A 57369-nucleotide genomic window follows, 5' to 3' on the forward strand; every position below is an offset into this window, starting at 1 on the left:
GGTACTGCAGGGGGGACCCTGTGGGAGAGTAGGACACCGCCGGACTTAACTTGAAACACACAAAATGGCCACCCTGCTGGGGTGGCCATTTTGCGTTAAGTTACGCTTGATATGCCTGTCCAGCTGACAGGTCAAATTACACAGGAGACACAGTGAGCCCTTCAGGAACGCACGATAACGAATCACGCGACGGCGGACGAGACGATCGTCGTTCCAACGGGGGTTACCAGGGCCGGTCAGACGGTCCGAAGCGTGATGGCGAGCGTCCTCCGTATCGTGGCAACTCCGACCGCCCGTCCACTGGTGGATACCGTGGCAACAACGACCGCCCCCAGCAGGGTGGCGAGCGCCCTCCCTACCGCGGTAACTCCGAGCGTCCGCAGCGTGATGGCGAGCGTCCTCCGTATCGTGGTAACTCGGACCGTCCGTCCACTGGTGGATACCGTGGCAACAACGAGCGCCCGCAGCAGGGTGGCGAGCGTCCTCCGTATCGTGGCAACTCGGACCGTCCCGCTACTGGTGGATACCGTGGCAACAACGATCGCCCGCAGCAGGGTGGTGAGCGTCCTCCGTACCGCGGTAACTCCGACCGTCCGCAGCAGGGCGAGCGTCCTCCGTATCGTGGCAACTCGGACCGTCCCTCTACCGGTGGCTACCGTGGCAACAACGATCGCCCGCAGCAGGGTGGTGAGCGTCCTCCGTACCGCGGTAACTCCGAGCGTCCGCAGCAGGGCGAGCGTCCTCCGTATCGTGGCAACTCGGACCGTCCGCAGCAGGGTGGCGAGCGTCCTCCGTACCGTGGCAACTCCGAGCGTCCGCAGCGTGATGGTGAGCGTCCTCCGTACCGTGGCAACTCGGACCGGCCGCAGCAGGGCGAGCGTCCTCCGTACCGTGGTAACTCGGACCGGCCGCAGCAGGGCGAGCGTCCTCCGTACCGTGGTAACTCGGACCGGCCCCAGAGCGGCGGCGCCGAGCGCAAGCCGTGGGCCAAGGACGGCGCCCGTCCCGAGCGCAGCGACCGCCCGCAGCAGGGTGGCGACAAGCCGTGGACCCAGCGCGGCGGTTCGCCGAACCGCGCCGGCGCCCCGCGCGGCGACGCCGGAAAGAAGCTGTGGACCCGTGACGGTGCCCCGGCCCGCGGCGACCGCGATGCCCGCGTCGTCGAAGAGGAGATGACCGAAGAGCAGCGCATGCAGCGCGAGCTCCGTTCGGTGCGCCCGCGCCACGACGACCCCGAGCTGCCCGACGACATCACGTCGCAGGACCTCGACCGGATCGCTCGCAACGAGCTCAAGACCCTCAGCAAGGACAACGCCGAGGCCGTCGGCCGCCACCTGGCCATGGCCGCCCGCGTCATCGACGAAGACCCCGAGCTGGCCCACCGCCACGTCATGTCCGCCGCCCGCCGCGCCGGCCGGATCGCCGTGGTGCGCGAGAGCCTCGCCATCACCGCCTACGCCACGGGCGACTTCGCCCTGGCACTGCGGGAACTGCGCACCTACCGCCGCATCTCCGGTTCCAACGATCAGCTTGCGCTGATGGTGGACAGTGAGCGCGGCGTGGGCCGCCCGGACCGGGCGCTCGAGCTGGGACGCTCCGTCGAGCGCGCCTCGCTGCCGGCATCCGTTCAGGTCGCCCTGGCGATCGCGATGTCCGGTGCGCGTCTGGACCTCGGCGAGACCGAGGCTGCGCTCAGCGAGCTCGAGATCCCGCAGCTGAACCCGAAGACCGCGTTCTCCTACAGCGCCGAGCTGTTCGCCGCCTACGCCGAGGTTCTCGGCGAGCTGGGCCGTGACGACGAGGCCGACCTGTGGAACGAGCGGGCCGAGCGGGCCGACGCCGCAGTATCCGGCGAGACCGCGTTCGACGAGACCATGGAGATCCTCGAGATCGACGAGGAAGAGCCCGACGAGGACGAGGAGTCCGGCGAGGACCAGTCCGGCGACGACCAGTCCGACGACGACGCCACCGACGTCTCCGACGATGAGTTCGCGGGCGAATCCGACGACGACGACGCAGCCGACGACTCCACCCCCGACGACAGTGACGACACCGACGACGAGGCGGAGCACGATGCTGAGGCGTCGCCGCGTGCCTGAGCCGGTCACCCCGCTCACCGGCGTCGACGTGGTGCTGGCCGACCTGGACGGCGTGGTCTACGCCGGTCCGGCGGCCATCCCGTTCGCGGTCGAGAGCCTGAACCGCGCGGCGGAAACCGTGCGGGTGGGCTACCTCACCAACAACGCGTCCCGCACCGACCAGTCCGTGGCGGACCACCTCTCCGAGCTGGGCCTGCACACGGTGGCGACGGATGTCGTGACCTCGCCCCAGGCCGCCGTGCGCCTGCTCGCGGATGAGGTGCCGGCCGGCTCGCGCATCCTCGTCATCGGCGGGGAAGGCCTCGTGACCGAGGTCGAAAAGGGTGGCTTCGTCGTCACCCGTTCGGCCGACGATTCTCCGGCCGCCGTGATCCAGGGCTTCTCGCCGGACCTCGGCTGGAAGGACCTGGCCGAGGCCTCGTTCGCCCTGCACCCGAACGAGGACGGCGTGGAGATCCCGTGGATCGCCACGAACACCGACTGGACCATCCCGGTGGCCCGGGGGATCGCGCCCGGCAACGGCACCCTCGTCTCCGCCGTGCACATCGCCGTCGGACGCCTGCCGATCGTGGCCGGCAAACCCGAGGTGGCCATCTTCACCGAGGCCGTCACCCGGTTCGAGGCCAACACACCCCTGTTCATCGGCGACCGTCTCGACACCGACATCCTCGGCGCGAACCGGGCAGGCATTCCGGCCGTGCTCGTGCTCACCGGCATCGACAAGGCCAAGCAGACCCTGGCCGCCGACGCCAAGTCGCGGCCGAAGTACATCCTCGACGACCTGCGCCAGCTGCACGAGCCCTACCCGGAGACGGTGTTCGCCAAGGACGGCTCCTCCGCCACGGTCAGCGGGGCGACGGTGCGCATCGTGGGCGCCGACGTCGAGGTCGTGGCCGAGGGTGACGGGGCGATCAACCTGCTCCGCGCCGCCTGCGCCGTGATCTGGGCATCCGGTCGGCCCATCTACGGGCTCAACGTTCCGGAGCGACTGTATCTCGGACGGTAACGTGGAGAGGGTGAATCAGCACCCAGAGACGTCGACGGATGACGTGACCCAGGATCTGCCCTCGCGGCTGGCCGCGATCGAAGACCGGCCCCTCGAGGAGCGCGCCGCCCTGTACGTGCGGGAGCACGACGGGCTGCAGGGCCACCTCGAAGGCGGAGACGTTCCCCGAGCGAGCCGCTCATGACCGGTTTTGATGAGCCGGGCGCCGGCGGAACCCCGACGGGTGCCCCCGACGCGGGCCCCCCCGACGCTCCCGACGCTCCCGACGCTCCCGACGCCAGCGTCACCGGCGACCGGATGCCCGACCAGCGCCTCGACTCGGCCCTCGCCGAGCGCGGCCTGGCCCGGTCCCGCACCGTGGCGGCGCAGCTGATCGTGGCCGGACTGGTCACGGTCGACGGCAAGCCCGTCGTCAAGGCATCCGCCAAAGTGCGGGACACCCAGCTGATCGAGGTGGCGGCCACCGACCACTACGTCAGCCGCGGCGCCCACAAACTCATCGCGGCCCTCGACGCGTTCGAAATTCCGGTCGAGGGTCGCACGGTGCTCGACGCCGGCGCGTCCACGGGCGGCTTCAGCCAGGTGCTGCTCGAACGCGGCGCCGGCCAGGTCATCGCGGTCGACGTGGGGCACGGGCAGCTGGCCCCCCAACTGGCGACCGAGCCGCGGCTGGTGCTGGTCGAGGGGTTCAACCTGCGCTATGCCACGGCCGAGAAGATCGCGGGCGCCTCCGGCGTGCCGCAGCGGGCCGACCTGGTCGTGGGCGATCTCTCCTTCATCTCCCTGCCCACCGTGCTGCCGGCCCTGGTGGCGACCGCCGCCGAGGGCGCCGACTTCGTTCTGCTGATCAAGCCGCAATTCGAGGTCGGCAAGGGCAGCATCCGCGAGGGCGTCGTGCACGATCCCGGCCTGCGCGCCGACGCGATCGCCGGCGTGCTCTGGGCGGCCTGGGACCTCGGCCTCAAAACGAACGGCCTGATCGCCTCGCCCATCGCCGGCGGCGCCGGAAACCGCGAGTACCTGTGCTGGCTGTCGAGCGCGGTCGGCAGCAATCCGACAGAATGGATCGAACGCACAACGGCACTGGTGGGAGTGACTAAATGAGTGCAGCACCACGCAACATCCTCGTCGTCGCGCACACCGGCCGCACCGATTCCCTCGAGGCCGCCGTCACCGTCTGCCAGCAGCTGCTGGCCGCCGGGGCCGTGCCGGTCCTGGCCCGCAACGAACGCGCCGACCTGCTCGCGCACTTCCCTGACCTCGACGACCAGCTCGCGACGCTGCACGAGGACATCGCGACCACCGAACTCGAACTCGTGATCGTGCTCGGCGGCGACGGCACCATCCTGCGCGCCGCCGAAGTCGTGCGCGGCTGCTCCGCCCCGCTGCTCGGCATCAACCTCGGCCACGTCGGCTTCCTCGCCGAGAGCGAGCGTGACGATCTCGGCGAGGCCGTGCGCCGCGCCCTGCTGCGCGACTACCTGGTCGAAGAGCGGATGGCCCTCGCCGTTCGGGTCAAGCTCGGCGACGAGGTCATCTACGAGACCTGGGCGCTCAATGAGGCCACGGTCGAGAAATCCAGCCGCGAACGGATGCTCGAAGTCGTCATCGAGGTCGACGGCCGCCCGCTCTCCTCCTTCGGTTGCGACGGGGTGGTGATGTCCACCCCCACGGGCTCCACCGCCTACGCCTTCTCCGGCGGGGGCCCGATCGTCTGGCCGACGCTCGACGCGCTGCTGCTCGTGCCGCTCAGCGCCCACGCCCTCTTCGCCCGCCCGCTCGTGGTGGGCCCGGACTCCTCGCTCGCCGTGGAGGTGCTCGCCCGCACCGGCGCGGCCGCGGTGCTCTGCGCCGACGGCCGCCGCGTGCACGACCTGCCACCGGGCTCCCGCGTGATCGTTCGCCGCTCCCCGGTTCCCGTACGCCTGGCCCGCCTGCACAGCGGCCCGTTCACCGACAGACTGGTCAACAAATTCAACCTGCCCGTCACGGGCTGGAGAGGCCCGGTCGGCCGTGAATAAGCGTTCCGCATGATCGAAGAACTCGTCATCCGTGACCTCGGCGTCATCGCCGAGGCCACCCTGCCCCTCGGCCCCGGCTTCACCGCCGTCACGGGCGAGACCGGCGCCGGCAAGACCATGGTCGTCACCGCGCTCGGACTGCTGCTCGGCCAGCGGGCCGACCCCGGCCTGGTGCGCCAGGGTCAGCCGCAGAGCTGGGTGGAGGGCCGCTGGCTGATCCCCGCCGACGGCACCGTCGCCACCCGGGTGCGCGACGCCGGGGGAGACCTCGACGGCCCCGAACTCATCCTCAGCCGCTCGGTGTCCGCCGAGGGCCGCAGCCGGGCCGTGGTCGGTGGCCGCGGCGCCCCCGCCGGCGTGCTCAGCGACCTCGGCGGCGACCTCGTGGTCGTGCACGGCCAGTCCGACCAGGTGCGCCTGCGGTCGGCCGTCGCCCAGGCCGCCGCCCTCGACCGCTTCGCCGGGCCGACGCTCGCCGACACCCTCGACCTGTTCCAGACCGCCTACCACCGCTGGCACGGCCTCCAGGCCGACCTCGACCGACTGGTCGACGAGCAGGACCAGCGTGCCCGCGAGGCCGACGAGCTGCGCGCCGCCATCGACGAGATCGAACTCGTCGCCCCCGAGCGCGGCGAAGACGACGCGCTCGGCGAACGCGCCGAACGCCTCGGCAACCTCGAACAGCTGCGCCTCGCGGCCGCCCAGGCCCGCGAACTGCTCTCCGCCGAGGAGAACCCCGACGACCTGCCCGACGCCGTCGCCCTGCTCGACTCCGCACGGCGCCAGCTCGAACGCGCCGGCGAACACGACCCGGCCCTGCCGCCCCTGGCCGAAGCCCTCGCGAACGCCGGCTTCCTGATCGCCGACATCGCCGCCCAGCTCTCCAGCTACCTGGCCGGCCTCGACGCCGACGGCGCCCGCGAACTCGAGGTCGTGCAGGAGCGCCGCGCCGAGCTCACCGCCCTGGCCCGCAAGTACGCGGGCGGCCTCGACGAGGCCATCGACTTCCTCGACACCGGCAGCGCCCGCCTGCTCGAACTCGACAGCGACTCCGACCGCATCGACACGCTCCGCACCGAAACGGATGCCGCACGCCAGACGACCGACGACCTCGCCGACAAGCTCACCGGCATCCGTCGCGCTGCCGCAGAAGCCCTCGGAACGGCCGTCACCGCCGAACTGGCCGCCCTGGCCATGCCGAACGCGTCGCTGCTGGTCGAGGTCGACGGCCGGGCCGAGATCACCGCCACCGGACGCGACGCCGTGAAGATCCTGCTCCGGCCGCACGCGGGGGCCGAGCCCCGGTCGTTGGCGCGCGGGGCATCCGGTGGCGAACTGTCCCGGGTGATGCTCGCGATCGAGGTCGTCATCAACCAGGCCGACCCGGTGCCGACGTTCGTCTTCGACGAGGTCGACGCCGGCGTGGGCGGCGCCGCGGCCATCGAGATCGGCCGCCGGCTCGCCCGGCTCGCCGAAACCGCCCAGGTGATCGTGGTCACCCACCTCGCCCAGGTGGCCGCGTTCGCCGGCAACCACCTCAGTGTCGTCAAGGACAGCGACGGCTCCGTCACCGCCAGCAGCGTGCGCCAGCTGCACGGCGACGAGCGCGCCGCCGAAATGGCCCGTCTGCTCTCCGGACTGCCCGATTCCGCGAGCGGACTCGAACACGCCCGGGAGCTCATGAACCTCGCCCGCACCAACCGTTAGGTCAGCCCTCAATGCTAGAGTCGAAGCCCGTGGTGGAAAATAAAAGCACGGACGAATCAGTACGCAACGACACGACTCGGCACATCTTTGTGACCGGTGGTGTCGTTTCTTCTTTGGGCAAGGGCCTGACGGCGGCAAGCCTCGGCAACCTGCTCACGGCCAGCGGTCTCCGCGTGGTCATGCAGAAGCTCGACCCCTACCTCAACGTGGACCCGGGCACGATGAACCCGTTCCAGCACGGTGAGGTCTTCGTGACCGACGACGGCGCCGAGACCGACCTGGACATCGGCCACTACGAGCGGTTCCTCGACATCAACCTCAACCAGGCCGCGAACGTCACGACCGGCCAGGTCTACTCGCAGGTGATCGCCAAGGAACGCCGCGGCGAATACCTGGGCGACACCGTGCAGGTCATCCCGCACATCACCGACGAGATCAAGCGCCGCATGCGCCTGCAGGCCAGCGACGAGCTGCGCCCCGATGTGATCATCTCCGAGATCGGCGGCACGGTCGGCGACATCGAGTCCCAGCCGTTCCTCGAGGCCGCCCGCCAGGTGCGCCACGAACTCGGCCGCAACAACGTCTTCTTCGTGCACGTCTCGCTGGTGCCGTTCCTCGGCGCCGCGGGGGAGCAGAAGACCAAGCCCACCCAGCACTCCGTCGCCGCCCTGCGTTCCATCGGCATCCAGCCGGATGCCCTCGTGCTGCGCAGCGACCGGCCCGTCTCCGACTCGAACAAGCGCAAGATCGCCCTCATGTGCGACGTCGACGAAGACGCCGTGGTCAACGCGGTCGACGTGCCCAGCATCTACGAGATCCCCACCATGCTGCACGACCAGGGCCTCGACAAGTACATCACCGACCACCTCGACCTGCCCGTCACCAGCGTGGACTGGACCGGCTGGCAGAAGGTGCTCGACGCCGTGCGCGAACCCCAGCACACCGTCACCATCGGCCTGGTCGGCAAGTACATCGACCTGCCCGACGCCTACCTGTCGGTCACCGAGGCGCTGCGCGCCGGCGGTTTCGCCAATCAGACCAAGGTCAACATCACCTGGATCGGCTCCGACGACTGCGAGACCGAGGAGGGCGCGAACCGCCTGCTCGGTGAGCTCGACGGCATCTGCGTTCCCGGTGGCTTCGGTGTGCGCGGCATCGAGGGCAAGCTCGGCGCCTTGAAGTTCGCCCGCGAGAACGGGATCCCCGTGCTCGGCCTCTGCCTCGGCCTGCAGTGCATGGTCATCGAATACGCGCGCAACAAGGCCGGCCTGATCGGCGCATCCTCGTCGGAGTTCGACGAGGAGACCGAGTTCCCCGTGATCGCGACCATGGAAGAGCAGGTCGAGATCATCGCCGGCGGCGACCTGGGCGGCACTATGCGCCTGGGTCTCTACCCCGCCGCCCTGGCCGAGGGATCCATCGTGGCCGAGCTCTACGGCGCCCCCGAGGCGTCCGAGCGTCACCGCCACCGCTACGAGGTCAACAACGCGTTCCGCGGTCAGATCGCGGATGCCGGCCTGTGGTTCTCCGGAACCTCGCCCGACGGCCACCTGGTCGAGTATGTCGAGCTCAAGCGTGACGAGCACCCGTTCTACGTGGGCACGCAGGCACATCCGGAGCTGCGCAGCCGGCCCAGCCACGCGCATCCGTTGTTCCGCGGTCTGATCAGCGCCGCCCTGGACCGCCAGCAGGCCAGCCGCCTGTTCGAGGTCGAAGCCAAGGAAGAAGCCTGACCCGTGCCCCATCTCTCCGTGCAGGCCGAGACTGTGACCGCTACGAACGTGACCGATGCCGGCGTGACCGCTGCCGGCGTGAGCGCCGAGAAGTCCGGAGAGTCGGCCTCCGCCCCGCTGGCGGATGAGCCGGCGTTCGCGCCGGTCTCGGACAGCGAGATCGTCTTCGCGGGCAAGGTCTGGGATGTGCGCCGCGACACCTTCGGGTACAACGGCTCCGGCATCGTGCGGGAGTACCTGGACCATCCGGGCGCCGTGGCGATCCTCGCTCTCGATGAGCAGGACCGCGTGCTGTTGATCAAGCAATACCGGCACCCCGTGCGCACGCGCGACTGGGAGCTGCCGGCCGGGCTGCTCGACGAAGCAGGGGAGCACCCGCTCGTCGGCGCGCAGCGTGAGCTGGCCGAGGAGGCTGACCTGGTCGCCACCGACTGGAACGTGCTCGGCGAGTTCGCCACCTCGCCCGGCGGCAGCAACGAGGTCATCCGGATCTACCTGGCCCGCGGCCTCGCCGTCGCCCCGGAGGTCTTCGAGCGCACCGAGGAGGAAGCAGACATCGAGGTGCGCTGGGTGCCGCTCGATGACTGCGTCGACGCCGTGCTCGCACGCAGGGTGCAGAACCCGTCGCTGGTGATCGGCGCGCTCGCCGCCGTGGCCGCCCGCGCCCGCGGGTGGAGCAGCCTCGGGGCAGCGGATGCGCCGTGGCCGCGGCATCCGGTCAACTGGGACCACACGGTGTGACCGGTTGGCCGCGCCGATCGAGGTGAGCGCTGCAGGTACCAGTTCCGGTGCCGATGCCGGTGGGGCCGGTGCTGGTGCTGGTGCAGGTGCAGGTGCTGGTGCTGGTGCTGGTGCTGGTGGGGCCGGGGCCGGTGGCGTTCCTGTTGCCCCGGGCGTCGCCGGTGTGCCCGGAGCCGGTGCCGGAGCCGGTGGGGCCGTCGCGGCGGCCGTGGACTCGTATCTGAGGCACGTCGCGATCGAGCGCGGGCTGAGCACCAACACGGTGGCCGCCTACCGGCGTGACCTGGCCATCTACAGCCGGTGGCTCGCCGCCGCCGACCTGACCGGCCTGGCCGAGGTCACCACGCAGCACATTTCCGACTATGTGCGGTTCCTCGGCTCCCGCGAGGAGTCGCCGCTGACCGCGGCGTCGATCGCTCGCATCCTCTCGACCGTGCGCGGGTTCCACCGGTTCCTGCTCGAGGAGGGCGTGGTCGACACGGATGTCGCGCACGAGTCCAAGCCGCCGAAGCTCGGCACCCGGCTGCCCAAGGCCATCTCGGTCGAGCAGGTCACGCTGCTGCTCGCGGCGACCGATGGCGACGAGGTGGCGAACCTGCGCGACAAGGCGCTGCTGGAGCTGCTCTACGCCACCGGTGCCCGCGTCTCGGAGGTGGTCAACCTCAATGTGGACGACGTGCTCGACCCCGAGGTGGTGCGCCTCACCGGCAAGGGCGACAAGCAGCGCATCGTGCCGGTCGGCAGCTACGCGCGCACGGCCATCGACACATTCCTGGTGCGGGGGAGACCGCTGCTCTCCGCCCGCGGACCGGCGACGCCGGCCCTGTTCCTGGGCCTCCGCGGCAAGCGGCTCAGCCGGCAGAACGCGTGGCTGATCATCCGGGCGGCCGCCGAACGCGCAGGTCTCGAGGGGCACGTCTCGCCGCACACGCTGCGGCACTCCTTCGCCACGCACCTGCTTGAGGGCGGGGCCGATGTGCGCGTGGTGCAGGAACTCCTCGGCCACTCCTCGGTGGCGACCACCCAGATCTACACTCTCGTCACCGCGGACACCCTCCGCGACATGTACACGACCGCACATCCCCGGGCGAGGGTTGCCCCTCCCGTCCCTCCCGTCCCGCCAGCCACGCCGCCCCCGCCGGTCCCCCCGGCCCTGGATTAGCCCAACTCCGCGTTACTGTTCCCGTTCCGGACAAATGTTGCCCGCGTACAGGCAACTTTTGTCCGGTCTGGCAACAGTTGCGGCCGGGGCCGCCGCGCGGGGCATCCGTCACCCGCGTCGTCACCCGCGTAGTCTCGGCGCCCTCCCTGGCATAACTCCTGCAAATTGTGAGCCGCACGGGTCACCGCACGCGTGTTTCCGCGGGTCTTGCTGCCGATTCTAAGAATTTGCAGGAGTTATGCACGCTCGGCGCTCGGCTTCGCCCTGCCAGCGATTGAGCCTGCCGAATATCCGGCGTCCGGCAGGTGTGGATTGTGTCGGGGCGTGCATTGGAGAGGCGATGAGGTCGGTGCGGCCGGCCTCAGAGCACCCGAAGCCCGACATCGGTAATGATCGGCTCGCGCTGCCCACCGGAGTGCACGATGTGGTCACCGTCGACGGTGAGCTGGCTCGCGTGGCAGCGCAGGGCATCCGTGACCGTGGCGAGGTGCGCCGACAGGTCGAACCACTCGGCACCACCGGCACCCGCACCGGCACCCGCACCCGCACCCGCACCCGCACCCGCACCGGCACCGGCACCCGCACCGGCCCCCGCACCCGAAACGGCAGCAGCTTCAGCAGAACCAGCCGCCTCCGCTCGCAGCACCTCGGCGAACGCCACCCCGACAGCCCTACTCGCCGCGACCGCCGCTTCGTGCATGCGCACGTGATCCGGATGCCCGTACCCGCCGCCGTCGTCGTAGCTGATCACGAGGGCCGGCCGCAGTCGCTCGACCAGCGCGGCCACATCGGCGGTCACCTCGGCCAGCGGCGCCCGCACCAGGGCGTCGTCGTCGATGTCGTCGGCCGGCCCGGCCAGCCCCGGACGAATCCAGGTCATGCCCGAGTCCCGGTACGCGCGCGGCTCGAGTCCGAGAGCGCGCGCGGGCGGGGTGCCCAGCCAGAACCGGTCCGCGATGCCGAGGGCCGCCGCGGCGCCGGCCAGCTCCCGTTCGCGTTCCCGGGTGAGCGCAGCCGTGCCCTCGAGGCCCGACAGCGGCCCCGCCACGACCTCACCCTGCTCGCCGCGCGTGGCGGTCAGCAACGAGACACGGATGCCCCGCGCCACCAGTTCCGCGATCAGCGCCCCCGTCGCAATCGTTTCGTCATCGGGGTGAGCGTGCACGAAGAGAACCGTGGGAACGCCGTGCAGCAGACTCACGCGGTGAGCAGCGAAGGCAGCGAAGGCAGCGAGCCGGGGCGCACCAGCGCGCGGTAGACGGTCACGAGGCCGTCGGCCGACCGTTGCCAGTCCAGGTGCTCGGCCCGCTCGCGGGCGGCGAGCGACAGGCGCCGTGCGAACGCGGGGTTCGAGAGGATCTGGCTGAGCGCACCGGCCCACACGGACGGATCGCGGGAGTCCAGCACCACCCCGGTGGCACCGTCGAGCACCGCCTCGCGCAGCCCACCGGCCGCCGCGGCGACGACGGGAACACCGCTCGCGGCCGCTTCGAGCGCCACCAGCCCATACGTTTCGGAGTGCGAGGGCACGAGCACGACCCGGGCGCCGCTCAGCAGCAGGGCCAGGTCCACACGGGACTGCGGGCCCACGAACCGCACGCTGCGCTCGATGCCGTGCCGGGCCGCGAGAGCCCGGAGCTCGTCGATGTAACCGTCGTAATCGGCCGACGCGTCGCCGGCGATCACGAGTTCGGGCCGGATCGGCTCCGGCACGGCCGCGATCGCCGCGATCGCGAGGTCGAGCCCCTTCAGCGGCTGCAGACGCCCCGCCACGACCGCGTAGCCACGGATGTCGACGGGCCCAGAAACCCCAACCCCGACACCCCCGGCACCCCCAACGGCCTCGGCACCCCCGACCCCCCGCACATCCGTCGGCCGGAACAGAATCCCGTCCACCCCCGGCAGCACGATCGTGATCCGCTCGGGCGCACCGCCGAGCCGCTCCACGATGGTGTCGGCCTCGGCCTCGCTGATCGCGATCAGGGCGTCCGACTCCTGCGCCAGCCAGGCCTCGCCGGCCATCCGCCCGGGGGACTCGGGGCGCTCGCCCGCCGATAGCGGCGTCGACACGTCGGCCGCGATGCTGTGGAAACTCTGCACGTGCGGGGTGCCCCGCCGGCGCGCGAGCGGCAGAGCCGCCATGCCCGAGAACCAGTGGTGCGAATGGATGACGTCGTAGGGTCCCAGCGCAGCCATCTGCACCCGGAACGCGTCGATGAACTCCTCGTGGTCGCCCTTGGGGATCGGGTGGGCCGGTCCGGCGTCGAGGAAGCGGAGCGTCACCCCGGGGCTCAGCTGCACAGGATCCGACACGGGGGAGGACCGCCGGGTGAGGATTTCGACGTGGTGGCCGGCGGATGCGAGAGCCTCCGCCTGGTGCCGCACGACCACGTTCATGCCCCCGGCGTCGCCCGATCCGGGCTCGGCGCCCGGCGAGGTATGCAGGGAGACGAGGGCGATCCGGAGGGGCGTGAAGTGGTGAGGCACCTCAAAATCTTAACCCAACAGGCTGTGACCGACCCGGTTCCATCGATGAGAGGCCGAGCAGAGGCCGAGCAGAGGCCGAGCAGAGGCCGAGCAGAGGCCGAGCAGAGACCGAGCAGAGACCGAGCAGAGGCCGGTGCGACACCGATCAAAGGCAGAGACACGCCGGATTCGCGCGGCAGACCGGCGGTTTCCGGCGATCCGTGCCGCAACATGCCCCAACCGATCGCTACAGTGGACACAGTGGCAGGTGTAAGACGGATCGAGGACATCTCAGTGGCGCGCAAGCAAGATGACCGGACACGACTTCCCGGTTTAGACGAGGCACCGGTTGGTGTGACCGGACGACCGAAACGCGACTTCGACGAACCCGCGGGTCTGCCCACCCATGGCCCGGCGCGCATCATCTCGCTGTGCAACCAGAAGGGCGGCGTCGGAAAGACGACGACCACCATCAACCTGGGTGCCGCCCTCGCCGGTTACGGCCGCCGCGTGCTCGCCATCGACTTCGACCCGCAGGGCGCGCTGTCCGCCGGTCTCGGTGTGCCCACGCACGACGTCACCACCATCTACGACCTGCTGCTGAGCAACTCGGCCAACCCGCACGACGCCATCCAGAAGACGTCGGTGTACAACCTCGACATCATCCCGGCCAACATCGACCTGTCCGCCGCGGAGGTGCACCTGGTCAACGAGGTCGCCCGCGAGCAGATCCTGGCCCGCGTGCTGCGCAAGATCTCCGGCGACTACGACGTCATCCTGATCGACTGCCAGCCGTCGCTGGGCATCCTCACCGTCAACGCGCTCACGGCCAGCCACGGCGTGCTCATCCCGCTCGAGTGCGAGTTCTTCGCCCTCCGCGGTGTGGCCCTTCTGATCGAGACCATCGACAAGGTGCGCGACCGGCTCAACCCGGCCATCGAACTCGACGGCATCCTGGCGACCATGTTCGACTCCCGCACCCTGCACTCCCGTGAGGTGCTCGAGCGGGTCGTCGACGCGTTCGGCGACAGCGTGCTCGAAACGGTCATCGGCCGCACGGTCAAGTTCCCCGACGCGAGCGTCGCCGGCATCCCGATCACCGAATTCGCGCCCGAGCACGCGGCCGCCAAGGCCTACAAGCAGGCGGCGCGGGAACTGATCCAGCGTGGCGCCGTCGCCTGACGCGACCGCACCGAAGTCGTTTTCGGTTGCCCTCGGCAACTTCGAGGGTCCGTTCGACCTGCTCCTGTCCCTGATCGGCAAGCACGAACTCGACATCACCGAGATCTCGCTGAGCCGGGTCACCGACGAATTCATCGCCTACCTGCGCGGCCTCGACCAGGACGAAGAGCTCGACCAGGCCACCGAATTCCTGGTGGTCGCGGCCACCCTGCTCGACCTCAAGGTCGTCGGCCTCCTGCCGCAGGGTGAGCTCGTCGACGCCGAGGACGTGGCGCTCCTTGAGGCCCGCGACCTGCTGTTCGCCCGGCTGCTGCAGTACCGGGCCTTCAAGAGTGCGAGCGCCTGGTTCGAAGGCCGGCTCGACACCGAGTCCACTCGGCACGGGCGTGCGGTGCGGCTCGAGGAGAAGTTCCGCCGAAAGACCCCCGAGCTGGTCTGGACCCTCTCCCTCGGCGACTTCGCCGCGATGGCCGCCCTCGCGCTCACCCCGCGCGAGCTGCCCGGCGTGGGACTCGACCACCTGCATGCGCCGCTGGTCAGCATCCGTGAGCAGGCGGCCTACGTGGTACGGATGCTGCGCGCCGGCGACACGCTCACGTTCCGCGAGCTCATCGTGGGCGCCGAGGTGAAGGGCGTCGTGATCGCCCGTTTCCTGGCCGTGCTCGAGCTTTACCGCCTCGGCGCCCTCTCTTTCGACCAGCTCGTGCCGCTCGGCGACCTCAGCCTGCACTGGAGTGCCGAGTCCTGGTCCGACGACATCCTCGCCAACCTCGGAGCCGACTATGAGCAGTGACACAGCGACCGCACAAGAAAACGCAGAGGGCACGGATGTCCGCCGCCCCCCGCTCGAACGCACCCTCGAGGCCATCCTGATGGTCGCCGACGAACCGCAGGGGCTGCTGCAGCTGGCCGCGGCGGTCGACGCGACGCTGGCCGAGGTGCGGGCATCCGTCGCCCGGCTCGTGGCCGACTTCGACGGCAACGCCGGCACCGTGCGCCGCGGCTTCGAGCTGCGCGAGGTGGCCGGCGGCTGGCGCATCTATGTGCGGCCCGAGCACGATGTGACCGTGGCCGACTTCGTGGTCACCCAGAACCCGAGCCGGCTCTCGCAGGCGGCCCTGGAGACCCTCGCCGTGATCGCCTACAAGCAACCGATCAGCCGCGGGGCTGTAGCCTCAATTCGTGCCGTGAATGTGGATTCGGTCGTGCGCACCCTGCTCGGCCGCGGTCTGATCACCGAAGCGTTCACCGATAGTGAGACCGGTGCGATCAATTACGGCACCACAGACCTTCTGCTTGCCCAGCTCGGAATCAACTCGCTCGACGAGTTGCCCTACCTATCGCCGTTGCTCAATGACGGCGCGAACGGATTTGAGGAATTGCCATGACGAACGACAACCAGGGGATCCAGGGGACACCCACCAACCCCGAGGCCGCCGCCGACGGGGTTCGCCTGCAGAAGGTCATGGCCTCCGCGGGCGTCGCCTCCCGCCGCGTCTCCGAGGAGATGATCGCCGCCGGCCGGGTGCGCGTGAACGGCAAGGTCGTCACCGAGCTGGGCCGCCGCATCCACCCCGACTCCGACCTGATCATGGTCGACAACGTCGCCGTGCAGCTGGACACCAGCCGCCGCTACGTGATGCTGAACAAGCCCGTCGGCGTCGTCTCGTCGATGCAGGACGAGAGCGGACGCCCCGACCTGCGCGAATTCACCGACCAGTTCGAGGAGCGCCTGTTCAACGTGGGCCGCCTCGACGCCATGACGAGCGGCCTGCTGATCCTGACCAACGACGGCGATCTCGCGCACGTGCTCGCGCATCCGTCGTTCGGCGTCTTGAAGACCTACATCGCCAAGGTCGAGGGTCGCGTGTCGCCGCAGACCATCCAGCTGCTGCAGAACGGCATCGAGCTCGACGACGGCCCCATCTCCGCCGACAAGGCGCGCCTCCTGGCCAGCCCTCCCGGCGACGGTTTCAGCCTGGTCGAGCTCACCCTGCACTCCGGCCGCAACCGCATCGTGCGCCGCATGATGGAGGCCGTCGGCCACCCCGTTGTCGACCTCGTGCGCCGCCAGTTCGGCCCGCTGCACCTCGGCACCCTGCGCGTGGGCGATGTGCGCGACCTGACCAAGGTCGAACTCGGTCAACTGCTCACCGTGTCGCGGGCCGAAACCAAGATCTAGGCGCCAGGAGTCCCCGTGGTTGAATCTCGCCTGATCGGGCCCGTGCGTGTCGTGGGCGCCGGCCTGCTCGGCACCAGCATCGGCCTCGGGCTTCGCGCGCGCGGCATCGACGTCATCCTCGCCGACGCATCCCCGACCAACCTCAGCATCGCCGTCGACTACGGCGCCGGCCGCGCCGCGCTCCCCGGCGACCTGCCCCAGCTGATCGTGGTCTGCGTGCCGCCCGACGTGACCGCCGAGATCGTCGCGCGCGAACTGGCCGCCTTCCCGCAGGCGATCGTGACGGATGTCGCCAGCGTCAAGCTGTCCCCGCTGCAACAGCTGCGGGAGCTGGGCGCCGACGTGTCCCGCTACATCGGCGGTCACCCGATGGCGGGCCGCGAACGCGGGGGACCGCTCGCCGGTCGGGCCGACCTCTTCGTCGGCCGCCCCTGGGTGGTGGCCGCGCACGACGCGATCAGCTACCAGCAGGCCACCGCGATCGACGACCTGATCCTCGACCTCGGCGCGATCCTGGTCGAGATGAGCCCGGAAGAGCACGACCGTGCCGTGGCGCTGATCTCCCATGTGCCGCAGGTCGTCTCCACGATCATGGCGCGCCGGTTGACGGATGCCGCCGGCTCGGCCCTGAACCTCGCCGGCCAGGGTCTGCGCGATGTGACCCGGGTCGCGGCCAGCGACCCCGAGCTGTGGGTGCAGATCCTCGGCGCGAACGCCGAACCCGTGCGGGACATCCTGCTGGCCTACCGCACCGACCTGGACCGGTTCATCGACGCGCTCGACGCCCCCACCGCGCCGGGCGCCCGCCGCAAGGTGGCCGAGGAACTCGCCGGCGGCAACACCGGGGTGGCCCGCCTGCCCGGCAAGCACGGCCAGGACCGCCGTTTCGTCACGCTCAGCGTGATGGTCGACGACACCCCCGGTCAGCTCGCCCGCCTCCTCAACGAGGTCGGCGAGGTCGGGGTCAACCTCGAAGACCTCCGTCTCGAGCACTCACCGGGCGCCCAGCTGGGCCTGGCCGAAATTTCTGTACTCCCTGAGGCCATTGGTCGCCTCACCGAAGAGCTGGCCGCCCGCGGCTGGCGGATTGCTGGTTAATCATGGGTCGTCACTCAAGCCCCCACATCGTCGCGATCGACGGACCGGCCGGCAGCGGCAAGTCCAGCGTCAGTCGCGCCGCCGCCCGCCGCATCGGCTTCGACTACCTCGACACGGGCGCCGCCTACCGGGCCTTCGCCTGGTTCGTCAGCGACCGGGGGATCGACCCGGAGAACACCGACGCCGTCGTGGCCGCCCTGCCCGGCTTCGACTACTCCATCGGCATCGCCCCCGACGAGCACTTCGTGCGGGTCGGCGAAACGGATGTCACCGACGCGATCCGCGATCCCGCCGTCTCCGCCATCGTGAGCACCGTGGCACGCATCCCGGAGGTGCGCGCGCACCTCACCGAGCTGTTCCGCAGCATCGCCGCGAGCTCCCACCGCACCGGAATCGTGATCGAAGGCCGGGACATCACCACCGTGGTGGCCCCGACCGCGGAGATCCGCATACTGCTCACGGCTTCCGAGGAGGCTAGAATGGCTAGGCGCTCTGCGGAAATATCGACCCAATCGGCTGAAACCGTGGCGGAGCAGCTGCGATCGAGGGATCGCGCTGACTCACGAGTTGTCGAATTCATGAGCGCCGCAGACGGTGTGACCACCGTCGACTCCACCCATCTCGACTTCGAACAGACCATTGACGCGGTCCTCGACGTCATCAATACATACCGCGAGGCCATCGCATGACCAACAACAACGACTTCGACGACACGATCCCCGACCTCGACTCCGAGCTGGTAACGCGCTTGGACGACCTCGACGACGACCTGGTGTCGCAACGCGCCGCCGCTCTTCGCACCGGACTCAACGAGTACGATCTCGCCGACGAGGACTTCGATGTCCTCGACACGGTGACGGAAGACCCCGACGCCATCCAGTATCTGCCGGCCCTGCCGGTCATCGCCATCGTCGGCCGCCCGAACGTGGGCAAGTCGGCGCTCGTGAACCGCATCCTCGGCCGCCGCGAGGCCGTCGTGGAGGACACCCCCGGCGTGACCCGCGACCGCGTGACGTACAAGGGTGAATGGCACGAACGCCGCTTCAGCCTCGTCGACACCGGCGGCTGGGAGCCCGACGCCAAGGGCATCGACGCGTCCGTCGCCGCCCAAGCCGAACTGGCCATCGAACTCTGCGACGTCGTCATGTTCGTCGTCGACGCCAACGTGGGGCCCACCTCCACCGACGAGGCCGTCGTGCGCCTGCTGCGCAAGGCCGGCAAGCCCGTCTTCCTCGTCGCCAACAAGGTCGACGACATCCGCCAGGAGCCGGAAGCCGCGAGCCTCTGGGCGCTCGGCCTCGGCCAGCCCTGGCCCGTCTCGGCCCTGCACGGCCGCGGCGTCGCCGACCTGCTCGACGCGATCCTCGAGGAACTCCCCGAGATCTCCGCCGTCGCCAAGCAGGAAGTCGGCGGACCCCGCCGCGTCGCGATCCTCGGCCGCCCGAACGTGGGCAAGTCGAGCCTTCTGAACAAGGTCGTCGGCGAGGAGCGCGTTGTCGTCAACGAGCTCGCCGGCACCACGCGCGACCCGGTCGACGAGCAGGTTGAGCTCGGCGGCAAGGTGTGGCGCTTTGTCGACACGGCCGGCATCCGTCGTCGCGTGCACCTCTCGCAGGGTGCCGACTTCTACGCCTCGCTGCGCACCAGCGCCGCGCTGGAAAAGGCCGAAGTGGCCGTGGTTCTGATCGACGTGACCGAGGTGATCAGCGAGCAGGACGTGCGCGTGATCGACCTGGTGCTCGAATCCGGTCGCGCCCTCGTGCTGGCGTTCAACAAGTGGGACCAGATCGACGACGACCGTCGCCGCTACCTGGAACGTGAGATCGAGCAGGACCTGGCGCACGTCTCCTGGGCTCCGCGCGTGAACATCTCGGCCAAGACCGGCCGCCACATGGAGAAGCTCGTTCCGGCCCTCGAGACCGCTCTCGAAGCCTGGGACACCCGCATCGCCACCGGCAAGTTCAACGCGTTCCTCGCCGAGCTGGCCGCGTCGCACCCGCACCCCGTGCGCAGCGGCAAGCAGCCCCGCATCCTGTTCGGCACCCAGGCGTCGAGCCGCCCGCCGACCTTCGTCATCTTCACCACCGGGTTCCTTGACCCGGGCTACCGTCGTTACATCCAGCGTCGCCTGCGCGAGGTCTACGGCTTCGAGGGAAGCCCGATCAACATCAGCATGCGCGTGCGCGAGAAGCGCAAGCGCTAGCCAGTCTGCTCAGCACATCAGAAGCCCCGACCCCGAGATGTTTCATCTCGCGGTTGGGGCTTTTTCGTTTAGAGCACCGGCTCCAACACGACCCGGTCCTTCCGTACCCGCGCTGCTGGCATGCCCTCACGCGACGCCGCCGCGGTCGCGCTGCCGCGTCGCGCGTGCGCCGCTTCGCGCGTGCGCCGCTTCGCGCGTGCGCCGCTTCGCGCATGGCACGCCACCCGCGACTCGGCGCAGTCCCCGCGTAGCGCTGGCGGCGAGCCTGCACGGCGCCCCGCCCGCAGATTCGATGCTCAAACAACGGATGGTGTCCGCGAGCGCTCCCGGGACGCGGTAAGCTATTCGAGTTGTCTCCTGTTGGTTCTGTTCGCTGGAATCGCTGCAGGAGCGGCGGGCTGTGGCGCAGCTTGGTAGCGCACTTGACTGGGGGTCAAGGGGTCGCAGGTTCAAATCCTGTCAGCCCGACCAAATGTCCCGGAAACTCAAGGGTTTCCGGGACTTTTTTGGTTAAGAGATTTGACTACCCCATCACAAACCCATCTTTTACTCCTCCCTGGAGCCGCTGAGACGGCCTTCCTATCCGGGGCGGCGACGTCGTTTTCGGTCCAGCCCGGTCATCCGGGAGTGTGGTGCGCACCTTCTGGGTATGAGCATCCACGACGAATACCCAACCTCCTCCTCTGCCCCCTCCACCGACGCGTGGGGCCTGGAACCCTTGATGGACATCAACGAGTTGGCGTCCTACCTGGGCATCCCGATCTCCACGGTCTACGACTGGCGTGTGCGGGGCAAAGGCCCGACGGCCTACCGGTTCGGCAAGCACCTCAAGTTCGCCATCTCCGACGTGCGGGCCTGGATTGCCGAGCAGCGGGAACCTTCCAGCACGCCCTGGCGCACCGATCGGCGGTGAGCTGAGATGTCGCGGCCACGGTTGACGATCAGCACCTTCGGTGACATCACCATCCGGGTGGCGCCGTCCGGCCGGTTCGAGGCGCGGACCCGGTACCGGGACTGGGACGGTCAGACGCGCCAGGTTCAGGCCACCGGCGACACCGCTAGGGCTGCCGAGCGATCGCTGAAGAGCAAGCTCACGACGAGATACCTGCAGCAGCCGACGAACACGTCGTTGACGCCGGACAGCTCGTTCGCAGACTTGGCGACGTACTGGCTCGAGGACATCGATATGGAGAATCGGATATCGAAGACGACCCGGAATCTGTACGAGCGCAACATGCGAACGCTCGTGCTGCCAGTGTTTCGCAGTCTCACGCTGCGCGAGATCGGCGTCGCTCGCTGCGATCACTTCATCAAGCAGCTGGCGAAGCTCTCCCACAGCCGGGCCAAGCAAGGTCGTGTCGTTCTGCGGCTGGCGCTTGAGTTGGCAGTGCGGCATGAGATTCTCCCCAGCAATCCGATGGACCACGTGGCTCGCCTGTACCGCGAACCGCATCTCCCTGATGCGCTCACGGCCCCGGAGGTGAACGTGATCCGCGCGGCGATCGCCCGGTGGGAAAGCGCCGTCAATCACATCTCCGGGCCCAAGCCCGACGGCCAGCTCGGCGCGATTATCGAGGTGATGCTCGGCACCTCGGCGCGGATCGGCGAGGTGCTGGCCATCCGCCGCCGGGACATCGATATCACAAGCGCCATACCGTCCATCCGCCTGGCCGGCACGATTATCAGCCGCAACGGCGAGCAGACTTTCCGGCAGGACCACCCCAAAACCGCCAAGTCGCGTCGTGTTGTGGCACTACCCACGTTCACCGCCGACGCGGTTCGCCGGCGTCTTGCCAATGCCGGGAGCATGGACCTGGATGATCTGCTGTTCCAATCCCGGGACGGCACCCCGCTCACCACCGCGAACGTGCGTCGTCAGTTGCGTCACGTGCTCGGGGGAGCGGGAATCGAGGGTGTGACGCCGCACATGTTCCGCCGCACGGTTGCGACTGCGGTCAACGCCAACGCCAACATCGAACTCGCCGCAGAGCTGCTCGGCCACACGGACACGAAGATTACGGTGCAGCACTACATCCAACGGAGCGAGCTGGTGAACCCGGCCACCGCAGCGCTACTCGACAGAGCTTTCGCGAAAGACGAAGAATAAAGGGCCGTCGCGACCGCCGAACCCTCCCTATTCTTCGTTCCCCTATGAGGAACCCGTGACGGGCTGAATCTCAGCGTGGCTGATCCTGGCGGAGGAACGCGTGCAGGATCTCAATCCATCGGTCGAACGCGTCCAGATGCGCGTCATGGGAGGCATCGGGGATCTCGATGAGCTGGGCTCGTTGGCCCCGGCGCACGAACTCTGCCTTGTCTTCCTCGCTAAAAATGCCACCGCTGGCGTAGACGACAAGAGCCGGGGCCGAGACGCTCTCCCATTCCGTCCATCTCGGGACGGCAACCGCGTCGAGGGTTTGGACCATCACTTCTGGATCGAACCGAGGGTAGAGGCCTTCGTGTCGAGGCTCCAAGTCGGCAATCCATGCTTGCTCGAGTGGCCCATTACCCAAGTACTCGCGCGCGGTGGTTTTGTCGACGAACGGGAGCGGCCACGATCGAAGATGGTCGCCCATCGTGGCGTTCTCGGCCGGGTTGCCTGACCCCGCTCCGCTTTCGAGTAAAACGAGGCGTTCCACGAGGTCCGGGCGAGCAGCGGCGACCATCATTGCCGTATGAGCGCCCATCGATTGACCCACTAGCGCCACAGCACCGTCGACCTCCGCCTCAATGACTCGCACGACGTCGGCGACGAAGGCAGCCCGGGAGGTGTCTGCGGGAACGCGGGTACTGTGCCCATGCCCGCGTTGGTCGACGAGGATCACACGAAAATCGGAAAGCGATTCGGCAGTCGGAATGAATTCGGTGGCACTGCCAGCGAGTCCGTGAAGGATAACAACCGTCGACCCCACGAGACCCGAATCAAGATAGCTGATCGTGACACCCTCACTCTGAACGGAGCGTCGCGAGAAAGTCATCCTCCATGCTGGCATGCCGCACTGCCGGCGCCGTTGCGATCCGATGTCTATCCAAGGTGAACGACAAATGAATCAAGTCCGGCAGCTAGCCTGAGCACGCGCGTCTGCGCGGCCGGCACGAGTCGAGGAGCCACTCATCAATGAGTATCGAACTGCACATCGAGCTGGACCGCATCTTCGCGGCTCGCGACCGAGACAATATGGGCCCAACGATTGCCGCCCTTCTCCATGTCTACGAGATGCACCCGCGTGACCCCCGAGTCCTCTACGAAGTAGGCGGTGCGTACGACACCGCGGGCGAGGAGACGACCGCCCTGGGGTTCTACGAGCGAGCGATGACCGAAGGGCTCGACGGGGACGTGCGTCGCCGGTGCTACCTCCAATACGGGAGCACCCTCCGCAACCTTGGCCGCCTAGATGAGTCGGTGACGGTGTTCGCGCAAGCGCGCAGGGAGTTTCCGGACTCTGTTGCCCTCGGCGCATTCGAATCTCTGAGCCTGCACGCGGCCGGCCGTGTCAACACCGCTCTCGGCAGCCTTCTCACTCTGCTTGCCGACCATGTGCATTCGGAAGAGATTGACCGGTACAAGCCCGCCATGCGCGGCAACGCCGAGTACCTGACATCGCTCGACTCTCCGGCCACTTCCGAAAGCGGCTGATAGCCGAACCCGCAACGCGACTGGTCAACCGTCGATCACCGAATGACTAAAGGGATCGATGCTTTTCCAAGACGTCTCCTCTGTCGAGGATTCTGAAGTCTCGGTTCGCTATTCGCCGACTGTGCCGTCAATCGCTTCGCGCAAAAAGTCGGCGTGTCCGGCGTGGCGAGCGGTCTCCTCGACAAGGTGCAGCAGCACCCATCGGAGCGAGAAGTTGCGGCCATCGCCCAGCACCTTGACCGACAGCTGATCCAAGCCTGTCGATTTTGACACGACTGCCCGGCTCCGATCACAGGCTTCGCGGTAGCGACTGCGCAACTGAATCGGCTCGAGAAAAGCAGCGTTGCGGAATTCCCAGTCCGGGTCGTCGTCCCAGTCCACGCTGGCCCATGGCTCTCGATCAGGGAGGCCAGCAAAGCGGACCTCCGTCCAGTCCTCTTCCACCAGCGCCAGATGGTAAAGCAGGCCCGCGAGGGTGAGTTCGGAGGGGGAGTGCCTCTGTGCCAGCTGCTCACGGGTCAGACCGTCGGTCTTTGATAGCAACGTCTCACGCTGATAATCGAGGTACTGCGTGAGCATGCCGAATTCCGCGCAGTTGGGATCAGGATCGATTCGCATTCGCTCATCCTGCCAGGGAGCGGAGACGTGTCGCTAGGCGAACCGTGACCGCCTTTGAGACAAGGACTAGAAATCGGCCCAGACAGGCCCACAGCGCCGCCCGGCAGCTATTTTTTTGGGCTTCTGACCACGAGAAAGACCGCGCTCACTTCCATTTTCGTACCTGCGGAAGGGCTGTGTAATTCATAACGACGCTGTAACGGCCGACTGGGATTCCCCACCTTGAAGTGTGACTCGATCGGAAACGCAATTCTTTCTGCGACTATGAGATGAACCTTGCGATCTTCTTACGACCGCAAGGAAAAATGGGGGCGCACGTGCCAAAGTATGGGTTCAAATTATTGCGGGTTCAAGCCTTCAACGGCGGGGGGCACACACCGGTCAATTTTGGCCCGGAAGGCGAGCCTCACTATCTGGACAGAGTGGCCGAAGACATTGCCGTGCTGCGGCGCAAGCGTGACGCTGAGGAGATTCTCAGGGCTGCTGTGAGTTCTGCCGAAGGTATACATCCCGCAGTGGATTCTGCCAGTGGGGACGAGATCTACATATCGTCAGATGACGTGGTCTCCGGTTCCGAGACAGCTCAGTTACCAGCAAACCTCTCGGCCAAACCACCAGCAGTTGTACGGGTAGACGAGTCCTGGAGGCTGCGGTCGGCTCTCCTAATGCAGATCCAATACGGGATCGTCGGCGATCACAATACAGCGGTGGATCCACAAGGGATGCGAGCGGATGCAGACCTGACAGGACTGGCAACCACCCGGCCATATCGCGCGCTGCTCATCACACCTGAACGCGGCACCGTCGGATTCCTGGCTGTGGAGGTTATCTCCAGATCACATGCCGGAGCTGACCTCGCGCGTCGCCTCCACAACGCTGCAGTTGGTCACAATCTGAAGCTCCGTCCTCAAGGCCCCGTGGCGGACGCAGCTGCGGTGCGCAACCTCGTACGCCGCGGACGGGTGAAGGAAGTCGAACTGTTTAAGACGATCGTGACTTCAGACTCGGAAACTCCGAGGATGAGGAGGGTCAAGCTCACTTTCCCTATCGCGGCCGGAGCGTCGGAGGCCGCACATATCCTGAGTCGTGTCACCGGGTGGCTCCCACGCAAGACCACAGGAGTCGACTCACAGCCCGTAGATGCGGCCCAAGAAGCCTCGGCCTTGGCCTCAATCCTTTGGAGCGACGCTGAGTCTCTGGAATTCGATGACGCGAGAGTGCACATCAAGTCCGATTTGAGCGACCGCCGACTCCAACCGCTGGACAGGACAGAAGGGTTCGTTTACGAACTCGGGGAAGTCGAATTGGATAACACTAAGTTCGTACACGAAGTCGCCTCAGTGGCCCAGGCTTTGTTCGATGCCAATGAAATGGAAATGGAGCCCGACTGGACTGATTGGCTTGACGGAGCTGGAAGTCGGCAGTAAACAGAAGCAAGTTAGAGTGGGGGATGCACATGTCCAGAATGAACGTGTTCGCACTTGTTATCGATCAATTCCGGTTTCTCCGTCACGTTGGCACCGGGAAGCCCGCGATCCTTGTGCGCCTGTTTCTCATCGCCGTTGCGCCAATAGCCGGGGCGATTTCTCTGCGGCTGGGATGGCAGCTCAACAGCGTTAGTGAGCTTTCAGCGGCCTTGGGTCTTCTAGCCGGTGTGTTCATTTCCGCGTTTGCCCTTGTCTTTTCCCTGCGCCTCAACCTAGCCAGGCGGCCCACGAGCAATCTGAAGCAGCGTGCGTCTCGCTTGATGGATGAAAGCGCACTCACACTCTTGACCGCAGGCCTGGTCGCCGGCACGGATGCGATCTGGGTGACGGTTGTCTCGGCCGCCAACGATACGGATACTCCGGTCAGCGTCTGGCCTACAGCGATCACGGTCGCTTTAAGCGCCCTAGTAGCCGCTTATTTCCTGCTGGCGGTGCGCCGACTGCACGTGTTGTATGTCGATACTTTCCCGCCTTTCTGGAAGGTACAGGCCTTGGCTGGCGGGGCCGGTACGGCTATGGATCTCGAAGAGGCGGCGCGCAGAGTAGCTATCCGAAATCGGACGTAGTATCTCACCACCGGGGTGCGCCGTCCTCGCGAACATTCATTCCGGAGCTGCTGCGGTTGAGCGCGATAAGCGCCCCACGGGCGCTCACAGCTGGAGTAGCCCGCAACGGGAGCAAGGCCATGCAATCGACCGGCCCCACACTCTTGCTTCCATCTTGATGAGGCAGGAAGGGCAGTTGGGGTTGTCAAGGCACTGTCGTGAGTCATGCGCAGATTCAAGCGCACTTGGGGCTGGTCCGCTTGGGAACCCCGATAGCTAGAGTTTGATTGGCTTCCATCGCGGCGCTTCGACGGGGTCAGGTACCGTTTCTGGAGGGAATCTTCGCAATTTGATAGACGACCGAAAAAACAGTAAGGCCAATGAACCATCGACTACTGCTCCGAGGGCGTAGCCAAATGTGAAGTTGCCCGCCCCAGACACCGCGAGGGAGACCTCGTTGACAACGCTGAGGATGAGTAATGAGCCGACGACAAAGCCGGCTCGCGGCCGAGATGTCATCCTCCACCAAGCCCGCGGCGGCTTAATAGGTTCACCTGGACCGCGGAAGGACCGCACGCCGCCCGAGTAGAGCAATAGTAGAAGTACGTTTGCACCCATTGCGTATGCCGGGGGTGGGAACGCCGGGGCAAGGACCAGACCAGCGAACCCTGCGAGCAAGGCTCCAATAACGATGTAGACGAGTTTCCAACGCGTCTTTCGAATGCGGACCATAACGAGAGCGTAGCGGCGGACAACCACCCGAGGTCTTCGGAAATGGTTTGAAGACCACAAAAATCCTCGACGACCTCTGGAGTCCTCGTCCTGCCCGCAAGGGGGACGGCCACGGTCGGCCCACTGCCCCAAGGGCACAATGCGCGTTCCACATGAAGGCTGGGGGCCTGATTCCCATTGTGCCCGCCCAAGAAAGGACACGGTCAACGTGGGCTAACCCGGACACTTCATGAGAGCAAAAAGGACGCTCCTTGGCGAGGCTCGCGCCAGATTGTCAGGTCGTCCAAGGACTGGTCAAGAGCCGATTGCTTCAATCGTGTCAATTAAGGAGATCCGGCGCGTGCATAGAACTTAGTCTCAGCATCACGCCGCCTGGCGACGTCATCCACGACGAACTGCACGAAGTCTGCGTCGCGATCGCTGATCACGATTTCATGTACAGCATCCGCCGGCGGCTCTCCTGGCCACGGAGTTTGGCGCGTCGGACGGTCCCGCTCCAGGCGGGTCCCCGATGTCGCAACCCAGTCGTGGAGGCGCTGGCGGGCATCCGCAAAGTCTCGGTGCCATCCGAACGGGGCCGAGCCGTGCTGGTCGGGGTCGTATGCGCAGAGCCAGTGCAGGTGCAGTGCGGAGAGTTCCCAGACGAGTTCGGGGTGGCGGTGCCAGAAGGGTGGCACGACGGATGCCGGGAGCCCGTACGTCCGTCGTAGCCAGTTCACCCACCGGTTGAGTTCGATCCACTCTGTTTCGGCGTCATCTGCGCTGAGGAGATTCCAGTTGATGGGATGCGGCGGCTCCGCCGAGAGTGGCCCGTCGAGTTCGTCTTCGCCGAATGAGGCACCCTGGTCGCCGGATGCCCAGTCGACCAGGGACGCTGCCATCGTTGTCCTCACATTCCGAGCACGGCTGAGCCGGCGCGAGCGTGCTCCGCCTCGAGCAAGACTGCCTTCTGGGCGGCTAGCGCATCCCGTTCGGTGCCTGCAGGTGAGCGGCGGGTTCGGTCGACGTCGTAGTTGGTGCGGGCGAGGTCGTGGCCGATCTTCTTCGCCACGAATTCCTCGCGATTGATGACCTCACCGTCGCGCTCAAACTGAAAGTTGCGGACGTAGCCCTCAGCGACGAAGCTGTCACCTTTGGCAAACCGTGTGAGTGCCCGGTCGGCTGTGGCGCGGTAGGCGACGAGGTCGTGAAAACTCGGCTCGAGAACGGTGAAGCTGCCGCTGTCTTCGCGCCGGAAGTGCGGTTGGCCGACGCGCACGTAGGATGCGACTTGTGAAGATAGCCAGTGATGAAACACACCGTTCGCTCGCCTACCTGGTCGCGACAGTCCGGTACGGCAAACCAATGCCGGTGGAGCTCTTTGAAGCGTACGCGTCTGCACCCGATCCGGCTGAGGCCAGATACCGGACGGTGGGCGGGATCGCCGAGATGGTGACAAACCAATGGATCAGCGTCATGGGGGTGACAGGTACGCGGGAACTTGCCTCTCCTGCCGAGTCGGCCTCCGCCTATCTCGACCGTGTGGGATGGGCCGAGATCGTGGATGGGATGATCTCGCCGACTGCGCTGGGCAGCGTAGTCCTTCAAGCGCTGAACGCGCCGACGGTCGACGTGTCAAATGAGGACCCTCTGACAGTTGTTATCGACCCTGCAGACCCGCTTGCGTACGCAAAGGTGTTCGGCTTGATCGTTTCACGGGACGCCGGTCTACTCGTCGACCCGTACCTGCGGTTACCCGAATTTTACGAGTTGCTCGATATCCAGGCCGTAACGCGCATTCTGCTGTCGAACAATGGGGTGACTACAAAACGTCCCATCATCGCAACAGCGCTCGCCGCGATTAATGGTCGGGTCGAAGTCCGTTTTGTCGAGGAAAAGCTGTTACATGATCGGTTCTTCATCCCTGACCAGGGTGATGTTCTGGTGTTTGGTAGCAGTCTGAACTCGCTGACTCGTCGTCCAGGAGTTGTTACACCACTCGCCGATGTCGCAGCCTCGGGAGCGATTCGCGATGCGTACAAAAAACTGTGGATGAGCGGAACGCCGATTGAGCCGAGCGAGGCGAGGAAAGCGTCGGAGTAGCTCGAGTCGGTCGTACCCCCTGGGATGAGGACGTCGATGCTAGGGGGAGTGGTCGCAACAGAGTCGCGATGCGGTCAGTCTGCCACCGCAGCCCATTTTGCATCGAGTGCTCGAGGGCGTATGTGGAACACCAAATCGGAGGCAGGAGAACTCCTTGAGGGCCAAGCTCGTGCAGTGAAAAAGTAGCCAGCGTGAATCTCCACGCGACCTGGAAACGAAGATCACTCGTGTGCAGGAGCGGGAGGAAGAGGGGCACTGTGGGGCTACGGTAAAGGGGCTGAGAACCACGGACGTGGATACACAAGGGGGAGTTCTTTATGAAGGCAGATGCACTCACACCGCGCGATCTTTTCGATGGGAAGGTCCACTATGAGATTCCTGCCTTCCAACGCCCCTATGTGTGGAATGAGGAGGATCAGTGGGCGCCGCTGTGGGACGACGTGGAGCGGGTCGCCCTAGCAGTGCTGAAGTTGGAAGAAGACGAGCCCGAATCGACCAAGCTGCCGACCCACTTTCTTGGTGCAGTGGTCGTCAAGACGGTCTCAGCGTTCGCCGGAGACGTCTCGAGACACATCGTAATTGACGGCCAGCAGCGCATGACCACAATCCAGCTGCTCCTGGATGCAGCTCAGCTGGTTGTCGAGGAGCTTGGTTACGAAGACGAAGCCGAGGCGCTGAGTGATCTCATCCTCAATGAGGGCAAGCGGTTCGCTGGCAAACGGGAACGCTTCAAGTTGTGGCCCTGCCGGGCCGATCGTGTTGCGTTCGAATCCACTATGGACTCACCAGCTGGAAAAAAACACGGGGCGTCCAGAGTCGCTGAGGCGCACGCATTCTTCCAGTCCACGGCGCGATCCTGGGTGGTCGGTGCAGTGGTTCCACTCGAGGGGAGTGACGGCGACGAGAGCCTCATCAAGGTGCCGGGCACTGAAGCCTCACGAGCCAGAGCCCTCGCACAGACGCTGCAGTCACATCTGTATCTTGTGTCAATCAATCTCGGTGTTGATGACGATGACCAACTCATCTTTGAAACACTTAATGATCGCGGTACTCCACTGCTCGCTGCGGATCTGATCAAGAACTGGGTATTTCAGCGCGGTGAAGACCTGCACGCCGACACCGAAAATTGGGCAGAAACCCTTTGGCTCGAATTTGATGATGATTGGTGGCGGGAGACCATCAGCCAAGGTCGTCACCTCAGGTCGCGGGTCGACATATTTCTTCAGTACTGGCTCACAATGCGGGAACGTGAGGAGGTCCTCACGGAGGGAGTCTTTCGCGCATTCCGGGACCACGCTGCGGCGTCGATGAAAGAATTGAGCACAGCCGAATCATTCCTTCAGGTGCTTTCGCACGATGCGGCAACATTCCGGGGTTTTGCTGAGCTGGATCCAGACTCATCGCCGGGCAGGTTCTATTCGCGGGTCGTTGAGAGCCTGGAGTTAGCTGCCACCATTCCGCTGCTGCTCTGGATGCTTTCCTCCAACCATGACGTCCCCGGTGTTGAGATTTCGAAGGGGCTTCAGGCTCTGGAGAGCTGGGTTATCCGTCGGACGATGTTGCGATACACCATGAAGGACATCAACCGTTTGATGGTGTCGCTGCTCAGCGAGCTGGATACTTCGTCCGTACACCGGGCAGGTGACGTGGTGCGGGAGTTCCTCTCCTCCCAAACGGCTGATTCCCGCTTCTGGCCGAGCGACGAGACGATGGTGCGAGATCTGCCCTCCCTGCGGCTGTACGGCAATGTCCGTCAGGGGCGCCTGCGTGTCGTCCTGGAGGGGATCGAAATGCAGCAGCGCACGGAGCGGCACGAAAACACGCAGCTACCCCACAAACTTGAGATCGAGCACGTGATGCCGCAGGGATGGCGGGCTCACTGGGACGCCACTTCGCCACTAGACGACGTCGATGCTGCCGAGCGCGACAAGCGGGTCAATACTCTCGGAAACCTCACCCTCGTCACCAAGAAGCTCAACGGCACGTTGTCGCACCGGCCGTGGACAGATCGCGAGACTTGGATCGTCGCTCCCACGGGTAAAGACCAAGGACGGGGAAAACGCACGCTTCTGAGCGACTACTCATTGCTCGTGCTGAACAAGGATCTCGTGGGCGCACACCCGGAGTCCTGGTCCGACGACGACATCGAGGCTCGGGGCGTTCTGCTTACCCAGCGCCTGTGCCGGGTCTGGCCGTGCTGAATCAGATCCGGTCGTCGTCGGCTTCATGCACGACGGTGCCCCGCTCTGATCTTTGCGCGCGTGCCGGTGCCGCGCGGAGGAGATAGTGGAGTTTGTTTCTGGACTCGCGCCCATCGTCACCGTCGGCGGCCTGGTTGTGGCGGTCCTGACTTTCGGATTCGGGCTCGTGCAGGATCGCGGAAAACGATTCTATGAACGGTCAGTGCAACTGCTGGACCTCCAAGCGCGTTTCAGGGAGCTAGGCCCGATCTCCGGGGCAATGGCATCAGATTCCGCTGCCCTTTCCCATGAGCAACTACTCGCCGAATATGGTCGCGAGGCGAGAGCCCACGCGGCGCTATATGTGTCGGCGGTGTCGCGGCTTCACGCGCCGGGATCCTTCTTCGGCGGTTTCTCGTCCTTGGCCTACGCGATGGTCACCGCGCTGATCACCGGGTCGGTCGCATCCCAGCTTCTGGAGGCAGGACCCGTTGCGGTCCTCATCGTGGCGAGCCTTCCCGGGCTCGCGACGATCCTGCTGACGTGGTCCGGCGCTCGCCTGGTCCTGCGGCGCGAACGCACCTTGATCATCCGCGGGAAGATGGGCGAAGTCGACCCACTATCGAAGGAGGGACGACGTCGGTTCAGGAGTTCGCTGATGGCAGCGGGACGGTCGCTGCTCCGCTGGCTCAAAAGAGGATCAGCCGGGGCCGCATCCGCCGGCGCGTCACCCTGACTTCGGCGTCACGGCGGGGGTGAGCGCAGGGAACTGGCGGGTTTCGGACCTGCTGACATAACCGGGCGTTATCGGACGCGGAGAATCCCACCCATACTCACCGGGAGAGCGTTCGAGCGGGCTCGCCGGTGTACTGCGGGGTAGCGGGTCGTCTCGACCGGGCCTCGCTTCGCCGTACTGAGCCTGCTCGCCGCTTCATTCCGTCTGGTCGGGAATGCTGAGGGTAGTGTCTGGCGCGAGACCGTTGTCTTTCAGATACTTCAGCGCACGTTCGATGGTCTGGATCTTCTGCTTCAGTTCTTTGAGTGCCGGTGATGATTCGTCTGAGAACTCGTCGAGCCGCTCATATTCACGCCGAACCTCGATCTCGGTTTCGGCCAGAATTCTCCAGGTAGCCGGATCCTGTTCAAGTTCTTGACATTGCCGCAGAATTGCTGCGGCCAGCTGGCGTTCCACAACCGCTTCGAGGGTTGCTGCGGTGGTTCCGGGGCTGGCCAGGCCAAGAGCGAGGCCGCTGCCACCCGCAGTGAGGAGGGTGCCAGCAGTCAGGAGGCCCCCCATCATCCCGCCCGGCCCGAACGCCGCCAGCGCGCTGGTGATCACTGCGGCTCCGGCCAGACCGGCGCCAGCGGCGAGCGCCAGGCCGCCGGTCACCAGGACGATCAGGGCCGCCCCGACACCAAGCGCACCCCACTTCATCCAGTTCACTCCGCGGCCGCTGCTCAGCGCCTCTTGCGCACGTTTGGCGGCCGCGAATACATCGGCGCCGTACTGGCTTCCCAGTCCCATCTCGGCGGTGAGATCTTTCATGGCATCCCGCCACTTGTCTTTCGGGATCGAGATCTCAAACGGTCGGATGACGTTCTCGGCTGCAAGGATCGTCAACAGGACGACGGCCTCGTCCTTTGGGATGTGGCTGCACGGGAGCGGTTCGGGCACAGTAGCGTGCGGATCGGACAGATCGAAGGCGAGGCGTGCAACCGCGAACGGCATTCCTCTGCGCCTTCTTTCCTCGCTGTCGTTTCGTCGTCTGATGCCGTCGACGACGGCCCCTTGCACTTGTCGAAGGGCGCCGGCGAAACGATCCTGTTGGTCGCCTTCCAGTCTCATCTTCGTGAGGTGCGCGTAGCGCAGCGCCACAAGAGCCATCTTTTCTATCTCGTCCACGGGGAAGTCGAGACCCTTATCGATGCCCGCAAGCTCCTTCGACCTGGACCCGAAGAGCGCGAAGCCAATGGCCGTCGCCACCGCCTCGTTGGAGAGATACTCCGTCGCGGCATGCGCCTTGGTTCCCACCTTTTTCGTGTCAATCCGAAAATCGACCATCCACGGGAATACGGAGGACACACCACGGTGGGCGGCCACCGGGTCAGGGGCGTTCCAGAAGTTTACCCACCATGCCAGGTTCGTCGGCGGTTCTTTGAGCGTCTCTCGCAGTTTGTCAACATCGAAGCTTCCGTTCGCCAGGGGGCTCCCGATGGTCACCATGCCGGCAACTTCGAGGCCAGGCGGCAGGCGCCGCCCGAGGTCGGCGGCGATCACGGAGCCGAGGCTATGGCCCACGATCACAAGCCTCCCCGACTCGGGCAGCTTGGTGAGGATACGGTGCAGGACTTGCGCGCGAATCTCAGGATTATTGAGGTAGTTGTGCGCTTGCTTGAAGAGAGGCAGTCCGACGGCGACACCGATAACAGCGTCTCCACCTGGCTGGCCATTGCCGCGATCGTGACGGCCGAGTCTGAACTCAACGGTGCCCATACGGCGCTCGAAGTCCCGGCGGTTCTGCCTGGCCGCATCGCGGGGAGGCTGCTTGATCGTCACACCCGGCAGCGGGACTTTGTCGTCCCAGCCCTTGAGTGCGTGCGCGTACTTGGGCGCGATCACTCGCACTGTGTTCAGATCGGGGTATCCCAGACGAGTCAGTGCCTCTGTCACAGCGATCTTCCACTTGTCGTCCTGATCGCCGTCCCCAACCCCATGTAAGAACAGCAGAATCGGTTCGTTCGACAAAGGAGCCCCCAGTCCGCGCCGCCCTTCGGCATTCAGAGCTGAATACCCAGGACTTCAAGTCAAGACTAGCGAGTCCACTCGGAACTCCTTGCGGCCCTGAAATCTCCTCCCCAAGGGACACAGGGGAGTACTCGTGACGGCGATCTGGGCGTACAAGCGCCCGCCGGGACGCCCCGTGCGCGAGGCCTTGACCGGGCTGATCGCCGGGGCTTGGCTGCACCGTTCGGCGGCTGCAGCGACCCCCGTGCGGTTTTCTCTCCTCGGGCCACTACCCTGAATGACAGCGGCACGCTGCTGGCTGCTGGCTATACAGACCGGGGGCTGTTCTGATGGGACTGATGAGAGCGGCTTCTGACGCTATCGGTGGTGTGCTCGGCGACCAATGGACGGACTTCTCCACGGTTCTTGAAAGCGATCGACGAGCTGATCGCGACCGGACTGTCCGCGCGCACTCCTTCGGCGAGCTAGCCGAGACTGGTTCGGTCGACGGTCACACGCAGACCGGAATCCAAGCGTGAGTAAACCTGACGTGCCGGACAAGAGGGACGTCGCATCGCGGGAGCCCGTCACCAAAGCTGCAAGGAGCCGCCGCTGGTCCCTGGGGGCACTCGCTGGCGCATTGGTGGTGGTCCTCATTGTCATCGGCCTTGGCTACGTCACCGGCCAGGCGGACTCCGACCACGACGGGTTGACGAATCGCGTCGAGGTGTTCGGCTGGGGCACGCTCGGTGGCAGCACGTTCACCACGAATCCTCTTGCGGCCGATACGGACGGCGACGGACTCACAGACGGAGACGAGGCCGGTCAGGTGGTCTCAGACCCCGACGAGAGCACGATCTACGCGGGAATTTCCAACCCCACCAAGGTCGACTCCGACGACGACGATCTCCACGACAAGCATGAGACGAGCGGCTGGCTGAGCACGAGGGGCGCGGTCTACCGAACCGATCCCATGGATCCCGACACTGACGACGACGGACTCACCGACGGGGACGAAGCGGGCCCGGCGATCTATGACCCCGGCAAGGGCATCGAATTCGGGGCTTTCTCGAGCCCGCTGATACCCGATACTGACGAGGACGGCCTGTCCGACACCGCTGAGGCCGATCTCTCCCTCGACGCGTTCGATCACGACAGCGACGGCGATGAGCTCGAGGACGGCCGCGAGGTCGAGCATCTCGGCACCGCTCCGGATGTCGCTGACACCGACGGCGACGGCTTCGATGACGGGTACGAGGTCGAGAATCAGGAGAGCCAGGGACTCGACCCATTATGGTTCGATGCAAAGGTCGAGCCATCGACCTATGCGCGGGACTTCGCCCAGGGGGCGGTATACGGCGAGATCAGGCCGGGTGATTCTCTCGCCTGGTTTGCCGGCAACCTTGCCTCCGGAAGCGCCAGCTTCATCCCCGGAGTCGGCTGGGTGGTTGGAGGGGCTGCCGACTTACGCGATGCCGTCGGGTCGAGCATCCACGCCGACTGGGTCGGTGCAGGCTTCAGCGTCGTCGGCTTGGTACCGGCCGCTGGCGACGCGGTCGCTATCCCCGCCAAGGCCTCGAAGTTCGTCCTCCGTCACCCCGAGCTTGCCCCCGCTGTCGGTGCTGCCATCGTGGCGCTCAAGTGGGTTCCGGACCATGTCAAGGTGGCGACCCTCACGCAGACCACGAAGAGCTGGCCGGACCTCCAGGCCTCCGGCTTCAGCGATAAGTCGCTTCTCCGGCTTCAGGGGGGCAGGGTCAGCCCCGAGAGTCTCGCTGAGGCCATGAAGCGCCCCGGTCACGTCAAAGCCGGTGGCCGCGCTCGGTTCTTCGCCACGCCTAAGGAGGCAGAAGCATACCTGGCCAGCACGCATGGAGTGAAAGATGGCGGTGAGTACACGCAGGTCGGGCATTCCACGAAAGACTGCATTGAGGTCTGCAATGCCGTTGTTCGGCGGTTCGATGTCGTGGCTAAAGAAGTGGCTCACGAGTCCAAATTGGGTCGTGTCAATCTGAGCCCGTCGATCGAGCGCCAGATCAGGTCGGATGCTTACCTGGTGCAGAAGGGCGATATCAAAGGTGCTCACTGGGACTTCTTCGCCAGTTCGGTCTCGAACACGATGGGACCGAGCGAGCCGGTGCTCGATCTCCTTGACGAGCTCGGTATCCCGTACACGATCCATGTCCCCGCTTAGGAGGCGCTCGATGCCTGCCTCACACTTCGTTGCGATGACGCGGGCCGACTGACGCGGCTCTCAACCTCGGCGGCCCGCACGTTAGCGGAGCACCGGCGGGGGAGTGACGCCCGGCCGGACTGGCGGGGGAGTGACGCCCGGCCGGACTGGCGGGTTTCGGACCTGCTGAAATAACCGGGCTATCCGCGCTGCTCTCCCGCCTTCTCCTGACGTCAATGTCAATTCCGGGCTAGAGATGGGGGGCGGAAGTTGGTTATGATCAAGGTTAAAGCAGTTGATACAGGGGGGATCACCTGTCAGTGCTCGGCGACGAGCAGTGGCAGGAGGGCGTCATTATCGCCCTGACTCCTACACATTGGAGGGGGATTAGGGTCGTATCGCTGCGCACGGCGCGCCCGTCGCGGATGAAGAGCTGGCGGCCCACTCCTTGGTGTTGTTCAGGCCGGTGACGGTGATGGTGACCTTTCCCCTGGCGTGCTCCTCAAGGAAGTAGCGGATCGCCTCAGGCGTCTCAGCGAGCGGGTAGCTGCGGTCGACTGGCGGCGTGATGGTGCCGGCGTCGATGAGTACCCGAAGAACTTCGAGGTCGGCCCCGCTCGCGGCTGCGGAGAGGGGTCGAAGGCTCTGGGTCACGAACATGCCCAGCAGCATCGCTGCAAGCATCCGTCGGATCGGACCGAGCACGCGTCCCCCGTTGCCCGACGCCAGCACAAGAGTTCCGCGACGCGTGAGGGCCCGCCTGCACTCGGCTATCGATCGGTTGCCGACGAGGTCGAAGATGACGTCGTAGCGAGCCCCGCCCGTCGCGAAGTTCTCAGCCGTGTAGTCGATGACGTGGTCTGCGCCCAACGTCCGCACGAACTCGAGATTTGCGGTGCTGCAGACGCCAGTCACTTCGGCCCCGAACGCCTTAGCCAGCTGCACGGCGAAGGAGCCGACTCCGCCGGACGCCCCGTTGATGAGCACCTTGTCGCCCGGCTTGATCTTCGCGACATCCCGCACGCCCTGCAGCGCCGTCGTTGCGGCGATCGGCACGGCAGCCGCTTGGTCGAAGCTGATTCGTGAGGGTTTGTGAGCGAGGCGCTTCGCGTGGGCGACGGTGTATTCAGCGAAGCTGCCGGCATCCACCTCCGCATACACCTCCTCGCCCACGCTGAAACCGCGCACATTGTCGCCCACAGCCTCGATCACGCCGGCTACATCCCTGCCCCGCGTCGAGACCTTGGGCCGCCGCAGGCCGAACGCCAACCTCGCAACGAAGGGTTCACCCTGCAGGAGCAGCCAATCGGCCGCGTTGATGGATGCTCCCAGGACCCGGATGAGGACTTCGTCCTTCGCCGCTACGGGCCGGGGAACAGTCTCGTATTCGAGAGTGTCAAGTCCGCCGTAGCGGTGTTGGGTTATCGCCTTCACCGTTCTCAGCGCCCCTCGGGGTTAAGTCCGTTGACCGGCTCGTCGAGGATGAGCGGCCTGGGGTCGCCTGGGATGGCGTCGGCCATGGAGCGCAGCGCGCCCGACCATCCTTCGCTCGCGCCACCCGCGGGCACGGTCACCTGGCTCAGCATTGGGCGGGCAGTCACGGCTGCTGCGGCGTGCGGAGTGGCTCGCTGTCGAGGCTGGCTGCCAGGGTCGCCGGTGATGCGGTGCGGCGTGGCCAGGTCCAGGCGGAGCGCAGGATGAAGGTCAGGATTAGCACCTCGACTCCGATGGTGAGGGCGTAGTAGAAGGCATAGTCCCAAGTCGCCCCTGCCGCGTTGAACACCATGATGGGGATGTACAGCGATGCCACGACGAGGTTCGTCACGCGGTTCATCCGAGCGGGCAGCGTCATGGAGAGCAGTGCCATCAGGGCCGGGATCGCGATGATCACGAAGAAAATGGACATCAACGTCCCGCTGATGTCGAACTCGAAAATGACGCCACCCCGGATTTTGTCGATTTCGCCGGGCTGGTAGAGGTGGAAGTAGTCGATGTAGATGACGAGGAACATGAGGCTGGTCCAGGCTGACGCAAGCTTGGCCTGCACGGGCATGCGCAGATTTTCCAGCGTGCTCTGGGACCGCGGATTCTCTAGTGCGGTGTGGGATTGAGGCATACTCATCACGGTGCTCCTTGGCTTGATTCGTCAGACCGGGACTTACGGGTGTAAGTACCGGTCCCCAGCGTAGCCTTACGTGCGTAAGTGCGCAAGGATGGGAGCATGACGTCACGCACACCGCTGAGCAGGGAGCGGATCATTGGCGCGGCCGCCGCGGTAGCCGACCGCGCGGGTGTTGCCGCCGTGAGCATGCGCAGTGTCGCGAAGGTTCTCGGCGTTGAGGCGATGTCGCTCTACCATCACGTGCCAGGCAAGGAGGCGCTGCTCGACGACCTCGCCGACTGGGTGTTCGAGAGGATCGAGCTGCCCGAGGTCGGCGCTACCTGGCGGGAGGCGCTGACCGACCGGGCACGATCGGCACGGTCGGTGCTCACGGCTCATCCGTGGGCGCTGGGGATGATGGAATCGCGCCCAACCCCTGGCCCGGCACTGTTGCAGCACCACGACCGGCTACTGGGCGTGCTGATGACTGACGGCTTCAGCGTCTTGCTCGCGACACACGCGTTTTCCGCCATCGACGCCTACGTGTACGGGTTCGCGCTGACCGAGACGAGCCTGCCGTTCGAACCGGGGGACGGCTCCGAGGAGGCGTTTGCCGTCAAGGTCGCGGCGCCGGCGGAGCTGTATCCGCACATTGCGCGCTCGCGCGCCGAGTTGTTCGGCGCTGGCGCTGGCGGTTACGCGTTCGCGGACGAGTTCGACTATGGGTTGGAGCTGCTGCTGGAGGGCCTGGAGCGTCGGGTCGCCGACGATATCCCCGCGCTACGCGAGCGTTCGAATCGAGGCACCCGGCGAAAACCGTAAAGACCCTACGGAACGTCTAGGCTCCTGAGGTCATCCGGGCGGTCGTGTCGAAGGTCTCGTGGACCTCTAGGTCGGCCGCGGCGGGCAGTGCCGTAACTCACACCTTCTTCGAACGCCCGCAGGGGTGAACGCTGGCCTTTCCAGCAATCAAGAACCTCCATCAAATCCGGGGCGCGATACTACTGTTGCCGCATGTCTGCAAACGATCCACTGCCCCACCATCCCGCTCCGGATAACCCGTCAGGGAAGCTGATTCTCTTGCGTCACGGGGAGACGGAGTTGTCGAAGGATGGCAAACACACTGGGCTCACGGATATTCCGCTCACTGCCCGGGGAGAGGAACTTGCCCGCGGCGCGGGCAGGTTGGTAGCTGTCGCTCTGATCGCGCACGGCCATTTCCTGCGCATTCTGACCGCCGTGTACCTGAGGATGTTCGCGAAACTCTTCACGAAACGGTCCGGTCGAAACAAAAAGAAATCGCTCCTGAGGCTTCTCAGGAGCGATTTCTGGCCTAAGTGGTTCTCGCGTCCGTTTCCGGTCGCGATTTTTGAATCATGAGCGGGATCTCGGTTGTTGGTGTGTTTTTCGGCGTTTTCAAGCGCGCTGGATTGTCTTAAATGTTGGGTGTTACGCCCTCTGGGCAGTATGTGGTCCGCAGCGGGCCGTATACGTCCGGAGTGGTGATCCGCCGGTCTCCTCCGATACAGGGTCTTTGGCCTTGTCTGGCCGCCCGACGCCGACTGTGGGTGTCGGTGTAGGGGTTGTGCCATTCGCGGTCGCGTCGGCGAATCGTACGGACAACGGGTTCCCCGTGGACGAGCTTCTTGGCGTCGTCCTTGATTTTGTCGCTGATGAAGGCCGCGATTTTGCGGGGGTTGAAGTTCGTCAGCAGGATGGTGACGCGACCTCCGAAAATTCGGGGCGCTGCGTGCAAGACTTACGGCGGAAGCGACATATTCAGTATGTGAGGATCGCCGACACCCCAGCCACCGCCGACATGAGCGAGGGAGCGGCGATGCCTGACAGCGCGGACCCGCCCAAGACGGCGGCCGACGTCGACTGGTTCACCGTGATCGTCCGGGAGCACTCGACTGCGCTCGTGCGCTACTTCGCCCGCCGCGGACCGCGTCAGGATGCCGAGGACCTGGCCGCCGAGGTCTTCGCCACAGCGTGGCGACGCCGCAACGACCTGCCACGGGAGGCTGTGCTGCCGTGGCTGTATCGCACGGCGGGATTCACGCTCGCGAATTCGCGCAGGAAGCACATCGATCTTCCCGTCGACGAGGTGCCCGAGTCGGGCGTAATGCGAGTCGACGGCGATCCGGAGTTGAACCTCCTGTTCGATGCGGAACTCCGCGGCGCGCTTGCCAGCGTGGGGGAGCGCGACCGGCAGATCCTTCTCCTCCACGCGTGGGAGGGTCTCGACGGGGCCGAGCTCGCCGAGGTGCTCGGCATCTCCCGATCCGGGGCGGACGCCGCGCTGTCGCGCGCGCGTAAGCGACTGCGAGAAGCCTGGGGCGAGCGGATGTCGTTCTAGGGCTTCTGCAAGATTCGGCGGCTTCTGCAAGATTCGGCACGCTCCGCACATATCCCAAGTGAACCGAAATTCCGGAGGCTGATCGATATGAACGACGACGACAAACAACGAGACCTGGTTGCCCGGCTGCGTGCCGCCGACCCGGCGGGGGAGATCGAAGCACGTGCCGGGTTCGCTGACGAGGTCATTGCGCGGATGACCGGCCCTGAGGCTGAACCGATGGCCGACACGGCACTCGTGGCCGACCTGGGCACGGAACGAGCAAGCCGACGGCCACGCTGGCTCCCGTTCGTCGCAGTCGCGGCGTCGATCGCGATCGTGGGTGCCGCGGGATACGGGATCGGAGCGAACACGGGCGGGCCAATGAGCCTCGCCGACGGCGCTGCTCCGCCCATCACTTTGCAGTCCAACGGGGGCCCTGAAAGCTCCGCGCAAGGCGGAATAGAGCCATCCGTTGCCTCTGGCGCCGGTATCGACCAGAAGATGTCCTCCCTTGCATACCCCTACGGATCCGGCCGGAACGCCTTCAGCACCTCAGGTCTGGGCACACAGGCGGGCACAGCTCAGGCCTACGCCTACGACCCCCGTTCGGCATCCAGCTCAGAAAAGGTCACCGCGCTCGCCGCGGCGCTCGGCATCGGGTTACCAGTCGAACTGCGCGATGGCAGCTGGGTCGCCGGCCCGCAGGACGGCAGCGCCCCGAGCCTGTCAGTGAGTCTCGACGGAATGCTGTCCTTCTACTTCCAGAACCCGGAGGTGAACCCGTGGCAGTGCGAGGGTGACCAAGTCTGCGAGCCGACCGGCCAGCCGCCCAGCGAAGACGCTGCGATCGGAGCACTTCGCACGCTCCTCACCGCCGCCGGTCGGGACCCCGCCGCGTTCGAATTTACCTCTCAGGTGTGGGAAGGCTCTCCCACGCGAACCGCCGAGGCAAAACCGGTCATCGACGGGCAGCAACTCGACCAGGGGTGGGCATTGGAGCTGGCAGAAGATGGTGTCGTCAGCGCCACCGGGGCCCTCGCCGACGTCGTCGATCTGGGCATGTACCCGGTGGTGAGCGAGCAAGAGGGCTTTGAAAGACTCTCAGACCCGCGGTTCAGCGCAGCGGCGACGACTCTGCCGCTCGCCCTCCGCGATCAGGCGTCGACGACCGAGGAATGGGTGGCACCGACGGAGCCGCCTGCAACACCAGTCGCCGGCACCTCGGTCTCATGGCCGGTGAACAAGGTTGAGATCGTCAGCGCACGCCTCGGCCTCACCAGCCAGTGGCAGCCGGACGGGAGCGTCCTGGTGGTCCCCGCGTACGCGTTCACGGATGCCGAAGGCGGCACCTGGTCGGTTCTCGCCGTCGAGGAATCGATGCTCGACTTCCGGGCTTTTTAGAGCATCGTTCACTGCCGGTTCGTGGGCGGGGAAGGCTTCATCGAGAAGCCCGACGTGCCCGGCCGGGTCCGCCGATCAGGACAACCCGACGATCTCGCCGTTGTCGTCGATGTCGATGTGTTCGGCTGCCGGTGCGGACGAGAGACCAGGCATGGTGCGCATGTCGCCGCAGATGGGATAGATGAACCCGGCCCCGATCGACGCACGCACCTCACGCACCGGCAGTCGCCACCCGGTGGGTGCTCCCTTGATTTTGGGGTCGGCCGACAGGGACAGGTGTGTCTTGGCGATGCACACCGGCAGGCTGCCGAAGCCTGCCCGCTCGTACTTGTCGAGTTGCCGAGCTGCCAGAGGCGAGAGGTCCAAGCCGTCGGCGCCGTACATCTCTCGCGCGATCACATCGATCTTGTCGACCAAGGGAAGTTCGTCGGGATAGAGCCGATGGAAGCTCGACGGTTCAGCGCAGGCATCCGCAACCGCCTCGGCCAGCTCGACCGCACCCCTGCCGCCTTCGGTGAAGTGGTAGCTGATCGCCGCGCGCACACCTTCCTCTGCCGCGACGTCCATGATCGCTTGATGCTCACTGTCGTAGTCGGTGGGAAATGCGTTCACCGCAATGACCGGCGTCACTCCGTGCCGTCGGATGTTGGCGATCTGCCGGCGCAGATTCGCTGCCCCGGCGATGACGTCGTCGGGATTCTCGGCAAGCATCTCCGGTGGCAGCGGTCGGCCAGCGACGACCCGGTACTTGTTTGAGTGAGTTTTCAGGTCACGCACGGTCGCGACGATGACGGCGGCATCCGGCGCCAGCCCGGAGGCACGGCACTTGATATTGAAGAACTTTTCCGCGCCGATGTCTGCACCGAACCCCGCCTCGGTGATGAGGTAGTCGCCGGCATGGATGCCGATCAGATCGGCGACGACCGAGGAGTTACCGGTGGCGATGTTCCCGAACGGACCGCTGTGGACGAGCACTGGCGTCTGCTCCACGGTCTGCATCAGGTTCGGCTTGATGGCGTCCTTGAGTATCGCGGTCATGGCGCCGGCCGCCTTGAGCATCTCGGCGGTCACCGGTTCGCCGCCGCGGTTGTAGCCGACGACGATTCTTCCCATCCGTTCACGAAGATCCCGCAACGACGTGCACAGCGACAACAACGCCATCACCTCGCTGGCTGCGGAGATGTCGAAACCGGATTGGAACGGATTGCCGTCGTCAGGACCGCCGAGCCCGGTGATGATGGTGCGCAGCTCGCGATCGTTGACGTCGAGGACACGTCGCCAGGTGATCTCATGGGGGTCGAACCCGAGACGGTTTCCCTTGTGGATGTGGTTGCCGATCATCGCCGACAATAGATTGTGGGCCGCGGTAACGGCGTGCGTGTCGCCGGTCAGGTGCAGGTTCAGTGCCTCCATCGGGACCACCTGAGCGTAGCCGCCACCAGCGGCTCCGCCCTTGATGCCGAACGTCGGCCCCATCGACGGCTGCCGTATCGCGACGATCCCGAGCTTGTCGATGTGCCGGAAGCCCTGACCGAGCCCGACCGCGGTGGTCGTCTTGCCCGACCCGAATGGAGTCGGCGTGATTGCGGTGACGACGACATACTTGGCCCGTGGACGGTCACGGAGCTCATCGATCGCATCGAGGGAGATCTTCGACGCTGCACTTCCGTGCGGTTCCAGCAGGTGTGGACCGATGCCCATGTCGGCTGCAACCTCTTCAAGCGGGCGACGGGCCGCAGCGCGCGAGATAGCGAGATCCGACGGCATGGCCGTGGTGATTGATCGAGATGGCTTGAACATGGTGCCTCCTCAGCGCCTCAGCGCCTCAGGGGCCTGGTGACCCAAGCGTACTGTCAGGCCAGTCGTCATCAGTCCCCATTAAACGAAACGTGATGAGACGACTTTCCGAGACGCTTGGGGCAGGGGCGCCGAGCTCAGAGTCTAGGTCCGGCTCAGCGCTTCCTCGTCGGCCGCAACATTCTTCTGCAGGGCGAACTGGGTCCGGTGCAATTCCTCGTACCGCCCACCCACAGCCAGCAGTTCCTCGTGCGTACCGCGCTCCACGATCGAGCCGTCCTCAACCACGAGGATCAGGTCCGCGCTGCGGATGGTGGAGAGGCGGTGTGCGATCACCATCGCCGTCCGTCCCTTGAGTGCCTCGCTGAGTGCCGCCTGCACGGCGGCCTCAGACGTCGAGTCCAGCGCCGCCGTCGCCTCGTCGAGGATGACGACGCGCGGCTGGGCGAGCAGGAGCCTCGCGATGGTCATCCGCTGGCGCTCGCCCCCGGACAGCCGGTAGCCACGCTCTCCCACCATGGTGTCCAGCTGGTCCGGCAGGGACCGGATGAGCGGCTCGAGCCGCGCACGGCGGACGGCGTCCCACACCTCGTCGTCGGACGCCTCCGGCCTCGCGAGGCGCAGATTGGAGAGGATGGTCTCGTGGAACAGGTGGCCGTCCTGCGTCACCATGCCCAGGCTGTGCCGCATGGAGACGAAAGTGACATCGCGGACATCCGTCCCCGCGAGGCGCACGGCGCCGCTGTCGACGTCATACAGGCGCGAGAGGAGCTGCGCAATTGTGGACTTGCCGGCACCGGACGTACCTACGAGGGCAACGGTCTGCCCCGGCTCGATCCTGAAGGACACGCCGTGCAGCACCTCCTCGCCGCCGCGGGTGTCCAGCGTGGCAACCTCCTCGAGAGAGGCGAGGGACACTTTGTCCGCGGACGGGTAGGCGAAGCGGACGTTGTCAAACTCGACGGCCACTGGGCCTTCGGGGATGGCGACGGCGTCGGGCTTCTCCTTGATGAGCGGGTCGAGGTCCAGCACCTCGAAGACGCGCTCGAAGCTGACCACCGCGCTCATGATCTCGACCCGTGCGTTTGCGAGGCTGGTGAGCGGCGCGTAGAGGCGGGTGAGGAGGAGCGCCAGGGTGACCACGTCACCGGTGTTCAGCTGGCCGGCGAGTGCGAGGAAGCCGCCGAGCCCATACACGAGCGCGAGGGCGAGAGCGGAGACGAGCATCAGTGCGGTGAAGAAGACGAACTGCAGCATCGCGGTCCGGACCCCGATGTCGCGGACGCGGGCGGCGCGGACGCGGAACTCCTCGGCCTCCTCGTCGGGCCGGCCGAACAGCTTGACGAGGGTGGCGCCGGGCGCGGAGAAGCGCTCGGTCATCTGCGTGCTCATGGCGGAATTGTGATCGGCGGCCTCGCGGCGCAGCGCGGCGAGGCGGCTGCCCATGCGGCGGGCGGGTACCAGGAAGATGGGGAGCATGATCATGGCGAGAACCGTCACGAGCCAGGACGTGCTGAGCATGACGATCAGGGTGAGGGTCAGCGCCACGAGGTTCGTGACCACGCCGGACAGCGTGCCGCTGAAGGCCTGCTGGGCGCCGATCACATCGTTGTTGAGGCGGCTCACGAGGGCGCCCGTCCGCGTGCGGGTGAAGAACGCGATCGGCATCTTCTGCACGTGGTTGAAGACCGAGGTGCGGAGGTCCAGGATCACGCCTTCGCCGATCCGCGCCGAGTACCAGCGCGTCACGAGTGACACGGCGGCGTCGGCCACGGCCACGAGGGCGATGACGACGGCGAGCCAAACGATCGTGGTGACCTCGCCCTGGGCGACGATGACGTCGACCACCTGGCCGGCGAGTACCGGCGTCGCGACCGCGAGGAAAGCTCCCACGATGGAGAGGGCGATGAAGATCAGCAGCTTGGACCGGTAGGGCACCGCGAACGTCATGATCCGCCGCACGGACTCACGGGAGAAGCCGTGCTTGCCGTCCCTGGCGGTAGAGATCTTGTGCAGCGAGCTCCAGGCCGCGCCTTCCATGCTCATTGAGGTTCCTTCCGTGGGCAAACGACCAGTTTAGATGGCGAGTTGCCCGAGCTTTGCGACACGGATGCCGAGGTGACGCGCGGTGCGCCGGTCAGGACCGCGTCGGGTCCGCGGTCATTCCACGACTGCGCGGCGGCACCGAGGTAGAAGCCAGGACGGTTGTCGTCGTGGTCGGTGGACGTGGTGGTGTTCCGGCCGGGGAGCGGCCCGAGACTGACCCAAAGACCACGCCGGAGAACGCCACCCTCGATTACGTCGTTCCGGCCGACCCCACGAACTGGTCGACCGCCCGGGCGTGGACGTCGGCGGTGTCCGGCTGGACGGCCGGCCCGGTTCTCGTGGCGCGCTCCGGGCTTTGCTTCATTTGAACGATAATCTCATCGCCGAACACGGACTCGTTCGAGGAATCCTTGGGCTGACGGAGCCGGAACCCACCGGCGATCATATGTGGGATGCCGCCATCGCGGCTCTCGTGGCATGGCGGCTCAATCAAGAGAACATCCCGCTGCCTGGATGGGTCAACAACCCCGATCGCGCACTGACCGAACCTGTCGTGTTCCGGGTCGACCCGGCCGACCCCGCGCCCGAACGTGATGACGTGCCGAACGAGTTCGCCGAACGCGGCGTTCTTGCATGGGCAGATACCTTCGCGAGCGTCTGATGTCCGGCACCTCGCTGGACCGCAACGCGATCATCACAGTGACGACGAGTGGATGACGAGCGGGATCCCCACCACGCCGTTCGGCGTGATCGTCTCCACGGCACTGTCCGGCTGCTGATCGCCGTCAGGGCCCACAAAGTGACCCCTAACGTGCCCCGCGCACCGCGTACCGGTGCATCGTCACTCCTTGGTCGAACGAATCCTGTTCCAAGAGGTCGAGCTCGAGAGGCTGGTCGAGAGCGTCGAAGAGCGGCCGGCCGGCTCCGAGCACGACAGGGTGTGTGAACAGCAAGAGCTCGTCGAGCAGGTGAGCCTGCATCAGCTGGGTGGCGAGGTTCGCGCCACCGATGCCGATTTCTCCGTCCGTCTCCTGTCGCAGCACGGCGAGCTGTTCGATCGCGTTGTCGTCGCCGATGATGCGCGTGTTGTGTTCGGCCGTGGTGCGCGTGCGCGAGACGAGCGCCTTGGGTTTGTCCGTCCAGATCTCGCCGTACTCGCGCAGGAAGCCCGGAAGGGATTCGTCCGTGCGAGCGTTCGGCCAGAACGGATCCATCATCTCGTAGACTTTGCGGCCCTGAACCATCATCGACAGCGCCCGCGCGCGAGCGTTGAATTCGCGATGCAGCGGCTCACCCAGGCGGATCCAACTGGGCCCTCCGATGTCACCGTGTTCACCCACCTCGCGCTCGATGAAGAGATCAAGCGAGACATTCATCCAGTAAACGAACCGGCCGGCCATGACCACTCCCTTCGCCGAGCCACGATTGCGGGGACTCCTACACGCTAGCTTTTTGAGATAGCGCTGGGCGGGCTCGGCACCACCCTACAACTCGCCCCCGGCTCCACGTCGACCGCCTTTGTTGGTCCGCAAGTCGGACCTCGACGGACGCAGATTCAGCGCCAAGTCGCGAAGATTCCGAAGTCTCGGGGGAGTGGTGTTTGGGAACCCTCAACGGACGCATCGGCCTCGCTAGGCGCTCAGGAGTGACCGGATCTGGTTGAGCTCCCCCGCGTGAGCAGCGGATTGCACGTCAAGGTCGTATCGGGTCTGGAGGTTCATCCAAAATCGGTCCGTTGTGTCGAGTGCTCGTGCCAGCCGAAGGGCGGTGTCCGGGCTGATACCTCGTTTACCGTGAACGATCTCGTTGATGCGGCGCGGGGGCACGGCGATCGCCTGGGCAAGACGGTATTGGCTGATGCCCAGGGGAGTGAGGAATTCTTCGAGAAGAATCTCGCCGGGGTGAATGGGCTCGTGTGCGGCAGTCACAATATCTCCTCAGTGATAGTCGGTGATTTCGACATCTATTGGCCCAGCGGGTGTCCACGTGAAGCAGATGCGCCATTGGTCGTTGACTCGGATGCTGTGTTGGTCTTTTCGGTTGCCCTGCAGCTGTTCGAGACGGTTGCCCGGTGGAACGCGCAGGTCATTGATGGTTTCAGCGGCGTCGAGTATCAGTAGCTTTCGGTTCGCGATTCGCTGCAAGTCGGGGCCAAACTTGCGCACATGGACCCGCTGCCAGACGCGCTCAGTGTCATTTTCTGCGAACGTCTGGATCACACCATTAGCATAACGCTCAGCGTTATTACCGTCAATCGTTATCAATTCCATGCAGGGCACGTGGACGCCCACGACGCCAATGGCAGGCAGAGGCAACCGCGCCGCCCCGTAGCTCAACAACGCTGTGCGGCGGACTGCCAGATCTGTGCCATCCCGTCGGCCTGACCAATGGTGTTCCTAAGTACTGCCGAAGATGCGGCGGGAGTAGGAGTGGGTTCCGCGAGGGTGCTCCGGGGGCTAGCCTCTCGCCATGGAAAACAAGGAGATCGAGCACGGTGCGATCCAGAATCCGGCTACGGGAGCCTCGGCGGAAGGCAACGCGACCTGGACACTGCCCGAAGCCATGACGGGCGACGCGGGAGGTGGAGGTTGAGTCAGTGGACGACCTCGACGAACGCCAGGTCGCGGCCTGGATGAAACAAGTCACGTCCGTACCGGGCATCGGGGGCAAAAAGCGTTGACCTACTGCTTGCAGGTTGAAGTCGAGGGCACCAAGCAGGTCGTTTCGACTGTTTACCCTGGACGTTCCGCGACCATATCCGTCACCCCGAACTGGCGGGGGAGTCATAGCGCCAGTTACGGAACGACGACATAGTGAAATCGCGGCGGGCCAGAACCAGTAGGTTGTGGCTATGCGTATCAGGGGGTTTCGAGGGGCGAGTGCGGTTCTGGCGGCGGCTTGTTTGGCGGTGGCGATGATCGGATGTTCTGGGTTGGTACCGGAAGCTGGTGGACCAGTTTCTGCGCCGACGATGACCGTAACAATAACTCCGACTCCGACTCCGACTCCGAGTCCGACCCCGACGCTGATCCCTGAAACCGATACATGCGACAACGCTTTCACCGCTGACCTGAATTCGAAAATGGCGATGGACGGACTCACTTTTCGTGATGACGGCCCCGGCGGTGAACTGGACTCAGTGGTCGGAGCTGACGGCCTGCGCTGCGAGTGGACGAAACCGCAGACGGACCTGACCGTTCGGTACGCGAACTGGACCCGGGATATGCCGGCTTGGGATGTTCTGAGAGCTCAGCTTCTGGCTGATGGGTATATCGAGACCGGCCCGTGGTCGGTTAGCCGGCCGATACCGGAGTTCGACTCCGCGTACCGGTACCGCGACGGCGTCATCCACTACGCGAGCCCAGCCCGTTTCATCGGGTGGGTGACTGCACTGCAATAGGAGGTGGCGCTCACGGATGCTGCCACGCCGACTCCATCACCTCGGAGGTCACCCGGCCGAATTGGAGGGCATCGGCTCGCTCCAACTGAGCGGTCCAGCAGCGCATCGACTGGTGCGGGGGAGTCTGCCTCGCGAGGGCCGAGGGTAATCGACCCCGCCGTGCCGCAGGGGTGATCTTGTCGTGGAACTACGGAGCCAAACTGCCCTTGGTGCCTCAGAGTCCTAAGTCGCGACCCAAGCTGCTGAAGGACTTGAGATCGCGGTGCCGACCGCGACGGTTCAAATGGTCATCATTTACTCATCACATTCATCTCGATTCGACCCAATTTGACGAAGCACAATTGGAGGCAGCGAACCGCCCGGTTCCCTGTAAATACAAGGGAATCTGCGAGTTTTCCGAGTCATTCGCCGAAGACAAAGTTAAGGCCTGAGCCTTCAAGGGGTCTCAGGTTCAAATCCTGTCAGCCCTACCAAATGGGCCGTTTGAGAAACTGTTCACGAAATGGTCCGGTCGAGACAGAAAGAAATCGCTCCTGAGGATTCTCAGGAGCGATTTCTGGTTTAAGCCGATCTTGCAGTACTCCGTTGCTGGGCCGTTGCCTGGCGGTTGTCTGCTGGGGCGGTGGAGCGCGGAAGTGTCGGCCTTCCAGGCTCAGCCGACGGCGATGAGTGTCGCGAGAATCCCCAGGGTGAGCGACACGGGAACCATCACTCTCTTCTCTTTTGCGCTCTTCGACGCGAGGTTCGGCAGCACGCTCAGCATCAGGTATCCCGCGATCACCCACATGGTGATGACCGCGACGAGGGGATCGGTGAAGACGTTTGTGACGTCGACGCGCTCAAGTGCGATGAAAGCGAAGATGGCGTAGGTCACCACCGCCAGCATGCTGCCGACCCGCAGACGCGGGGGGAGAACAGGGTGCTGTCCGCCCCAGGCAAAACGGCCGAAGGGAAGTCCCGCCGCCAGCAGTAGCTGGAAGGTAGCGAGGGCTGTGAGCATTAAGACAAAGGCAATAGCGATTCCTGGTGTCATGGTGAGTCGTCCGTTCTGGTGATGATGACATCGACGGGGCTTTCGTGGCTTTTTTGGTAGACGGGCGGCGACGCTTTCTCCCCTCAGCAGGGCAATATGGCTTCGACTTCACGCTCATCTGTGGCCGTGCGCGGTTCGTTCGCACCGGTGTCGAGCCGGAACGGCGGGTATACGTCGGACATGAACGCGACGTAGGCGACGACGCGGTAGATCCAACGGTTGATGCCGATGAGCAGGTCGAACAGGGGTTGCGGGTACCGACCGGTCATGAGGAGAAATGCACCAGCGATTACCGCGAGCACGTTGACGATTGAGAAAGCACTGCCGCTTGAACCCGTTGAGGAGGGCACAAAGGTGAGGATGTTGGCCATCACGAAGATCACGATCGCAACGTGGGGGAGGGCAAGCATCCACTTGCCCACGACGAGCCCTCGAGAGAGGCGTGTCGGGTAGGCGACGTCGAAGCGGGCAGGGTATTCCGTGTCGCGCAGGGTGAACGGCGGGTAGCTGTCGGTTCCGAGGGCGGCGTAGACGTAAAACCCGACCCGCCAGTTCCACCGCAGCACCCCGACCGTGAACTCGAACAGCGACCGCGGGTAGCGTCCGGTGAACAGGATGACGATGCCCGAGGCCAGGGTTACGACTATGAACGCAGCGTTCAGCACGGCCAGAATCACGAAGTGGGGGAGGGCAAGCACCATCTTCACCAGCCACAACCATCGGGATAGGCGCGGATCGAACCGGCCGTGCAGCTGCACCGGTGATGTGATTTGTGTCGTCATGCTGTAATTCCTGTCCGGTTGGTTGAGTGAATATGCGTTCCTGCGGAGCGGTCTGGCAGTCGCCGCGCCCTGCGCCGGATGACCGACTCGGCCACCGCGAGGTTGATGACCCAGGCCGCTCCCATGAGAACGGTCCTCGAGAGCTCGTGGGTTGATCCGAAGATGATCGAGCCGGGGATGAGTAGGATCGCCTGAGTTCCGGCGCCCATGCCGATCGCGTACGCCCGGGTCATCCAGTCGCCGTGCGTATTAAATTTGCGCCGTACGATGCCTCGAATGCCGAGCAGGATGCTCGCGACCATTGCGGAGCCGAAGAGCAGGCGGAGAGCTTCCAGCACGTCGCCATCTCCGAGGGGGTGCGGGTAGACGGCCGCCATCCACATGCCGGATAGTGCTGTCAGCAGTCCGGTCAGGATGAGGACGCGGCCCGCCGCTCGGTGCCATCGGTTGGTGCGGCGGCGTCGTGCCGGAACGAACTGAAAAGCCCCGACCAGGCTGAAGACGGTGACGCTAATGATGTGGATCAGGACGGGAATTGGGGAATCAAGGAATCGTTCGTTGTGCACGGTCGGAGCGGCTCCGCCGGTCAGCTCGCCAAGCCGGACGGCACCGGCGAGCATGGGGATGAGGCTGAGAAGAATGAGTCCGGTGAGTGTGAGCCATGATTTTGACGCCCGGGTTGTGGCGCTGTCGGCGGTCATGTTGTGTTCTCCTCCCGGGATAGATGGGTGGCGTCGCTGGCGGCCGCGTGGTCGGGCAGGATGTTGACCGAGATGAGGGGCACGCCCAGGTCACTCACGCGCCGAATCAATCCGTGCAGGGCAGCTTGATCGATGACGGGCCCGGTGAGGGTGGTGCATCCATCTGCATCGGTTATGAGCGTGAGGCCCTCGAACCATTCGCTCCACCTCGAGTCAAGCTGCCCTTTAAGGCGGATCTCGTACCGGCTCATTTCGCCACGCTGTCGAGGTCCGCCCTGTTTGCGCTCACCCGTCGCGCCGCAGCGTTCCGGCGCTGGTCGGAGAAAAGGGAGAAGCCGAGCCAAACCAGGGCGAGGCCCATGGGAACGGCGGCCATGCGTTCGAGCGCGTGGGGCAGCAGCGCACCGGCGATGGGGGTCGCGGCAGCGGCGGCGATCAGAAGGATGCCCGCTCCGCGCGACAGCAACCGGGCCCGGATGACGGCAATTCCGAAGAGCAGCGCGCCACCGATGTACAGGAGTGCGCCGACCTGCGGAAGAGCGGCGAGCGGTCCGAGGTCGGTCACGGCCGCGTATCGTCCGAACAGGCCGACGAAGTCCATGGAAATCTGGGGGGCGTCGGATACGAAGAGGGGGGCGATGAACGCTTCAGCGAAGGTGAAGGCGGACTGCAGAATGAAGAAGAAGCCGAACATCAGATACCCAATGAGCCCCAAAATTCCGAATTGCCGGACCTGCCTGAGGTAAATCCCGGTAATTCCGACGAGAGCCAGCACCGCTTCGGAGAAGCTCAGGATGTGCACGACTGCCCACGGCTGCGTCGACAGTGAGGCGACGGCGTCGGCAGGGTGGATGAACTGGATGACGATATAGGCCAGTCCCGCGAGGGCGGCGGCGACCGCGGCCCCGCGGGTAAGGGTTGATGTCGAGATGCTCAAGGTGCGCTCCCTGTGTTTCGGTCGGCCGGACGGTTTTCCGGGCACATCCGAAAACTACGGAGCGATGTGGTGACGGGACATCACCACGTTCGTGGATCGCATGGTGATTGTTGCGGGAAGGGGTATCTAGATCAGGCCCCACCATTCGGCGCGGCGGACCGCGGCCGGGCGACTGCTCACGCCGAGTTTGAGGAAGATGTGTTTGGTGTGGGTCCGCATGGTGTTGAGCGAGACGTAGAGTTCGCGGGCGATCTCCGGGCCGGATAGCTCCGTGGCCAGGAGTCTGAGCACGTGCAGCTCGCGTTCGCTCAGCGTCCCGATCGGCGCACCCGGAGCACAGGCGCCCTCGGTGTCGCGTAGCGCCTGGCTGAGTTGACGCACAAAGTCCGGGCGGATGCCCGCACCGGCGGCCGTGCGCAGGAGCGCTAGCATCGGTGGGCCCTCGTCGACGAATAGACGAACATGGCCCTCCGGTTCGGCCCACGCGAGGGCGCGTTCCAGCGGGACGAGCGCGCGGGATGCCTCACCCTGGACCCCGAATGCGATTGCCTGCAGCACCAGGATTTCGCTGGCACTTCCCAGCCGTCCGCCCGCCTCGGCTGCACGGAGCAGTCGATCGAGCAGCGCCCGCGCGACGTTGAGGGATTCGCCCAGGGGGTCATCGCGGTGCTCCGCGATCAGCAGCCGGGCGAGGGTGATGAGACCGAATTCTTGGGCGTAGTCCGCCGAATCGGCGGGCGTGAGCTTCAGCTCCTCCACCCACGCCCGTGCCTCGGGAAGGCGTCCCTGTGCGATCCAAATGCGAGCCTTCATGCCGGCAATCGGGCGGACCTCGGGCAAGAATCCACTGCGGTAGTGCTGTCCGGCCTGATCAAGTGACGCGAGCGCGAGATCCGGCTCGCCCTCGGCTTCGTGTACTCTCGCCATCGCCAGAAACCACCGGTATCGATGCTCGTGCGAGAGGGCGCTCTCGCCGAGCTCGTGGCTTGCCTCTAGATGATTCTTGGCGAGCGTGAGTTCATTTCGGTCCCGTAGCAGGTCACTGATGCCCGCGTGAAGGTCGGCCGTTGGCTGGCCGTCGTTGCCATGCGCGATGGACTGCTGGAGCGCATCCTCATAGTTTCTCTCGGCTTCCCGAAGCCTCCCGAGCGGCCTCAGCATGTCGGCGACCACCATGGTGGTGCTCAACGCGTCGGTCAGATTGCCGGCCATGCGGAGGTTGTTCGCGGAACCCCGGAACGTGGTCACGCCGGACTCGAGGTCTCCGTTGGCCCAGGATGCGAGGCCCAGCAGGCCTGCCGCGGCGCCTAGGCCCAGGTAATCATTAGGCCTCGCGGCGTCGAACGCGCGCTGGGCATGGAGCGTGATCCCTGGTAGGTCTCCCGTGGCCAGGGCGAGGGAGGCACGGTACAGCTCGATCGTGACGGGCAGGGTCTGGAGTTCCTCGCCCGGCTCGGACTCGTGCGCGGGCGCCCCGTCTTCGCTGCCGGCACCGAGGAGGTGTTCGGCCTCGGTCAGCTGGCGATCTGCGGAGGAAATGTCACCGGAAAGGAGTGAGGACCACGCAGAGAAAACAAGAAGCACTGGCCTGTGTTTCTGTGCATCATCCGGCAGCGTCGCGAGCCAGCCGAGGAGAGTCGCATCCTGTCTGCTCCTACGGACGGCGGGAATGGTGGCTTCGATCACTCGCGCGGCCCGTGGGAAGTCTGCGGCCTCGAACGCGTGCTTGACCGCGTCGTCGGGTAAGTCATTCTTCTCGAACCACTCGCTGGCAAGGCGATGGAGTGCCGCCACATGATCGGTGCCGTGCATGAGCAGCCTGGATCGGAGGACGTCCGCAAAGAGGTGGTGGTATCGGTACCACCGCCGCGTGTCATCCAGGGGAACGATGAATAGGTTTGCCCGCTCCAACGATTGCAGCATGAGGGCGCTGTCCGTGCGCCCGGTCACGGCGTCGCAGAGTGGGCCACTGAGTCGGTCAAGAATTGCGGTCTGGCAGAGGAACTCCCGGATGTGCAGTGGTGCCTGGTGGAGTACCTCTTCGATGAGGTAGTCGATGACGAATCGGTTGCTTCCGGTGAAGGCGCCTATGAAGGCGGGGATGTCTGCGGTCTCGCGCATGGAGAGCGCGGCCAGTTGAAGGCCCGCGATCCAGCCTTCGGTGCGGGTCTCGAGGGCTGCGACGTCCTCTCGGGTGAGCGACAAGCCTGTGGCGTGCTTGAGGAACGCGGCTGCTTCATCGGGCGTGAAGCGCAGGTCGGCTGCGCGCAGTTCCGTGAGGTCACCGCTCGCTCGCAGGCGCGCCAGGGGAAGAAGTGGGTCGGAGCGGCTCGCTATGGCAAGGTGCATCGTGGGAGGCAGGTGGTCGAGTAGGAACGCTACGGCATCCCGGACGGATGGGTCCTCGATGAGTTGGAAGTCATCCAGAAACAGGATCGTCGGCTGCGTGTCTCGCGACATCTTGTTGATGAGTGACGTGAGGGTCACTTCAGTGGACAAGCGCGGGTCGTGATCCGCCGGGCCGCCATCGGAGTAGGCCCGGTCGAGTGCCGCAGCCAGGTAGGTGAGGAATCGGGCGGGGTCGTTGTCGCTTTGCTCCAGGGACACCCAGGCAACTCGGACCGTCGGATCCAGCTGACGGGTCTGCGCAACCCACTCGACAAACAGCGTGGTCTTGCCAAACCCGGCCGGTGCGGAGACGAGGCTCAATCGACGTCCCGCTCGGATTCCAGCGGTCAGCTGGTCGACGAGACGTGGACGGAAGATGCTTTGGGAGCGCGGCGGCGGGACGAAGAGCTTTGTAGCCAGAACCACCAACGTCATTGCTTCATCCTAAGGAGGCACGGAGCGGGCGACCAGCACCCATCACCGGATGACGACCGCGGAGATTCATCGCTACCTCTGCCGATCGGCCGGTTCGGCGGGTCACTCCTTCGAGGGGGTGTCCGCGCCGACTGCGGTCATCGGCTTTGCGGGCTTAGACGGGGCCGTCGATCTCCGCGCACGCGCTTCGCATACAGGCCCGGAGCCATCGATGTGCTGGGTCCACGTTCAGCCTCGGGTGCCAGAGCATCGAAACCGTGATTTCTGGTGTGGGGATCGGGAGTGGAAACATGGACAGGTCGGCGCGCAGGTTCCTGGTGTGTCGCTCGGGAACCGTCGCGATCAGATCTGACCCCCGGGCCAGGGCCAGTGCGGCTGCAAAGCCGCCGACGACGACGGTGATCTCTCGTTCCAGTCCGTACGGCTTGAGGGCTTCATCTACAGCCCCCCTTTCGCGACCTCGCCGTGAAACGCGGATGTGGCCACCGGACGCGTATCGTTTGGGGGTGATTTTGCTTTGCATCAGAGGGTGCCCCGTGCGGACGACGCCCACAAAGCGGTCCTTGAACAGCGGCTCAACATGAAGCTCATCCCTCATGATCTGGTCTGCCACTCCGATTTCAAGGTCGACGGTACCGTCTCGCAGGGAAGCGGCATCCTTGTTGGCCTTCTGCATGAAGCGCAGCCGTACGCCCGGAGCCTTGTCGATGACACGGCGGATAAGGTCGGGGCCAAAGCTCTCGACGAAACCATCGCTGGTCCGCAGGGTGAAGGTCCCAGACAGTGCACCGAGGTCGACCGTTTCAGGTGGGCCCAATAAGGCCTCGGCCTCACGCACAAGCTCTCCTACGCGCTCGCCCAACTCCAGCGCGTGGGGCGTGCGCACCAGCCCACGTCCGGCCCTGACCAACAACGGATCGCCTGTTGTCTTGCGCAATCGGGCAAGCGCTCTGCTCATCGCTGAGGGGCTGAGCCTTAGCCGTTCGGCCGCCCGGGTGACATTACCCTCCTGAAGCAGCACGTCCAGGGTAACCAAGAGATTCAAGTCCGGTCTTGCCATAGGGCAAGTCTCCCATGGAAGGCCCAACTATGGCGTCAAACGCATCGATCAGTTGCTTATTTTGCGTCTTACGCCATACTCACGGGCGGCTCTACTCTGATGGAATCCATCCACAGTGCGCAGGGAAGCAGAATTCACAATGACAACAACGAGCGTCAATCAAGACAAGCCACTGCCCGGAAAACCGGGCGTAGCGCCGACGTTTCGATGGGCGATTCTCACCCTCTCGCTCTCCATGTTGCTGCCCGCGCTGAGCACAAGCATCGTCAATGTCGCCCTGCCGAGCATGGCGGAGGGGTTCTCTGCATCCTTCCAGCAAGTCCAATGGATCGTCCTGGCCTACCTTCTTGCCATATCCATTCTGATCGTCGGCGTCGGACGCCTCGGGGACATCGCAGGACGTCGACGCCTATTACTGGCAGGGATCGCTGTCTTCACAGCGGCCACGTTCCTCTCCGGAGTGGCGCCGACCCTGTGGCTCCTCATTGCTGCCCGTGCAGCTCAGGGTCTCGGTGCAGCCAGCATGATGGCGCTCAGTATGGCGTTCGTAGCTGAGACGGTCCCACCGTCGCGGATCGGGAGAGCCATGGGGTTATTGGGGACGATGTCGGCGGTCGGCACCGCCCTCGGGCCGTCGCTCGGCGGCGTCTTGATCGCCGGCTTCGGTTGGAGAGCAATCTTCTTCGTCACTGCGCCGCTGGGCCTCCTGACCTTCGTCCTCGCGCGACGGTACCTGCCGGCTGACGGCCCCACACAGAAGGTCGGGCGGCTCGGCTTCGATTATGTGGGGATGTTGCTGCTCGCCCTTACCCTCGGGGCCTATTTGCTCGCCGTGACCCTCGAGCACGGCGTTTTCGGAACGTTGAGCCTGGCTTTACTGCTGGCTGCCGTGGTGGGGTTGGGCCTGTTTGTGCTCGTCGAGAGGCGAGCGACATCACCGTTGGTCCGGTTGGCGAACTTTCGTGTACCCGTGCTCAGCGCCGGCCTAGCGATGAGCGCGGTCGTCTCGACCGTGATGATGACCACACTTGTGGTGGGCCCATTCCATCTCTCTCGTGCGCTCGGGGTCCAGACTGCGCTGATCGGACTCGTGATGTCGGCCGGTCCCGTCGTCGCCGCCTTGACCGGCGTCCCGGCCGGGCGGATGGTAGATCGTCTGGGCGCCCAG

The 57369-nt window shown here is 65.4% G+C and carries 57 protein-coding genes and 1 tRNA gene (1 of these 58 only partly in view); 35 read left to right on the plus strand and 23 right to left on the minus strand.

Annotation, left to right across the window (positions count from 1 at the left end):
• Positions 1-236: 236 nt before the first annotated feature.
• Positions 237-1226: a hypothetical protein gene (locus E3T23_RS15410; protein ID WP_174843889.1), complete on the minus strand. Its 990-nt coding sequence runs from the start codon at positions 1224-1226 to the stop codon at positions 237-239.
• Between E3T23_RS15410 and E3T23_RS14650 the strand changes: the two genes are divergently transcribed.
• The 10 genes from E3T23_RS14650 to xerD all read left to right on the plus strand — a co-directional run bounded on the left by E3T23_RS14650 (position 1191) and on the right by xerD (position 10469).
• Positions 1191-2099 carry a hypothetical protein gene (locus E3T23_RS14650; protein ID WP_241977997.1) on the plus strand — a complete coding sequence of 303 codons (909 nt, stop codon included), beginning with the start codon at positions 1191-1193 and terminating at the stop codon, positions 2097-2099. The two genes, E3T23_RS15410 and E3T23_RS14650, sit on opposite strands and share 36 nt — an antisense overlap.
• Positions 2074-3105: an HAD-IIA family hydrolase gene (locus E3T23_RS14655; protein WP_134371275.1), complete on the plus strand. Its 1032-nt coding sequence runs from the start codon at positions 2074-2076 to the stop codon at positions 3103-3105. The genes E3T23_RS14650 and E3T23_RS14655 overlap by 26 nt, the downstream gene beginning before the upstream one ends.
• A gap of 10 nt (positions 3106-3115) precedes the next feature.
• On the plus strand, positions 3116-3289 hold the full coding sequence (locus E3T23_RS15355) for a hypothetical protein (RefSeq protein ID WP_166806313.1): 174 nt from the start codon (positions 3116-3118) through the stop codon (positions 3287-3289).
• Between the two features lie 113 nt (positions 3290-3402).
• Complete coding sequence (locus E3T23_RS14660) at positions 3403-4209, plus strand: TlyA family RNA methyltransferase (protein WP_134371335.1); 807 nt, start codon at positions 3403-3405, stop codon at positions 4207-4209.
• Positions 4206-5126 (plus strand): NAD kinase, encoded by a 921-nt coding sequence (locus E3T23_RS14665; RefSeq protein ID WP_134371276.1) that lies wholly within the window; start codon positions 4206-4208, stop codon positions 5124-5126. The genes E3T23_RS14660 and E3T23_RS14665 overlap by 4 nt, the downstream gene beginning before the upstream one ends.
• A 9-nt stretch (positions 5127-5135) precedes the next feature.
• Positions 5136-6833: a DNA repair protein RecN gene (recN, locus tag E3T23_RS14670; protein ID WP_134371277.1), complete on the plus strand. Its 1698-nt coding sequence runs from the start codon at positions 5136-5138 to the stop codon at positions 6831-6833.
• An 11-nt stretch (positions 6834-6844) separates the two neighbouring features.
• Positions 6845-8566 (plus strand): CTP synthase, encoded by a 1722-nt coding sequence (locus E3T23_RS14675; protein ID WP_134371278.1) that lies wholly within the window; start codon positions 6845-6847, stop codon positions 8564-8566.
• A gap of 117 nt (positions 8567-8683) precedes the next feature.
• Entirely contained in the window at positions 8684-9307 is a 624-nt protein-coding gene (locus tag E3T23_RS14680) for an NUDIX domain-containing protein (protein WP_241978024.1), read from the plus strand.
• A gap of 68 nt (positions 9308-9375) precedes the next feature.
• Positions 9376-9531 carry a hypothetical protein gene (locus tag E3T23_RS15745; RefSeq protein WP_241978027.1) on the plus strand — a complete coding sequence of 52 codons (156 nt, stop codon included), beginning with the start codon at positions 9376-9378 and terminating at the stop codon, positions 9529-9531.
• Entirely contained in the window at positions 9516-10469 is a 954-nt protein-coding gene (gene xerD, locus E3T23_RS14685; RefSeq protein WP_277612468.1) for a site-specific tyrosine recombinase XerD, read from the plus strand. Before E3T23_RS15745 ends, xerD begins: the two co-directional genes overlap by 16 nt.
• Before the next feature lie 361 nt (positions 10470-10830).
• On the opposite strand, the gene E3T23_RS14690 is transcribed toward xerD, so the two are convergent.
• Positions 10831-11670: a PIG-L family deacetylase gene (locus tag E3T23_RS14690; protein ID WP_166806314.1), complete on the minus strand. Its 840-nt coding sequence runs from the start codon at positions 11668-11670 to the stop codon at positions 10831-10833.
• The gene (locus E3T23_RS14695; protein WP_241978009.1) at positions 11667-12956 is read right to left on the minus strand and encodes a glycosyltransferase; all 1290 of its coding nucleotides are present in this window, start codon (positions 12954-12956) and stop codon (positions 11667-11669) included. The genes E3T23_RS14690 and E3T23_RS14695 overlap by 4 nt, the downstream gene beginning before the upstream one ends.
• 333 nt (positions 12957-13289) lie before the next feature.
• Here E3T23_RS14695 and E3T23_RS14700 point away from each other — a divergent pair, with 333 nt between their 5' ends.
• The 10 genes from E3T23_RS14700 to E3T23_RS14745 all read left to right on the plus strand — a co-directional run bounded on the left by E3T23_RS14700 (position 13290) and on the right by E3T23_RS14745 (position 21707).
• Positions 13290-14117 carry a ParA family protein gene (locus E3T23_RS14700; RefSeq protein ID WP_420898334.1) on the plus strand — a complete coding sequence of 276 codons (828 nt, stop codon included), beginning with the start codon at positions 13290-13292 and terminating at the stop codon, positions 14115-14117.
• Positions 14101-14910 carry a segregation and condensation protein A gene (locus E3T23_RS14705; RefSeq protein WP_134371282.1) on the plus strand — a complete coding sequence of 270 codons (810 nt, stop codon included), beginning with the start codon at positions 14101-14103 and terminating at the stop codon, positions 14908-14910. Before E3T23_RS14700 ends, E3T23_RS14705 begins: the two co-directional genes overlap by 17 nt.
• Positions 14900-15505 (plus strand): SMC-Scp complex subunit ScpB, encoded by a 606-nt coding sequence (gene scpB, locus E3T23_RS14710; RefSeq protein WP_134371283.1) that lies wholly within the window; start codon positions 14900-14902, stop codon positions 15503-15505. Before E3T23_RS14705 ends, scpB begins: the two co-directional genes overlap by 11 nt.
• The gene (locus tag E3T23_RS14715) at positions 15502-16299 is read left to right on the plus strand and encodes a pseudouridine synthase (RefSeq protein WP_134371284.1); all 798 of its coding nucleotides are present in this window, start codon (positions 15502-15504) and stop codon (positions 16297-16299) included. The genes scpB and E3T23_RS14715 overlap by 4 nt, the downstream gene beginning before the upstream one ends.
• A 15-nt stretch (positions 16300-16314) precedes the next feature.
• Positions 16315-17397: a prephenate dehydrogenase gene (locus tag E3T23_RS14720; RefSeq protein WP_134371285.1), complete on the plus strand. Its 1083-nt coding sequence runs from the start codon at positions 16315-16317 to the stop codon at positions 17395-17397.
• Between the two features lie 2 nt (positions 17398-17399).
• The gene (gene cmk, locus E3T23_RS14725) at positions 17400-18086 is read left to right on the plus strand and encodes a (d)CMP kinase (protein ID WP_134371286.1); all 687 of its coding nucleotides are present in this window, start codon (positions 17400-17402) and stop codon (positions 18084-18086) included.
• The gene (der, locus tag E3T23_RS14730; RefSeq protein WP_134371287.1) at positions 18083-19600 is read left to right on the plus strand and encodes a ribosome biogenesis GTPase Der; all 1518 of its coding nucleotides are present in this window, start codon (positions 18083-18085) and stop codon (positions 19598-19600) included. The genes cmk and der overlap by 4 nt, the downstream gene beginning before the upstream one ends.
• Positions 19601-19994: 394 nt before the next feature.
• Positions 19995-20071 (plus strand) — tRNA-Pro (locus tag E3T23_RS14735).
• A 178-nt stretch (positions 20072-20249) separates the two neighbouring features.
• Positions 20250-20513 (plus strand): helix-turn-helix domain-containing protein, encoded by a 264-nt coding sequence (locus E3T23_RS14740; RefSeq protein ID WP_241978011.1) that lies wholly within the window; start codon positions 20250-20252, stop codon positions 20511-20513.
• Between the two features lie 21 nt (positions 20514-20534).
• The gene (locus tag E3T23_RS14745) at positions 20535-21707 is read left to right on the plus strand and encodes a tyrosine-type recombinase/integrase (protein WP_241978013.1); all 1173 of its coding nucleotides are present in this window, start codon (positions 20535-20537) and stop codon (positions 21705-21707) included.
• A 70-nt stretch (positions 21708-21777) separates the two neighbouring features.
• Here E3T23_RS14745 and E3T23_RS14750 read toward each other — a convergent pair whose 3' ends face one another.
• Positions 21778-22578: an alpha/beta fold hydrolase gene (locus E3T23_RS14750; RefSeq protein ID WP_241978014.1), complete on the minus strand. Its 801-nt coding sequence runs from the start codon at positions 22576-22578 to the stop codon at positions 21778-21780.
• 140 nt (positions 22579-22718) lie between these two features.
• On the opposite strand from E3T23_RS14750, the gene E3T23_RS14755 reads away from it, so the two are divergent.
• On the plus strand, positions 22719-23237 hold the full coding sequence (locus E3T23_RS14755; RefSeq protein WP_134371290.1) for a tetratricopeptide repeat protein: 519 nt from the start codon (positions 22719-22721) through the stop codon (positions 23235-23237).
• A gap of 108 nt (positions 23238-23345) precedes the next feature.
• On the opposite strand, the gene E3T23_RS14760 is transcribed toward E3T23_RS14755, so the two are convergent.
• Positions 23346-23855, minus strand: coding sequence for a DinB family protein (locus E3T23_RS14760; protein ID WP_134371291.1), 510 nt, complete (start codon positions 23853-23855; stop codon positions 23346-23348).
• A gap of 269 nt (positions 23856-24124) precedes the next feature.
• Here E3T23_RS14760 and E3T23_RS14765 point away from each other — a divergent pair, with 269 nt between their 5' ends.
• Together E3T23_RS14765 and E3T23_RS14770 are read left to right on the plus strand one after the other, a co-directional pair.
• Entirely contained in the window at positions 24125-25282 is a 1158-nt protein-coding gene (locus tag E3T23_RS14765; RefSeq protein WP_134371292.1) for a hypothetical protein, read from the plus strand.
• A 29-nt stretch (positions 25283-25311) separates the two neighbouring features.
• Entirely contained in the window at positions 25312-25908 is a 597-nt protein-coding gene (locus E3T23_RS14770; protein ID WP_134371293.1) for a hypothetical protein, read from the plus strand.
• 1034 nt (positions 25909-26942) lie between these two features.
• On the opposite strand, the gene E3T23_RS14775 is transcribed toward E3T23_RS14770, so the two are convergent.
• Positions 26943-27500, minus strand: coding sequence for a hypothetical protein (locus E3T23_RS14775; RefSeq protein WP_134371294.1), 558 nt, complete (start codon positions 27498-27500; stop codon positions 26943-26945).
• An 8-nt stretch (positions 27501-27508) separates the two neighbouring features.
• Positions 27509-27877: a single-stranded DNA-binding protein gene (locus E3T23_RS14780; RefSeq protein ID WP_174843891.1), complete on the minus strand. Its 369-nt coding sequence runs from the start codon at positions 27875-27877 to the stop codon at positions 27509-27511.
• 14 nt (positions 27878-27891) lie between these two features.
• On the opposite strand from E3T23_RS14780, the gene E3T23_RS14785 reads away from it, so the two are divergent.
• The 3 genes from E3T23_RS14785 (at position 27892) to E3T23_RS14795 (ending at position 31617) form a co-directional block, all read left to right on the plus strand.
• A complete protein-coding gene (locus tag E3T23_RS14785) occupies positions 27892-28701 on the plus strand; it encodes a hypothetical protein (protein ID WP_134371295.1) in 810 nt (269 codons plus the stop codon).
• Positions 28702-29018: 317 nt separating this feature from the next.
• On the plus strand, positions 29019-30902 hold the full coding sequence (locus tag E3T23_RS14790; RefSeq protein ID WP_134371296.1) for a DUF262 domain-containing protein: 1884 nt from the start codon (positions 29019-29021) through the stop codon (positions 30900-30902).
• Between the two features lie 85 nt (positions 30903-30987).
• The gene (locus tag E3T23_RS14795) at positions 30988-31617 is read left to right on the plus strand and encodes a hypothetical protein (protein WP_134371297.1); all 630 of its coding nucleotides are present in this window, start codon (positions 30988-30990) and stop codon (positions 31615-31617) included.
• Positions 31618-31812: 195 nt separating this feature from the next.
• Here the strand turns inward: E3T23_RS14795 and E3T23_RS14800 are convergent, their stop codons facing one another.
• Positions 31813-33627, minus strand: a complete 1815-nt coding sequence (locus E3T23_RS14800) for an alpha/beta hydrolase family protein (RefSeq protein WP_134371298.1) — start codon at positions 33625-33627, stop codon at positions 31813-31815.
• 514 nt (positions 33628-34141) lie between these two features.
• Between E3T23_RS14800 and E3T23_RS14810 the strand changes: the two genes are divergently transcribed.
• Positions 34142-35800 (plus strand): hypothetical protein, encoded by a 1659-nt coding sequence (locus tag E3T23_RS14810; RefSeq protein WP_134371300.1) that lies wholly within the window; start codon positions 34142-34144, stop codon positions 35798-35800.
• A gap of 366 nt (positions 35801-36166) precedes the next feature.
• Here the strand turns inward: E3T23_RS14810 and E3T23_RS14815 are convergent, their stop codons facing one another.
• Genes E3T23_RS14815 through E3T23_RS14820 form a run of 3 tightly spaced genes read right to left on the minus strand, consistent with a single transcriptional unit; the run spans position 36167 to position 37901 of the window.
• A complete protein-coding gene (locus tag E3T23_RS14815; RefSeq protein WP_134371301.1) occupies positions 36167-37213 on the minus strand; it encodes an NAD(P)-dependent alcohol dehydrogenase in 1047 nt (348 codons plus the stop codon).
• Positions 37214-37218: 5 nt separating this feature from the next.
• Positions 37219-37380, minus strand: a complete 162-nt coding sequence (locus E3T23_RS15360; RefSeq protein WP_166784600.1) for a hypothetical protein — start codon at positions 37378-37380, stop codon at positions 37219-37221.
• Positions 37377-37901, minus strand: a complete 525-nt coding sequence (locus E3T23_RS14820; RefSeq protein ID WP_134371302.1) for a DUF6326 family protein — start codon at positions 37899-37901, stop codon at positions 37377-37379. Before E3T23_RS14820 ends, E3T23_RS15360 begins: the two co-directional genes overlap by 4 nt.
• A gap of 99 nt (positions 37902-38000) precedes the next feature.
• Here E3T23_RS14820 and E3T23_RS14825 point away from each other — a divergent pair, with 99 nt between their 5' ends.
• The 4 genes from E3T23_RS14825 to E3T23_RS14840 all read left to right on the plus strand — a co-directional run bounded on the left by E3T23_RS14825 (position 38001) and on the right by E3T23_RS14840 (position 41622).
• Entirely contained in the window at positions 38001-38702 is a 702-nt protein-coding gene (locus E3T23_RS14825; protein ID WP_134371303.1) for a TetR/AcrR family transcriptional regulator, read from the plus strand.
• Between the two features lie 192 nt (positions 38703-38894).
• Positions 38895-39260, plus strand: coding sequence for a phosphoglycerate mutase family protein (locus E3T23_RS16070; protein WP_420898335.1), 366 nt, complete (start codon positions 38895-38897; stop codon positions 39258-39260).
• Positions 39261-39513: 253 nt separating this feature from the next.
• The gene (locus E3T23_RS14835) at positions 39514-40239 is read left to right on the plus strand and encodes an RNA polymerase sigma factor (RefSeq protein WP_241978016.1); all 726 of its coding nucleotides are present in this window, start codon (positions 39514-39516) and stop codon (positions 40237-40239) included.
• An 87-nt stretch (positions 40240-40326) separates the two neighbouring features.
• Complete coding sequence (locus E3T23_RS14840) at positions 40327-41622, plus strand: hypothetical protein (protein ID WP_134371304.1); 1296 nt, start codon at positions 40327-40329, stop codon at positions 41620-41622.
• A 75-nt stretch (positions 41623-41697) separates the two neighbouring features.
• Here E3T23_RS14840 and E3T23_RS14845 read toward each other — a convergent pair whose 3' ends face one another.
• Positions 41698-43422, minus strand: coding sequence for a formate--tetrahydrofolate ligase (locus tag E3T23_RS14845; protein ID WP_198416232.1), 1725 nt, complete (start codon positions 43420-43422; stop codon positions 41698-41700).
• Between the two features lie 141 nt (positions 43423-43563).
• Positions 43564-45465 (minus strand): ABC transporter ATP-binding protein, encoded by a 1902-nt coding sequence (locus tag E3T23_RS14850; protein WP_134371305.1) that lies wholly within the window; start codon positions 45463-45465, stop codon positions 43564-43566.
• Between the two features lie 167 nt (positions 45466-45632).
• Here E3T23_RS14850 and E3T23_RS15365 point away from each other — a divergent pair, with 167 nt between their 5' ends.
• Complete coding sequence (locus E3T23_RS15365) at positions 45633-45833, plus strand: hypothetical protein (protein WP_166806315.1); 201 nt, start codon at positions 45633-45635, stop codon at positions 45831-45833.
• Complete coding sequence (locus E3T23_RS14860; RefSeq protein WP_134371306.1) at positions 45821-46126, plus strand: hypothetical protein; 306 nt, start codon at positions 45821-45823, stop codon at positions 46124-46126. Before E3T23_RS15365 ends, E3T23_RS14860 begins: the two co-directional genes overlap by 13 nt.
• Before the next feature lie 145 nt (positions 46127-46271).
• Here E3T23_RS14860 and E3T23_RS14865 read toward each other — a convergent pair whose 3' ends face one another.
• From E3T23_RS14865 to E3T23_RS14875, 3 genes are all read right to left on the minus strand, one after another.
• Positions 46272-46865: a dihydrofolate reductase family protein gene (locus tag E3T23_RS14865; RefSeq protein WP_134371307.1), complete on the minus strand. Its 594-nt coding sequence runs from the start codon at positions 46863-46865 to the stop codon at positions 46272-46274.
• Positions 46866-47096: 231 nt separating this feature from the next.
• A complete protein-coding gene (locus E3T23_RS14870) occupies positions 47097-47393 on the minus strand; it encodes a HigA family addiction module antitoxin (RefSeq protein WP_241978018.1) in 297 nt (98 codons plus the stop codon).
• Between the two features lie 9 nt (positions 47394-47402).
• A complete protein-coding gene (locus tag E3T23_RS14875) occupies positions 47403-47735 on the minus strand; it encodes a type II toxin-antitoxin system RelE/ParE family toxin (protein WP_277612469.1) in 333 nt (110 codons plus the stop codon).
• Positions 47736-47934: 199 nt separating this feature from the next.
• Here E3T23_RS14875 and E3T23_RS15835 point away from each other — a divergent pair, with 199 nt between their 5' ends.
• Positions 47935-48057, plus strand: a complete 123-nt coding sequence (locus tag E3T23_RS15835) for a hypothetical protein (RefSeq protein WP_255570785.1) — start codon at positions 47935-47937, stop codon at positions 48055-48057.
• Between the two features lie 1460 nt (positions 48058-49517).
• Here E3T23_RS15835 and E3T23_RS14890 read toward each other — a convergent pair.
• From E3T23_RS14890 to E3T23_RS14920, 7 genes are all read right to left on the minus strand, one after another.
• On the minus strand, positions 49518-49898 hold the full coding sequence (locus tag E3T23_RS14890) for a hypothetical protein (protein ID WP_241978020.1): 381 nt from the start codon (positions 49896-49898) through the stop codon (positions 49518-49520).
• A gap of 83 nt (positions 49899-49981) precedes the next feature.
• Entirely contained in the window at positions 49982-50680 is a 699-nt protein-coding gene (locus E3T23_RS14895; RefSeq protein ID WP_134371309.1) for a DUF4389 domain-containing protein, read from the minus strand.
• Positions 50677-51381 (minus strand): DUF2306 domain-containing protein, encoded by a 705-nt coding sequence (locus E3T23_RS14900; RefSeq protein ID WP_134371310.1) that lies wholly within the window; start codon positions 51379-51381, stop codon positions 50677-50679. The genes E3T23_RS14895 and E3T23_RS14900 overlap by 4 nt, the downstream gene beginning before the upstream one ends.
• Complete coding sequence (locus E3T23_RS14905) at positions 51378-51632, minus strand: hypothetical protein (protein WP_134371311.1); 255 nt, start codon at positions 51630-51632, stop codon at positions 51378-51380. The genes E3T23_RS14900 and E3T23_RS14905 overlap by 4 nt, the downstream gene beginning before the upstream one ends.
• A complete protein-coding gene (locus tag E3T23_RS14910) occupies positions 51629-52318 on the minus strand; it encodes a hypothetical protein (protein ID WP_134371312.1) in 690 nt (229 codons plus the stop codon). The genes E3T23_RS14905 and E3T23_RS14910 overlap by 4 nt, the downstream gene beginning before the upstream one ends.
• Positions 52319-52444: 126 nt before the next feature.
• Positions 52445-55141 (minus strand): winged helix-turn-helix domain-containing protein, encoded by a 2697-nt coding sequence (locus E3T23_RS14915; protein WP_134371313.1) that lies wholly within the window; start codon positions 55139-55141, stop codon positions 52445-52447.
• Positions 55142-55295: 154 nt separating this feature from the next.
• A complete protein-coding gene (locus E3T23_RS14920; protein ID WP_134371314.1) occupies positions 55296-56201 on the minus strand; it encodes a LysR family transcriptional regulator in 906 nt (301 codons plus the stop codon).
• Positions 56202-56340: 139 nt separating this feature from the next.
• On the opposite strand from E3T23_RS14920, the gene E3T23_RS14925 reads away from it, so the two are divergent.
• Positions 56341-57369, plus strand: partial view of an MFS transporter gene (locus E3T23_RS14925; protein WP_134371315.1) — the 5' portion only. It continues 417 nt past the right edge of the window; the window shows 1029 of its 1446 coding nt (coding positions 1-1029); it begins with the start codon at positions 56341-56343; the stop codon falls past the right edge of the window.

The sequence above is a fragment of the Cryobacterium cheniae genome, from assembly GCF_004403395.1.
In the GTDB taxonomy this organism is placed as follows: Bacteria; Actinomycetota; Actinomycetes; order Actinomycetales; family Microbacteriaceae; genus Cryobacterium; species Cryobacterium cheniae.

Excerpts from the sequence above, each read along its gene's own strand:
- E3T23_RS14650 (WP_241977997.1), top strand. The coding sequence starts at position 1,191 with ATGCAGCGCGAGCTCCGTTCGGTGCGCCCGCGCCACGACGACCCCGAG.
- E3T23_RS14655 (WP_134371275.1), top strand. The coding sequence starts at position 2,074 with ATGCTGAGGCGTCGCCGCGTGCCTGAGCCGGTCACCCCGCTCACCGGC.
- E3T23_RS14660 (WP_134371335.1), top strand. The coding sequence starts at position 3,403 with ATGCCCGACCAGCGCCTCGACTCGGCCCTCGCCGAGCGCGGCCTGGCC.
- E3T23_RS14665 (WP_134371276.1), top strand. The coding sequence starts at position 4,206 with ATGAGTGCAGCACCACGCAACATCCTCGTCGTCGCGCACACCGGCCGC.
- recN (WP_134371277.1), top strand. The coding sequence starts at position 5,136 with ATGATCGAAGAACTCGTCATCCGTGACCTCGGCGTCATCGCCGAGGCC.
- E3T23_RS14675 (WP_134371278.1), top strand. The coding sequence starts at position 6,845 with ATGCTAGAGTCGAAGCCCGTGGTGGAAAATAAAAGCACGGACGAATCA.
- scpB (WP_134371283.1), top strand. The coding sequence starts at position 14,900 with ATGAGCAGTGACACAGCGACCGCACAAGAAAACGCAGAGGGCACGGAT.
- E3T23_RS14715 (WP_134371284.1), top strand. The coding sequence starts at position 15,502 with ATGACGAACGACAACCAGGGGATCCAGGGGACACCCACCAACCCCGAG.
- cmk (WP_134371286.1), top strand. The coding sequence starts at position 17,400 with ATGGGTCGTCACTCAAGCCCCCACATCGTCGCGATCGACGGACCGGCC.
- der (WP_134371287.1), top strand. The coding sequence starts at position 18,083 with ATGACCAACAACAACGACTTCGACGACACGATCCCCGACCTCGACTCC.
- E3T23_RS14740 (WP_241978011.1), top strand. The coding sequence starts at position 20,250 with ATGAGCATCCACGACGAATACCCAACCTCCTCCTCTGCCCCCTCCACC.
- E3T23_RS14750 (WP_241978014.1), bottom strand. The coding sequence starts at position 22,578 with ATGACTTTCTCGCGACGCTCCGTTCAGAGTGAGGGTGTCACGATCAGC.
- E3T23_RS14755 (WP_134371290.1), top strand. The coding sequence starts at position 22,719 with ATGAGTATCGAACTGCACATCGAGCTGGACCGCATCTTCGCGGCTCGC.
- E3T23_RS14760 (WP_134371291.1), bottom strand. The coding sequence starts at position 23,855 with ATGCGAATCGATCCTGATCCCAACTGCGCGGAATTCGGCATGCTCACG.
- E3T23_RS14765 (WP_134371292.1), top strand. The coding sequence starts at position 24,125 with ATGAACCTTGCGATCTTCTTACGACCGCAAGGAAAAATGGGGGCGCAC.
- E3T23_RS14770 (WP_134371293.1), top strand. The coding sequence starts at position 25,312 with ATGTCCAGAATGAACGTGTTCGCACTTGTTATCGATCAATTCCGGTTT.
- E3T23_RS14775 (WP_134371294.1), bottom strand. The coding sequence starts at position 27,500 with ATGGCAGCGTCCCTGGTCGACTGGGCATCCGGCGACCAGGGTGCCTCA.
- E3T23_RS14790 (WP_134371296.1), top strand. The coding sequence starts at position 29,019 with ATGAAGGCAGATGCACTCACACCGCGCGATCTTTTCGATGGGAAGGTC.
- E3T23_RS14820 (WP_134371302.1), bottom strand. The coding sequence starts at position 37,901 with ATGAGTATGCCTCAATCCCACACCGCACTAGAGAATCCGCGGTCCCAG.
- E3T23_RS14825 (WP_134371303.1), top strand. The coding sequence starts at position 38,001 with ATGACGTCACGCACACCGCTGAGCAGGGAGCGGATCATTGGCGCGGCC.
- E3T23_RS16070 (WP_420898335.1), top strand. The coding sequence starts at position 38,895 with ATGTCTGCAAACGATCCACTGCCCCACCATCCCGCTCCGGATAACCCG.
- E3T23_RS14840 (WP_134371304.1), top strand. The coding sequence starts at position 40,327 with ATGAACGACGACGACAAACAACGAGACCTGGTTGCCCGGCTGCGTGCC.
- E3T23_RS14845 (WP_198416232.1), bottom strand. The coding sequence starts at position 43,422 with ATGTTCAAGCCATCTCGATCAATCACCACGGCCATGCCGTCGGATCTC.
- E3T23_RS14850 (WP_134371305.1), bottom strand. The coding sequence starts at position 45,465 with ATGAGCATGGAAGGCGCGGCCTGGAGCTCGCTGCACAAGATCTCTACC.
- E3T23_RS14865 (WP_134371307.1), bottom strand. The coding sequence starts at position 46,865 with ATGGCCGGCCGGTTCGTTTACTGGATGAATGTCTCGCTTGATCTCTTC.
- E3T23_RS14875 (WP_277612469.1), bottom strand. The coding sequence starts at position 47,735 with ATGGAATTGATAACGATTGACGGTAATAACGCTGAGCGTTATGCTAAT.
- E3T23_RS15835 (WP_255570785.1), top strand. The coding sequence starts at position 47,935 with ATGGAAAACAAGGAGATCGAGCACGGTGCGATCCAGAATCCGGCTACG.
- E3T23_RS14890 (WP_241978020.1), bottom strand. The coding sequence starts at position 49,898 with ATGACACCAGGAATCGCTATTGCCTTTGTCTTAATGCTCACAGCCCTC.
- E3T23_RS14895 (WP_134371309.1), bottom strand. The coding sequence starts at position 50,680 with ATGACGACACAAATCACATCACCGGTGCAGCTGCACGGCCGGTTCGAT.
- E3T23_RS14900 (WP_134371310.1), bottom strand. The coding sequence starts at position 51,381 with ATGACCGCCGACAGCGCCACAACCCGGGCGTCAAAATCATGGCTCACA.
- E3T23_RS14905 (WP_134371311.1), bottom strand. The coding sequence starts at position 51,632 with ATGAGCCGGTACGAGATCCGCCTTAAAGGGCAGCTTGACTCGAGGTGG.
- E3T23_RS14915 (WP_134371313.1), bottom strand. The coding sequence starts at position 55,141 with ATGACGTTGGTGGTTCTGGCTACAAAGCTCTTCGTCCCGCCGCCGCGC.
- E3T23_RS14920 (WP_134371314.1), bottom strand. The coding sequence starts at position 56,201 with ATGGCAAGACCGGACTTGAATCTCTTGGTTACCCTGGACGTGCTGCTT.